55 protein-coding genes (1 of these 55 running past the window's edge) are annotated in these 55,502 nt (G+C 73.0%); 21 read left to right on the top strand and 34 right to left on the bottom strand.

Going from position 1 to position 55,502, the window contains the following annotated elements:
- Positions 1 to 211 precede the first annotated feature (211 nt).
- Complete coding sequence (locus ACWDVW_RS25260; protein ID WP_449953389.1) at positions 212 to 3,037, bottom strand: ATP-binding protein; 2,826 nt, start codon at positions 3,035 to 3,037, stop codon at positions 212 to 214.
- A 198-nt stretch (positions 3,038 to 3,235) separates the two neighbouring features.
- On the opposite strand from ACWDVW_RS25260, the gene ACWDVW_RS25265 reads away from it, so the two are divergent.
- Positions 3,236 to 4,066 (top strand): hypothetical protein, encoded by an 831-nt coding sequence (locus ACWDVW_RS25265; protein WP_449953392.1) that lies wholly within the window; start codon positions 3,236 to 3,238, stop codon positions 4,064 to 4,066.
- A 35-nt stretch (positions 4,067 to 4,101) separates the two neighbouring features.
- Positions 4,102 to 4,875, top strand: a complete 774-nt coding sequence (locus ACWDVW_RS25270) for a hypothetical protein (protein ID WP_396752720.1) — start codon at positions 4,102 to 4,104, stop codon at positions 4,873 to 4,875.
- Between the two features lie 67 nt (positions 4,876 to 4,942).
- Here ACWDVW_RS25270 and ACWDVW_RS25275 read toward each other — a convergent pair whose 3' ends face one another.
- A complete protein-coding gene (locus tag ACWDVW_RS25275) occupies positions 4,943 to 5,692 on the bottom strand; it encodes a YebC/PmpR family DNA-binding transcriptional regulator (protein ID WP_396752722.1) in 750 nt (249 codons plus the stop codon).
- Between the two features lie 614 nt (positions 5,693 to 6,306).
- Here ACWDVW_RS25275 and ACWDVW_RS25280 point away from each other — a divergent pair.
- Genes ACWDVW_RS25280 through ACWDVW_RS25290 form a run of 3 tightly spaced genes read left to right on the top strand, consistent with a single transcriptional unit; the run spans position 6,307 to position 9,160 of the window.
- Complete coding sequence (locus tag ACWDVW_RS25280) at positions 6,307 to 7,230, top strand: hypothetical protein (RefSeq protein WP_449953396.1); 924 nt, start codon at positions 6,307 to 6,309, stop codon at positions 7,228 to 7,230.
- Entirely contained in the window at positions 7,227 to 7,763 is a 537-nt protein-coding gene (locus ACWDVW_RS25285) for a hypothetical protein (RefSeq protein ID WP_449953398.1), read from the top strand. The genes ACWDVW_RS25280 and ACWDVW_RS25285 overlap by 4 nt, the downstream gene beginning before the upstream one ends.
- Before the next feature lie 14 nt (positions 7,764 to 7,777).
- Positions 7,778 to 9,160 carry a type IV secretory system conjugative DNA transfer family protein gene (locus ACWDVW_RS25290; RefSeq protein WP_449953401.1) on the top strand — a complete coding sequence of 461 codons (1,383 nt, stop codon included), beginning with the start codon at positions 7,778 to 7,780 and terminating at the stop codon, positions 9,158 to 9,160.
- A 52-nt stretch (positions 9,161 to 9,212) separates the two neighbouring features.
- Here ACWDVW_RS25290 and pdxT read toward each other — a convergent pair whose 3' ends face one another.
- From pdxT to pgsA, 6 genes are all read right to left on the bottom strand, one after another.
- Positions 9,213 to 9,818 carry a pyridoxal 5'-phosphate synthase glutaminase subunit PdxT gene (gene pdxT, locus ACWDVW_RS25295; protein WP_396746711.1) on the bottom strand — a complete coding sequence of 202 codons (606 nt, stop codon included), beginning with the start codon at positions 9,816 to 9,818 and terminating at the stop codon, positions 9,213 to 9,215.
- A 75-nt stretch (positions 9,819 to 9,893) separates the two neighbouring features.
- On the bottom strand, positions 9,894 to 10,802 hold the full coding sequence (gene pdxS / locus ACWDVW_RS25300; RefSeq protein WP_449953406.1) for a pyridoxal 5'-phosphate synthase lyase subunit PdxS: 909 nt from the start codon (positions 10,800 to 10,802) through the stop codon (positions 9,894 to 9,896).
- A 147-nt stretch (positions 10,803 to 10,949) separates the two neighbouring features.
- On the bottom strand, positions 10,950 to 11,456 hold the full coding sequence (locus ACWDVW_RS25305) for a hypothetical protein (protein ID WP_449953409.1): 507 nt from the start codon (positions 11,454 to 11,456) through the stop codon (positions 10,950 to 10,952).
- 26 nt (positions 11,457 to 11,482) lie between these two features.
- Positions 11,483 to 12,643 carry a glycosyltransferase family 4 protein gene (locus ACWDVW_RS25310; protein ID WP_449953411.1) on the bottom strand — a complete coding sequence of 387 codons (1,161 nt, stop codon included), beginning with the start codon at positions 12,641 to 12,643 and terminating at the stop codon, positions 11,483 to 11,485.
- Between the two features lie 14 nt (positions 12,644 to 12,657).
- Positions 12,658 to 13,536, bottom strand: coding sequence for a phosphatidylinositol mannoside acyltransferase (locus ACWDVW_RS25315; RefSeq protein ID WP_449953414.1), 879 nt, complete (start codon positions 13,534 to 13,536; stop codon positions 12,658 to 12,660).
- Positions 13,533 to 14,144: a phosphatidylinositol phosphate synthase gene (pgsA, locus tag ACWDVW_RS25320; RefSeq protein ID WP_449953416.1), complete on the bottom strand. Its 612-nt coding sequence runs from the start codon at positions 14,142 to 14,144 to the stop codon at positions 13,533 to 13,535. Before pgsA ends, ACWDVW_RS25315 begins: the two co-directional genes overlap by 4 nt.
- Positions 14,145 to 14,390: 246 nt before the next feature.
- Between pgsA and ACWDVW_RS25325 the strand changes: the two genes are divergently transcribed.
- Positions 14,391 to 16,514 carry an elongation factor G-like protein EF-G2 gene (locus tag ACWDVW_RS25325; protein WP_449953419.1) on the top strand — a complete coding sequence of 708 codons (2,124 nt, stop codon included), beginning with the start codon at positions 14,391 to 14,393 and terminating at the stop codon, positions 16,512 to 16,514.
- Here the strand turns inward: ACWDVW_RS25325 and ACWDVW_RS25330 are convergent.
- From ACWDVW_RS25330 to thrS, 4 genes are all read right to left on the bottom strand, one after another.
- Positions 16,511 to 16,669, bottom strand: coding sequence for a hypothetical protein (locus ACWDVW_RS25330; protein WP_449953422.1), 159 nt, complete (start codon positions 16,667 to 16,669; stop codon positions 16,511 to 16,513). The genes ACWDVW_RS25325 and ACWDVW_RS25330 overlap by 4 nt on opposite strands.
- Positions 16,670 to 16,783: 114 nt before the next feature.
- The gene (locus ACWDVW_RS25335; protein ID WP_449953425.1) at positions 16,784 to 17,842 is read right to left on the bottom strand and encodes an aldo/keto reductase; all 1,059 of its coding nucleotides are present in this window, start codon (positions 17,840 to 17,842) and stop codon (positions 16,784 to 16,786) included.
- A gap of 387 nt (positions 17,843 to 18,229) precedes the next feature.
- On the bottom strand, positions 18,230 to 18,742 hold the full coding sequence (locus ACWDVW_RS25340) for an HIT family protein (protein WP_449953523.1): 513 nt from the start codon (positions 18,740 to 18,742) through the stop codon (positions 18,230 to 18,232).
- A 172-nt stretch (positions 18,743 to 18,914) separates the two neighbouring features.
- Positions 18,915 to 20,918 carry a threonine--tRNA ligase gene (gene thrS / locus ACWDVW_RS25345; RefSeq protein ID WP_449953428.1) on the bottom strand — a complete coding sequence of 668 codons (2,004 nt, stop codon included), beginning with the start codon at positions 20,916 to 20,918 and terminating at the stop codon, positions 18,915 to 18,917.
- A gap of 200 nt (positions 20,919 to 21,118) precedes the next feature.
- Here thrS and ACWDVW_RS25350 point away from each other — a divergent pair, with 200 nt between their 5' ends.
- Positions 21,119 to 22,072: a DUF1775 domain-containing protein gene (locus tag ACWDVW_RS25350; protein WP_449953431.1), complete on the top strand. Its 954-nt coding sequence runs from the start codon at positions 21,119 to 21,121 to the stop codon at positions 22,070 to 22,072.
- A 25-nt stretch (positions 22,073 to 22,097) separates the two neighbouring features.
- Here ACWDVW_RS25350 and ACWDVW_RS25355 read toward each other — a convergent pair whose 3' ends face one another.
- On the bottom strand, positions 22,098 to 23,018 hold the full coding sequence (locus ACWDVW_RS25355; protein WP_449953434.1) for an ADP-ribosylglycohydrolase family protein: 921 nt from the start codon (positions 23,016 to 23,018) through the stop codon (positions 22,098 to 22,100).
- A gap of 72 nt (positions 23,019 to 23,090) precedes the next feature.
- On the opposite strand from ACWDVW_RS25355, the gene ACWDVW_RS25360 reads away from it, so the two are divergent.
- A complete protein-coding gene (locus tag ACWDVW_RS25360; protein WP_131054346.1) occupies positions 23,091 to 23,780 on the top strand; it encodes a response regulator transcription factor in 690 nt (229 codons plus the stop codon).
- A 173-nt stretch (positions 23,781 to 23,953) separates the two neighbouring features.
- Positions 23,954 to 25,210 (top strand): HAMP domain-containing sensor histidine kinase, encoded by a 1,257-nt coding sequence (locus ACWDVW_RS25365; protein WP_449953526.1) that lies wholly within the window; start codon positions 23,954 to 23,956, stop codon positions 25,208 to 25,210.
- 266 nt (positions 25,211 to 25,476) lie between these two features.
- Here ACWDVW_RS25365 and ACWDVW_RS25370 read toward each other — a convergent pair whose 3' ends face one another.
- On the bottom strand, positions 25,477 to 26,502 hold the full coding sequence (locus ACWDVW_RS25370) for an adenosine deaminase (RefSeq protein ID WP_449953437.1): 1,026 nt from the start codon (positions 26,500 to 26,502) through the stop codon (positions 25,477 to 25,479).
- A gap of 160 nt (positions 26,503 to 26,662) precedes the next feature.
- On the opposite strand from ACWDVW_RS25370, the gene ACWDVW_RS25375 reads away from it, so the two are divergent.
- Positions 26,663 to 27,646, top strand: coding sequence for an aldo/keto reductase (locus tag ACWDVW_RS25375; RefSeq protein WP_449953440.1), 984 nt, complete (start codon positions 26,663 to 26,665; stop codon positions 27,644 to 27,646).
- 62 nt (positions 27,647 to 27,708) lie between these two features.
- The gene (locus ACWDVW_RS25380; RefSeq protein WP_350695584.1) at positions 27,709 to 27,903 is read left to right on the top strand and encodes a hypothetical protein; all 195 of its coding nucleotides are present in this window, start codon (positions 27,709 to 27,711) and stop codon (positions 27,901 to 27,903) included.
- A gap of 104 nt (positions 27,904 to 28,007) precedes the next feature.
- Here ACWDVW_RS25380 and ACWDVW_RS25385 read toward each other — a convergent pair whose 3' ends face one another.
- From ACWDVW_RS25385 to ACWDVW_RS25415, 7 genes are all read right to left on the bottom strand, one after another.
- A complete protein-coding gene (locus ACWDVW_RS25385) occupies positions 28,008 to 28,211 on the bottom strand; it encodes a cold-shock protein (protein WP_067306996.1) in 204 nt (67 codons plus the stop codon).
- A 312-nt stretch (positions 28,212 to 28,523) separates the two neighbouring features.
- Positions 28,524 to 28,796 carry a DUF4235 domain-containing protein gene (locus ACWDVW_RS25390; protein ID WP_449953445.1) on the bottom strand — a complete coding sequence of 91 codons (273 nt, stop codon included), beginning with the start codon at positions 28,794 to 28,796 and terminating at the stop codon, positions 28,524 to 28,526.
- Positions 28,793 to 29,131 (bottom strand): DUF3618 domain-containing protein, encoded by a 339-nt coding sequence (locus tag ACWDVW_RS25395; RefSeq protein ID WP_350695112.1) that lies wholly within the window; start codon positions 29,129 to 29,131, stop codon positions 28,793 to 28,795. The genes ACWDVW_RS25390 and ACWDVW_RS25395 overlap by 4 nt, the downstream gene beginning before the upstream one ends.
- Positions 29,128 to 29,562, bottom strand: a complete 435-nt coding sequence (locus ACWDVW_RS25400; protein WP_350695113.1) for a phage holin family protein — start codon at positions 29,560 to 29,562, stop codon at positions 29,128 to 29,130. Before ACWDVW_RS25400 ends, ACWDVW_RS25395 begins: the two co-directional genes overlap by 4 nt.
- Positions 29,563 to 29,771: 209 nt before the next feature.
- The gene (locus tag ACWDVW_RS25405) at positions 29,772 to 30,968 is read right to left on the bottom strand and encodes a mechanosensitive ion channel family protein (protein ID WP_449953449.1); all 1,197 of its coding nucleotides are present in this window, start codon (positions 30,966 to 30,968) and stop codon (positions 29,772 to 29,774) included.
- A 125-nt stretch (positions 30,969 to 31,093) separates the two neighbouring features.
- Positions 31,094 to 31,915 (bottom strand): DUF1206 domain-containing protein, encoded by an 822-nt coding sequence (locus tag ACWDVW_RS25410; RefSeq protein ID WP_449953452.1) that lies wholly within the window; start codon positions 31,913 to 31,915, stop codon positions 31,094 to 31,096.
- A gap of 93 nt (positions 31,916 to 32,008) precedes the next feature.
- Positions 32,009 to 32,392, bottom strand: a complete 384-nt coding sequence (locus ACWDVW_RS25415; RefSeq protein WP_449953455.1) for a hypothetical protein — start codon at positions 32,390 to 32,392, stop codon at positions 32,009 to 32,011.
- A 72-nt stretch (positions 32,393 to 32,464) separates the two neighbouring features.
- On the opposite strand from ACWDVW_RS25415, the gene ACWDVW_RS25420 reads away from it, so the two are divergent.
- Positions 32,465 to 32,746, top strand: a complete 282-nt coding sequence (locus ACWDVW_RS25420; RefSeq protein ID WP_350695586.1) for a GNAT family N-acetyltransferase — start codon at positions 32,465 to 32,467, stop codon at positions 32,744 to 32,746.
- Here ACWDVW_RS25420 and ACWDVW_RS25425 read toward each other — a convergent pair.
- Positions 32,730 to 34,262, bottom strand: coding sequence for a glycoside hydrolase family 3 protein (locus ACWDVW_RS25425; RefSeq protein ID WP_449953458.1), 1,533 nt, complete (start codon positions 34,260 to 34,262; stop codon positions 32,730 to 32,732). The genes ACWDVW_RS25420 and ACWDVW_RS25425 overlap by 17 nt on opposite strands.
- Before the next feature lie 297 nt (positions 34,263 to 34,559).
- Between ACWDVW_RS25425 and ACWDVW_RS25430 the strand changes: the two genes are divergently transcribed.
- From ACWDVW_RS25430 to ACWDVW_RS25445, 4 genes are all read left to right on the top strand, one after another.
- Positions 34,560 to 34,685, top strand: a complete 126-nt coding sequence (locus ACWDVW_RS25430) for a hypothetical protein (protein WP_350695121.1) — start codon at positions 34,560 to 34,562, stop codon at positions 34,683 to 34,685.
- A gap of 75 nt (positions 34,686 to 34,760) precedes the next feature.
- A complete protein-coding gene (locus tag ACWDVW_RS25435; protein ID WP_449953460.1) occupies positions 34,761 to 35,711 on the top strand; it encodes a TIGR03557 family F420-dependent LLM class oxidoreductase in 951 nt (316 codons plus the stop codon).
- 82 nt (positions 35,712 to 35,793) lie between these two features.
- Positions 35,794 to 37,425, top strand: a complete 1,632-nt coding sequence (locus ACWDVW_RS25440; protein ID WP_449953463.1) for a RecQ family ATP-dependent DNA helicase — start codon at positions 35,794 to 35,796, stop codon at positions 37,423 to 37,425.
- 102 nt (positions 37,426 to 37,527) lie between these two features.
- Positions 37,528 to 38,031, top strand: coding sequence for a hypothetical protein (locus ACWDVW_RS25445; RefSeq protein WP_396746650.1), 504 nt, complete (start codon positions 37,528 to 37,530; stop codon positions 38,029 to 38,031).
- A gap of 61 nt (positions 38,032 to 38,092) precedes the next feature.
- Here ACWDVW_RS25445 and ACWDVW_RS25450 read toward each other — a convergent pair whose 3' ends face one another.
- Complete coding sequence (locus tag ACWDVW_RS25450; RefSeq protein ID WP_449953466.1) at positions 38,093 to 38,857, bottom strand: ABC transporter permease; 765 nt, start codon at positions 38,855 to 38,857, stop codon at positions 38,093 to 38,095.
- Positions 38,850 to 39,815, bottom strand: a complete 966-nt coding sequence (locus ACWDVW_RS25455) for an ATP-binding cassette domain-containing protein (protein WP_449953468.1) — start codon at positions 39,813 to 39,815, stop codon at positions 38,850 to 38,852. The genes ACWDVW_RS25450 and ACWDVW_RS25455 overlap by 8 nt, the downstream gene beginning before the upstream one ends.
- A gap of 97 nt (positions 39,816 to 39,912) precedes the next feature.
- On the opposite strand from ACWDVW_RS25455, the gene ACWDVW_RS25460 reads away from it, so the two are divergent.
- Positions 39,913 to 40,671 (top strand): TetR/AcrR family transcriptional regulator, encoded by a 759-nt coding sequence (locus ACWDVW_RS25460; protein WP_449953470.1) that lies wholly within the window; start codon positions 39,913 to 39,915, stop codon positions 40,669 to 40,671.
- Between the two features lie 4 nt (positions 40,672 to 40,675).
- Here the strand turns inward: ACWDVW_RS25460 and ACWDVW_RS25465 are convergent, their stop codons facing one another.
- From ACWDVW_RS25465 to ACWDVW_RS25500, 8 genes are read right to left on the bottom strand one after another with little or no spacing between them, the layout of a single operon-like run.
- Positions 40,676 to 41,659, bottom strand: a complete 984-nt coding sequence (locus ACWDVW_RS25465) for a DNA topoisomerase IB (protein ID WP_449953472.1) — start codon at positions 41,657 to 41,659, stop codon at positions 40,676 to 40,678.
- The gene (locus tag ACWDVW_RS25470; protein ID WP_449953475.1) at positions 41,643 to 42,590 is read right to left on the bottom strand and encodes a glycosyltransferase family 9 protein; all 948 of its coding nucleotides are present in this window, start codon (positions 42,588 to 42,590) and stop codon (positions 41,643 to 41,645) included. Before ACWDVW_RS25470 ends, ACWDVW_RS25465 begins: the two co-directional genes overlap by 17 nt.
- Positions 42,587 to 43,282, bottom strand: coding sequence for an SDR family oxidoreductase (locus ACWDVW_RS25475; protein ID WP_449953477.1), 696 nt, complete (start codon positions 43,280 to 43,282; stop codon positions 42,587 to 42,589). Before ACWDVW_RS25475 ends, ACWDVW_RS25470 begins: the two co-directional genes overlap by 4 nt.
- Positions 43,279 to 44,715 (bottom strand): PfkB family carbohydrate kinase, encoded by a 1,437-nt coding sequence (locus ACWDVW_RS25480; RefSeq protein WP_449953480.1) that lies wholly within the window; start codon positions 44,713 to 44,715, stop codon positions 43,279 to 43,281. Before ACWDVW_RS25480 ends, ACWDVW_RS25475 begins: the two co-directional genes overlap by 4 nt.
- A gap of 10 nt (positions 44,716 to 44,725) precedes the next feature.
- The gene (locus tag ACWDVW_RS25485) at positions 44,726 to 45,421 is read right to left on the bottom strand and encodes a D-sedoheptulose-7-phosphate isomerase (RefSeq protein WP_449953482.1); all 696 of its coding nucleotides are present in this window, start codon (positions 45,419 to 45,421) and stop codon (positions 44,726 to 44,728) included.
- Positions 45,421 to 46,635, bottom strand: a complete 1,215-nt coding sequence (locus ACWDVW_RS25490) for a glycosyltransferase (protein WP_449953485.1) — start codon at positions 46,633 to 46,635, stop codon at positions 45,421 to 45,423. Before ACWDVW_RS25490 ends, ACWDVW_RS25485 begins: the two co-directional genes overlap by 1 nt.
- Positions 46,626 to 47,597: a glycosyltransferase family protein gene (locus ACWDVW_RS25495; protein WP_449953488.1), complete on the bottom strand. Its 972-nt coding sequence runs from the start codon at positions 47,595 to 47,597 to the stop codon at positions 46,626 to 46,628. Before ACWDVW_RS25495 ends, ACWDVW_RS25490 begins: the two co-directional genes overlap by 10 nt.
- Complete coding sequence (locus ACWDVW_RS25500; RefSeq protein WP_449953491.1) at positions 47,594 to 49,291, bottom strand: HAD-IIIA family hydrolase; 1,698 nt, start codon at positions 49,289 to 49,291, stop codon at positions 47,594 to 47,596. The genes ACWDVW_RS25495 and ACWDVW_RS25500 overlap by 4 nt, the downstream gene beginning before the upstream one ends.
- A 168-nt stretch (positions 49,292 to 49,459) precedes the next feature.
- On the opposite strand from ACWDVW_RS25500, the gene ACWDVW_RS25505 reads away from it, so the two are divergent.
- Positions 49,460 to 49,906, top strand: a complete 447-nt coding sequence (locus ACWDVW_RS25505; protein WP_449953493.1) for an SRPBCC family protein — start codon at positions 49,460 to 49,462, stop codon at positions 49,904 to 49,906.
- Positions 49,907 to 49,992: 86 nt separating this feature from the next.
- Positions 49,993 to 50,760, top strand: coding sequence for a polyprenol monophosphomannose synthase (locus tag ACWDVW_RS25510; protein ID WP_350695142.1), 768 nt, complete (start codon positions 49,993 to 49,995; stop codon positions 50,758 to 50,760).
- Between the two features lie 28 nt (positions 50,761 to 50,788).
- On the opposite strand, the gene ACWDVW_RS25515 is transcribed toward ACWDVW_RS25510, so the two are convergent.
- Entirely contained in the window at positions 50,789 to 52,399 is a 1,611-nt protein-coding gene (locus ACWDVW_RS25515; protein ID WP_449953530.1) for a phytoene desaturase family protein, read from the bottom strand.
- Between the two features lie 72 nt (positions 52,400 to 52,471).
- Between ACWDVW_RS25515 and ACWDVW_RS25520 the strand changes: the two genes are divergently transcribed.
- A complete protein-coding gene (locus ACWDVW_RS25520; RefSeq protein ID WP_449953533.1) occupies positions 52,472 to 53,905 on the top strand; it encodes an aldehyde dehydrogenase family protein in 1,434 nt (477 codons plus the stop codon).
- Positions 53,906 to 53,992: 87 nt separating this feature from the next.
- Here the strand turns inward: ACWDVW_RS25520 and ACWDVW_RS25525 are convergent, their stop codons facing one another.
- The gene (locus ACWDVW_RS25525) at positions 53,993 to 54,394 is read right to left on the bottom strand and encodes a ChaB family protein (protein WP_449953495.1); all 402 of its coding nucleotides are present in this window, start codon (positions 54,392 to 54,394) and stop codon (positions 53,993 to 53,995) included.
- Positions 54,395 to 54,542: 148 nt separating this feature from the next.
- Between ACWDVW_RS25525 and ACWDVW_RS25530 the strand changes: the two genes are divergently transcribed.
- On the top strand, positions 54,543 to 55,502 hold the 5' portion of the coding sequence (locus ACWDVW_RS25530) for a YihY/virulence factor BrkB family protein (RefSeq protein WP_449953497.1). It continues 21 nt past the right edge of the window; the window shows 960 of its 981 coding nt (coding positions 1-960); it begins with the start codon at positions 54,543 to 54,545; the stop codon falls past the right edge of the window.

Below are 55,502 nucleotides of genomic sequence, written 5' to 3' on the forward strand. Positions count from 1 at the left end.
CGCCGCGATCTGGCACAACCGCACCACCGGCCAGCCCACCACCAGGTCCCTGATCGCCTACGACCACTGACCAGGGTTAGGACTTACTCGTCTAGAGCTGCCGTCGCTTCCGCCAGCAGATCCTCGTCGAGGTCTAACAGAGTCTTGGCCACCAGACACCTCCCCGAGAACAATATGCAGGTATCCACGGCTCGAACCGTGCTCGTGCGTACTAGAGAGTCGGGGTGTCGCCGGTGAGGCGGGCGGCCAGTTCGGTGCGCGAGCGTACGCCCAGCTTGCCGAAGATGCGGGCCAGGTGTGACTCGACGGTGCGGCGGCTGAGGAAGAGGCGCGAGGCGATCTCCTGGTTGGTCAGGCCGGCGCGGACCAGCTCGGCGATCTCCCGTTCCCGCGCGGACAGCGTGGTGGCGCTGCCGGTCGCCGCCGGGCGGGGATCCCGCTTCGGGCGGGACCCGATCGCGGCCGCGTGCCGGGCCAGCACCGACGACAGCCAGCTCGCGCCGCAGCTCTCGTACCCCTCCTGGGCCTGCCGGAAGGCGTCCCGGGCGGCGGCCGAACGACCGTCGCGGGCGGACGCGATGCCGGTCAGGTGCCGGGCCAGCGCCTCCTCGACCGGTGCCCGGGCGGCGGCCAGTCGCGTGGCGGCGGCGTCGGCCAGGGCGGCGGCCTCGTCGTGCCGGTGGGCGGCGGTGGCCACGTACGCCTGCGCGTAGCCGGCCCAGCCCTGTTCGTAGGCGAGCCCGGCGGCGTCGGCCAGCGCGGCGGCGCGGGCGGCGTACCGATGGGCCCGGGTGGTGTCGCCGGAGCGGGCCAGGGCGATCGCGTGCACCACGTCCCGGGGTACCGCGATCGGCGGCCCCGGTTGCCACGCTGCCGGGTCGGCGACGATCTCCAGGCACGACTCCGGCCGCCCGGCGGCCAGGTGGGCGACGGCCAGGTTCAGCCGGCCGACCCGCCGCCACATCCGCGAGCGCGGCCAGTCGCCGGCGGTCAGCCGGCCGACGACGGACGGGCCGGCGGTCAGCAACAGCGGGCGCAGCGCGACCGCCTCCGCCATGGCCCGCATCTCGACGCTGCCGACGCGGTGGGCGAGCGTCACCGCCTCCTCGGCGACGTGCACGGCCGTCTCCAGGTGACCGAGTCGCGTCAGCAACGCGACGCGCACGACCAGCAGGTACGGCACCGCGCTGCTGTCCCGGACGCGCTCCACGACGTCGGCGGCGCGGTCCAGGTGATGGGCGGCGGCGGTCACCTCGCCCAGGTGCAACCGCACCCAGGCCAACGGGCCGAACAGCTCCACGTGCGGGCGCAACGCCGCGTTCGTCTCGCTGTCGACCAGCTCGGCGGCGTGTGCCGCGTCCCGCCGGGCCGCGTCCAGGTCTCCGGCGTAGAGGCGACCGAAGGCCCGCAACGCGTACGCGGCGGCGGAGAGCGGCGGGCGGTCCCCGGCCAGAAGGGTGATCGCACGGTCGGCGTGGCCCACGGTGGTGTCGTCGTCCTCGCCGAGGGCGGCGATCGCGGCGAGTTCCACGTGCAGTTTCCCGGCCGAGGTGCGGGGCAGCCGCGCGTCGGCGAGTTGGGCCGTGACCAGGGTGGCCGCCTCGTCGATGTCACCGCGCAGGCGGGCCACGACCGCGCGGAACGCCGCCGCCTCGGCGCGTACGCGATCGTCGCCGTGCGCCAGTTCACGCAGGACGTCCCGGCTGCGTTCCAACTCGCCGCTGAGGCCCAGCGCCCGCGCGTACTGGAGCAGCACGGTCGGACGACGACCGCCGAGCGGATGCCCCTCCGGCAGCAGGCGCAGCGCCGCGCCGAGCCAGCGGGCCGCCTGGGCCGGTGCGGGATAGGTGAAGGCCAGCCCGGCGTCGATGAGGGTCTCGGCCGCCGCCTCGTCGCCGGGTTGCGCCGAGCGTTCGGTGTGGTGCGCCAGCACCTGCGGCGACCCGTGGTGGGCGCGCAGGTGGGCCACGGCGCGGGCGTGCGCGGTGACCCGCCACGCCGGCCCGGCCGACTCGTGCGCGGCGGCACGCACCAGCGGGTGCCGGAACCGCAGCCGGGCCGCGTCGACGTCCATCAGCCCGCGCCGGTGCAGCTCGTCGGCGGCGGTCACCACGGCGTCGATCGGCACCTGGGCGACCTGCGCCACCAGCCCGATGGAGGCATGGTCACCGGCCACCGCCGCCGCGTAGGCGACCCGGCGGACCGGCTCGTCCAGGTCGGTGATCTCGCGGGCCAGTCCGGTGAGGACGTGCCGCTCCGAGACGTCCAGGTCGTCGTTGTCCACCAGCGCGGCGAGCGTGTCGTCGCGGCACCGGGACAACTCCTGGACATAGAGCGGGTTGCCACCGCTGGCGCGGGAGATGAGCGTCCGGCGGCGGCGAGGCACCCCCGGCAGCAGCGCGTCGATGTCGGCGGGGCCGAGGCGGGGCAGGTTGATCCGGGTGGCGGCCGGGCCGAGGTGCACGATCGCGTCGGCGACCCCGGACGGGGGCTGCTCGCAGCGGAAGGCGACCGCGACCAGCGCCGGACGGCGGGGTGGTTTCCGGATCAGGTACTCGGTCAGCTCCAGCGACGGCTCGTCCGCCCAGTGCAGGTCGTCGAGGAGCAGCGCGACACCGGGCGCCCGGACACCGTCGATGAGTCGCCGTACCGCCGCGTAGATCCGGGCCCGGCCCACCGACGAGGTCGCCCCGTCGCGGACCGGCCGCCCGGTGAGTGCCCGCGACACCACCTCGCCGTCCTCCGCCGCACCGCCGGCCGTGACGAGCGGCTCCAGCACGTCGGCGTACATCGCGAAGGGCACGTCGCGCTCGAACTCGGCGGCCCGGCCGTCACAGACCAGCAACCCGGCGGCGCTCGCCCGCTGCGCCAGCACCCGCAGCATGCTGGTCTTGCCGATGCCCGCCTCGCCGCAGAGGTTGACCGCCGCGAACTCCCCACCGGTCACGGCCGAGACGGCCGCGTCGAGCGCCACCAACTGACCGGTACGCCCGACCAGGTGCGCCGCCGTGACGTCGCCCCACGGACGTACGGCCACGGCGCCTCCCCAGACTCGTGCCTCGCGCAGAGTTTAGACGCCGGTCCATGTCCTCGGGCACCACCACGACGAGTCCGACGACAGTCGTCCGGCACCACCTCACCGAATCCGGAGTTTGCGTAATTCCACGGATACCGCGCGCCTTTCCCGAGGCGGAAGCTGATCGTCATCGATCGATCAGGAGCGAGGAGGAACGGAGTGCGGAGAACGAGAACTCTTCTCCACGGGGTCGTCGCCGTATCACTGGGCCTGGGCACGGCCCTACCGGCAGCCCCGGCGGCGGCGGGGCCGCCGCCGGCCAGGGCACAGGTCGCCGCCGACACCAACTACGGAGCAATCATCGACATCCTCCTCGCCGCCGCCGAGATGGGGCAGGACGGTGTCTACACCCCGCTGGAGATCAGCCGCCTCATCCAGCAGATGATCGGGGCGGTCAACGGCGCGAAGGTCGACCTGCTCACCCGCCTCAACAGTGAGGTCACCAACGACATCCGGGCCAGGACCGAAGCCGCCGTGACCAAGGTCGAACTGCTGCGGGTGCCGTGGGCCGCCGGGCCCGCGATCAACAGCACCCACGACGCCGCGTACGTGGCCAAGAACCACCTGCGGACGGTCCACGAGGACGACAACGCCCTCGATGCCGTGGGCCGAGCCATGATCGTCCTGTTCACGCAGTTGGAAGCCGCCTACCTCATGGTCGACGCCGAGGACGGCACGAATCTCGCGGCGGCCCAACGGCCGTACTTCCGTCAGGGTCTGGAGTACCTCATCCAGGAGATGACCCCGCACTGCCCCCCGAGCGGAAATCCGAACTCCGGCCTGATCACGTACTCCTGTTCGTTCGCGGGCAAGACGGTCACCGCCGAGTACTACCCGCTGACCCGCCAGTACCGCATCGACGGCGGCCCGTTGACCGACGGTTCCTTTCCGGCGGCGGCCGTCGCGGAAGTCCTGATGCGCGACACCGCGCTGCCGCTCGCCCAGCGGACCCTGGACCTGTTGATCAGCCGCGGCGTTCCCCTGCCGTGAAGACCCCCGCCTCTCCCAGGAACGAAGGTGCATCCATGAAACACCGAATCGTCACCGGAATCGTCGCCGCGACCACCGCGATGGTGCTCACCGTGTCCGGCACCGCCCAGCCTGCCCGCGCGGCGATCCCGTGGCCCCAGATCATCACCGCAGTGGCCACGCACCTGCTGAGCAGCAGCGGCGGCGGGGGCCTCGAACAGGCCAAGCGAGAGATCATCGCCGCCGTCGAGAACTCGAAGCAGGAGATCCTCAACCACATCGACGCGATCGCCGCCGCCGACGTGGAGGCGTGCACCGAAGCCGCCGTCACCAAGATCGCGCAGATCGACAGCATGCCGGGAAGCCTGCTCGGCCCGTTCGTCAACGGCGCGGTGGACTGCGCCGCCCTCTCCAACGCCTATCTGAACGCCGTGCAGGACCCGCGTGCCGCCGACAACATCGGCAAGCTGATGGGGGTCATCTACTCGATCGCCATGGTCGCCTTCGCCAAGTACAACCTTCCCGTCAACGACCTGCTCAACAGCCTCATCCGGGGCTACGAGAACCTCGTCGTCAAGCTCGCCCCGACCTGCCGGGACGACACCATCCGGGAGTACGACTCACTCGGCCGGCTGGTGACCGTCGAGATCACGCACACCTGCGTGGCGTACAACGGCGACTCCGCCAGTGGCACGGAGATCTATTACCTGGGCCGACCGGTGAGGACCATCGACCGAGCCCTGATCAACAAGAACGCCACCCGGAACACGAGCCGCTGGATCGCCCAGGAGTCGCTGCCGACCCTGATCCCGCTGCGGCCGGTGGCCTGAACGCCGGACGGCCCGTCCCCGTTGATCGGGGACGGGCCGTTCCGGTGTGCGCCGGTCGGGCGGCAGGTCAGCCGACCGCCTCCATCACCTCGTCGCTGACGTCGAAGTTGGCGAAGACGTTCTGCACGTCGTCGCTGTCCTCCAGCACGTCGATCAGCTTGAAGATCTTGCGCGCGCCCTCCTCGTCCAGCGGCACGGTGACGCTGGGGACGAGCGAGGACTCGGCCGACTCGTACTCGATGCCGGCGTCCTGGAGCGCGGTCCGCACGGCGATCAGGTCACCCGGCTCGGAGACCACCTCGAACGCCTCACCCAGGTCGTTGACCTCCTCGGCGCCCGCGTCGAGGACCGCCAGCATCACGTCGTCCTCGGTGGTGCCCGCCTTCGGCACGATCACCACGCCCTTGCGGGAGAACATGTACGACACCGAGCCGGCGTCGGCGAACGAGCCGCCGTTGCGGGTCAGCGCGGTGCGTACCTCGGTGGCGGCGCGGTTGCGGTTGTCGGTCAGGCACTCGATGAGCAGCGCGACGCCGTTCGGGCCGTACCCCTCATACATGATCGTCTGGTAGTCGGCGCCGCCGGCCTCCAGGCCGGAGCCGCGCTTGACCGCCCGGTCGATGTTGTCGTTCGGGACCGAGCTCTTCTTGGCCTTCTGGATCGCGTCGAAGAGGGTCGGGTTGCCGGCCGGGTCACCGCCACCGGTCCGCGCCGCGACCTCGACGTTCTTGATCAGCTTGGCGAACATCTTGCCGCGCTTGGCGTCGATGACCGCCTTCTTGTGCTTGGTCGTCGCCCACTTTGAGTGGCCGGACATCTGTTACCTCCGTTGCTACCCGCCGTCTGCATCGACCGCACCGCGCACGCCCCGCTCCGCACCCGCGCACGCGGTGGTGCCGGTCAGCTCTGGTGGAAGCCGTGGCGGCCAGAAGGCCCTGCCGAATCTCGACAATCCTACCGACGTGCGGCGGGTGGTCGTCACCCGCCGCACGTCGGCCGCCGGCCTGATCTCCCCCGAGCTTCACAGATCAGACAAAAGCTATTCACCGACGAACGCGCCCGGGACCACCTGCCCGCCGACGCCGCCTGCGCCGAGGCGCTCGACCGCCTGCGGGGCCGACGTCCCGGCGCCCTGCGCTCGGTGGCCGGCTGAGTCCGACGCCCTGCGCCCGTCGCGGGCTGGTTCGGCGCACTGCGGACTGCGGGCAGCACCGCTTCCTGGCGGCTTTCCGACAGAAATGGCGGGGATCGTCGGCGGCGCGTACCGCAATTCCCCTAAAACCGCCCGACGGTAGCCCTCGGCACATCCGGCAATTGCCGAGGATCCGCCGAACAGCCATTCTTCCGGCCCCGGGGCGTGCCTTTTCCGGCTGGCCCGGGTGCCACACACTGGCGCTGTCGTGAGCAGTCGACCCACCCCGGAGGCGATACGTGCTGGAGGATTTCGAGGAATTCGGCCGTGACCTGCCGATGATCGGCAAGGGCGGCGTCAGCGCGCTCAACAAGTTCTCGCTCATGGTGGAACTGCCGTACGCACAGGATCTCGACCTGCCGCCCGAACTCAAACGCGCGGTGGGGGCCCGGTTGTACCGCAGCGTCGCCGAGGTGCTGGAGGCCGCCGAACTGTACTCGGTGCAGCACCTGCGGCTGGACTGGTCCGACGGCAACATCGGGATCGTCTACGACGACTCGTCCTTCGGCTTCCGGATGGCCATCCGGCGCGACCTGCGCATCATCCTCGAACGGCCCGGATCGTCGCTGCGACTCTTCCACAATTGGTACCGGGTGTTCATGCCCTACATCCAGGGACTGGTGTCGCGAATCGCGATCGACCTGTCCGACATCCTGCATTCCGATTTCGACCTGCAACCGATCCGGACCAGTTACCTGTTCTCCCTGCTCACCTACGATTTCATTCCGGTACGCGCACCCCGCCCGGTCAGCAGCCACCAACTGATCGGCAACCTGTTGTCGCACCGCCCCGGCGAGGACGGCCGATTCCTCTCCGTGCCCAGTGGTGGCGCCGCCGGTCCGCTGCGCACCGGCCGACTCGACGTGGAGATCTCCAACTTCCGCGAGGTCGCCCCCGACGTGCACGTACGCGAGATCTACGACATCCAGGCCCCCTCGAACCAGGGCTACCGCGGCATCTGGCTGGACTTCTATTGCATCTCCGAGACCATCGGCGACGGTGACCCGGCCCTGGAGTCGCGCATCGCCCCTCGGCCAGAGTTCCTGCTGGAGCAGTACACGATCCCGTACCGCGACTTCTTCCGGGACCGCGTCGTCAAGGGCTTCCTGGCCGACTTCTTCAAGGACTGCGAGTTCTCCTGCGCCGTCGGGACCATGCCGTGACGCAGGAGACGCTCAACGTCATCCAGTTCGCGGGCCTGGTGGCCACCTTCGGGTGCAGCATCGTCGCGTTGTTCCTGTCCTGGCAGAACAACCGCTCCTCGGATCGGGAGGTGCGGGTCGCCGCCGAACAGCTCCGGGCCTCGATCATCCCCGTTCCGATGATCCAGGACTCCCGGCTGACCTGGCGCGGGCAGGCCCTGGTGGTGCTCTCCGTCCGGCTCCGCAACGTCGGGTCGGGACCGATCCTCGGCATCCAGATCACCGGCATCCGGATCGACCGCACCAGCCTGGCCTTCGAGGCACTGAGCGCCCCGAAGGCGGACGTCGTCATGCCCACCACCGACGTCGAGCAGCGGCTCCGCTTCGTCGACCCACCGCAGGTCGCCCAGCCGAGTCTGGTGCTCGTCGAGATCGAGTACTTCGACGTGCTGGGCAACCACTACCAGCAGCCGCTGCCGTTGACGGTCGTCTCCGGCACCGGCAGCGGCGCCATGGCCGGAGTCCGTCCCGCCCGCATCAGCCGGTACCCCTAGAGAGGCAGTCGCGGATGTCCAAGCTCATTCTCGGCCGGGCAGTCGTGCGTCACCTGGAACCCGAGCCGCTGTCCAAGAGCCAGTTCGCCCAGCGGCGGCCCAGCGACACCGGGGTACGCGCCCGCCTCGGCCTCGGCGAGGAACACATCGTCGACGACGCCGAGTTGGGCCCGGTGGTCGCCTCGGACGACGACAGCCACCTGATGACGATCGCGCCCACCGGAGCCGGCAAGGGCCGGGACGTGATCATCCCGAACCTGCTCACCTACGAGGGTTCGGTGGTGGTCATCGACCCGAAGGGCGAGAACTACGACGTCACGCACGAGCACCGCCGTACCGTGCTGGGCAACGAGATCGTGCTGCTGGACCCGTTCGGTGCCAGCCACGGCGGCAGCGACAAGCGGGGTTCGCTGAACCCGTTCGACGTCTTCGGCGCGCTGCGACGCGACGACGACGCCGCCGAGGAGCCCGAGGACTTCGGTCGGGTGCTCTCCGACATCCTGATGGGCGGCATCCAGTCGCTGTCCGACCCGTTCTGGGACGAGATGGCGCAGCTGCTGATCGCCGCGCTCGCCACCGACCTGATGACCGGCCAGCCGGACCGGCCCGACACACTGCAGGAGCTGCGTACCCAGCTCTTCGAGTCGGACCTGCGCTACCGGCTCGCGGTGGCGCTCGACACGCGGTCGAAGTCGATGCCGCCGGGCACCCGACAGGAGTTCGAGATGCTGCTCAGCATCGCGGACGCGGAGAAGACCTTCAGCGGGATCGTGGCCACCGCCGCCCAGCAACTGGCCGCCTTCAGCTCCCGGCGGACCGTGGACGCCACCGCCCGGACGAGCTTCGCCCTGAGCGACCTGACCAATCCCGCGCGGCGGATCTCCATCTACGTGGTCATCCCGCCGCACAAGCTGCGTACCCATCAGCGCCTGCTGCGGGCCTGGGTGGGTTGCCTGCTGTATTACGTGATGAACAGCCGGTCGATCAACCAGTCCCGGCTGCTGTTCCTCATCGACGAGGCGGCCCAGCTCGGCCGGTTCTCACTGCTCCAGGAGGCGATCACGCTGCTGCGCGGGTACGGGCTGCGCACCTGGACCTTCTGGCAGGACCTCGCGCAGTTGTCCAGCCTCTACGGTGTCGCCGCCGAGACCATGATCAATAACTCGGGTGTGCTCCAGGTGTTCAGCCCGGCGAACTTCGGTGCCGCGACCGCCCTGTCCAGGCGGATCGGGTGCAGCGTCGGTGAGCTGCTGCAACTCGCCCCGGACGAGCAGGTGATCGCGTTCAAGAACGAGTGGCCGACGAAGATGGAGCGCTTCAACCACCTCACCGACCCGGTGCTGCGCGGCTGGGCCCGCGCCAACCCCCGACACGGCACCGCACCACCGCCCGCGTGAGCGTACGCCCGTGGTGGGTTCGCCCGCGTGGGCGCGCGTTACCGGGGCGCGGTCAGCGCGCCGCGCGGACCAGGTCCACGAAGTAGGCGTGCAGTCGCGCATCACCGGTGAGTTCCGGATGGAACGAGGTGGCGAGCAGGTTGTCCTGGCGCACCGCCACGATCCGCCCGGCGGCCGGGCCGGCGGTGACCGTGCCGAGCACCTCGACGTCGTCGCCGACCCGCTCCACCCAGGGGGCGCGGATGAAGACCGCGTGCAGCGGGCCACCCTCGACTCCGGTGATCTCCACCGGCGCCTCGAACGAGTCGACCTGGCGGCCGAACGCGTTGCGCCGGACGGTCATCGCGATGCCGTCGAAGCCCCGCTGGTCGGGGCGGCCGTCGAGGACCTCGGTGGCCAGCATGATCATGCCGGCGCAGGAGCCGTAGACCGGCAGGCCGGCGGCGATGCGCTTGTCGATCGGCTCACGCAACTCGAAGATGTCGACCAGCTTGCTGATCGTGGTGGACTCCCCACCGGGGATGACCAAACCGTCGACCGCGTCCAGCTCCGCCGGTCGGCGTACCGGTCGGGCCTGCGCGCCCGCCCCGGTCAGGGCGGTGACGTGTTCACGGACGTCGCCCTGCAGGGCGAGCACACCGATCACGGGTGCCGTCACATGCGTTCCTTCCGGGGTGTTAGCAGGGGTCCCCTGCTATGCACGAGGCGTTAGCAGGGGGCCCTTCCTTGCATGTCACCAGCCGCGGTCGGCGAGACGGTGCGGGACCGGGATGTCGTCGACGTTGATGCCGACCATCGCCTCGCCGAGCCCCCGGGAGACCTTGGCCAGCACGTCCGGGTCGTCGTGGAAGGTGGTCGCCTTGACGATCGCGGCGGCCCGCTGGGCCGGGTTGCCGGCCTTGAAGATGCCGGAGCCGACGAAGACGCCCTCGGCGCCGAGCTGCATCATCATCGCCGCGTCGGCGGGGGTGGCGATACCACCGGCGGTGAACAGCACCACCGGCAGCTTGCCGCTCTCGGCGACCTCTTTGACCAGCTCGTACGGCGCCTGCAACTCCTTCGCCGCGACGAACAGCTCGTCGGTCGGCAACGTCTGGAGCCGACGGATCTCCTGGCGGATCTTGCGCATGTGGGTGGTGGCGTTGGAGACGTCACCGGTGCCGGCCTCGCCCTTGGAGCGGATCATGGCCGCGCCCTCGGTGATCCGGCGCAGCGCCTCGCCCAGGTTGGTCGCGCCGCAGACGAACGGGACGGTGAACGCCCACTTGTCGATGTGGTTGGCGTAGTCGGCCGGGGTCAGCACCTCGGACTCGTCGACGTAGTCCACACCGAGCGCCTGGAGGATCTGCGCCTCCACGAAGTGCCCGATCCGGGCCTTGGCCATCACCGGGATGGAGACCGCCTGGATGATGCCGTCGATCATGTCGGGGTCACTCATCCGGGACACCCCGCCCTGGGCGCGGATGTCGGCGGGGACGCGCTCCAGCGCCATCACCGCGACCGCACCGGCGTCCTCGGCGATCTTGGCCTGCTCGGGGGTGACCACGTCCATGATCACGCCACCCTTGAGCATCTCGGCCATCCCGCGCTTGACGCGGGCGGTGCCGACGACCGGGCTGGCACTGCTGGTCGGGGAAGTCATCTGGACAGGCTCCTCAGGCGTACTCGGGGCGGGGGCAGCGCAGATGCTACGCGCGGCGCGAGGCCCCTCCGACAGCCAATCGAAGGCGTGGTGGCCTGCTCTGTGGCCCCGGTCACCGACACGCCGGGAACCGGCGCGGACGGCTGATCAGCGGGTCCGCACGTCGGCCGCCGGCACGGTCAACGTCGGATCGTCGATGTCGAAGTAGCGCGGCCAGGTGTGCCCCCGCCCCATCCGCAACAGCCGCACCAGTGGCCGGCCGCGCGCCGAACGGGCGTCCCGGACCAGGTCGGTGTGCACCTGCCGGGCCAGCGCGAGCCGCCGGCTGGCCGCGACCACCGCGTCGCAGTCCGGGTCGGAGGGGTCGAGTTCGACCGCACGCAACTGCCGGGTCAGGTCGTTCTCGGCCGCCTCCCGCTCGTCCGGGCCGGCGTCCAGCGCGATCCGCGCCGCCGCGTACAGCTCGACGCCGTACCGACGCTCCGCCAGCACCGCCGCCGCGGCGGCCCGACGCAGCAGATGGGCGTCCAGGGCGCGCGCGGCGAGCTGCGCACGGGACTGGAGCCGCTCGACCCGGCCGGCGGTCCAGATCAGGTACGCCGCCACCAGGGCGACGACCACCGTCGCGCCCACCACCCACCACATGCCCGGCATCGTAGTGCTGCTCCCGTTCCTCCCGGTCAGTCCGGCCCCACCCACTCCTGGTCGATCACCCGTCCGTCGGTCGCCTCGATCGCCGCTGCGTATACCTCCAGAACGCGGCGGGCAACCACGGGCCAGTCGAAATTCGTCACCACCTGGTGCCCGCAGGCGGTCAGCTCGGCCCGCTGGGCGGGGTCGTCCAGCAGCTCGGCCAGGCGGTCGCGCAACGTCACCGCGTCACCGGTGGGGAACAACCGCCCGGCCCGCCCGCCGTCGAGCACCCGGCGGAACGCGTCCAGGTCGCTGGCGACGACCGTGGTGCCGGCGGCCAACGCCTCGGTGAGGATCATGCCGAAGGACTCGCCACCGGTGTTCGGCGCCACGTACAGGTGCACACTACGCAGCATCCGGGCCTTCTCCTCCTCGGAGACCAGTCCGAGGAAGGTCACCCGATCCCGAAGATCGGGCGGAAACTGGTCGAACAGGTCGTCCCGGTCCCCCGGACCGGCGACCAGCAGCCGCAGCCCGGGACGCTGCCGGGCCAACTCCACGAAGGCGTCGCGCAGGATCGGGAACCCCTTGCGGGGCTCGGTGAACCGGCCCAGGAAGCCCAGCGTCCCGCCGTCGCCCGGCGCGTACTCGCCCGGCCAGCCCGGCAACGGCGCCACCCCGGCGAACTTGGCCACCGCCACCCCGTTGGGGATCTCCACCGCACCGCCGTCCAGGTGCTCGACCTGCACCTTGCGAGCCAGCGCGCTGACCGCGATCCGCGCGGTGATGCGTTCCAGCACGATCTGCAGGACGCCCTGGGCGACCGAGAGCACCCGGGAGCGGGTCATCGCGGTGTGGAAGGTGGCCACCACCGGCCCCCGCGCGGAGAGCACGGCGAGCATGGACAGGCTCAACGTCAGCGGCTCGTGCACGTGCAGCACGTCGAAGTCGCCCCGGGTGATCCAGCGACGCACCCGGGCGGTGGAGACCGGGCCGAACGCGATCCGGGCCACCGAGCCGTTGTACGGCAGCGGCACCGACCGGCCGGCCGGCACCACGTACGGCGGCAGCGGCGAGTCCTCGTCCGCGGGCGCCAGCACGCTCACCTCGTGGCCGAGCCCGATCAGCGCCTCGGCGAGATCCATGACGTGGTTCTGCACCCCGCCCGGCACGTCGAAGGAGTACGGGGAGACGATGCCGATCCGCATTGCGTCCCGTCCCCTCAGTCCAGCCACATCCGCTGCAACATGTGCCAGTCTTGCGGATGCCGGGCGATGCCCGACGCGAGACCGTCGGCGATCCGCTGGGTCAGCGTACGGACCCGCTCGTCCAGCGAGCCCTCCGCCGGTCCCGGCAGCGGCAGCGGCCCCTCGATCGAGGCGCACGCCGCATCCGGTTCGTACCACAGCGACGCCACGTACAGGGGGGCACCGGTCCGCAGCGCCAGCAGCGCCGGACCGGCCGGCATCCGGCTCCGACCGCCGAAGAACTCGACCTCCACGCCCCGGGCCGAGAGGTCGCGGTCGGCCAGCAACGGCACCACCGCACCGGCGTGGAGCCGGTCGGTCAGCACGTCGATGGGCGGGCGGGCTCCCCCGGTGGTGGGCAGGATCTCCATGCCCAGGCCCTCCCGGAAGGCCACGAACCGCTCGAAGACCCCCTCCGGCTTGAGCCGCTCGGCGACGGTGGACAGCGGCCACCCGTTGGCGGCCACCCAGGCACCGGCCAGGTCCCAGTTACCGGCGTGCGGCAGCGCGATCACCGCGCCCCGCCCGGCCGCCACGTCGGCGGCGAGCTTCTCGGTGCCGTCCAGCCGGAAACCGGCGAGCACCTGCTCCCGGCTCAGCGACGGCAGCCGGAACACCTCCATCCAGTAGCGGGAGTACGACCGCAGACCCGCCCGGACCAGCTCGTCCAGCTCCGCGTCGGGCAGCTCCGGCCCGACCACCCGGCGCAGGTTGGCGCGCAGCCGGCTGGCACCCTTGCCCCGACGACGGTGGGCCCGGTCCGCCACCGCGTCGAACGCCGCCGCCGCAACCGGCCGGGGCAGCACCCGGACCAGCCGCCAGCCGGCGACGAACCCGAGCTCGGTGAGGTTCACCTGGCTTGGGCCTGCCGGTAGACGTACCGCATCCGCTGGCCGACGGTGAACAGCGACACCGCCGCCAGCAGCCAGAGCGCGATCGGCAGCGCCGCCGGGTGGACCCACGCGGCGAGCAGGCCGCCGACGCCCACGATCAGCAGCCGCTCGGTACGCTCCGCGATGCCGACGTTGCCGCTCATCCCGAGCCCCTCGGCGCGCGCCTTGACGTACGAGACGAGACCGCCCGCGGCCAGGCAGATCAGCGCGGCGGCCACACCACCGCGGTCCCCCTCGCCGGCCAGATAGAAGGCGACCGCGCCGAAGACCGCGCTGTCGGCGACCCGATCCATGCTGGAGTCGAGGAACGCCCCGAACGTGGTGGACCCGCCGCTCATCCGGGCCATCGTCCCGTCGAGCAGGTCGGTGAGCGCGAAGACCGTCACGATCAGCGCACCGGCGACCAGGTGGCCGCGCGCACCGAAGCCGAGCGCACCGACGAGCACTCCGACGGTGCCCGCGACGGTGACCGCATTGGGGGACACACCCGCGCGCAGTAGGCTGCGGGCGATCGGCTCCACGACGCGGGTCATCCCCGCGCGGGCCGTTACTTGGAAGATCTTCGCCATGGCGGTCCCACGATAACGGTCGGCCCCCTGGCCGGCGACACCGCCGGTCCGCGTGGCAAGGGTTGTGTCGGTCCGCCGACGGGTGTGAGATCGAGCCAGTAAGGTGACCCGGCTCACCCGACCACCCGTTGACTGCACGGTTCGGAGCGGTTCCCCGGAAGATATCGCCGCAGTACCCGCCCGGGCCGGTCCCCGTCGCGCGCGGCGGTCGCCACCTACCACCACCGGTTGAGGGAGGTGCGCCCGATGGCGCAGAAGAGTCACGACAAGGGGGCCGCCGGCGGCGTGCCGGCGGTGACCGACCCCGCCAGGATCCGCAACGTGGTGCTCGTCGGGCACTCCGGGGCGGGCAAGACGACGCTGGTCGAGGCGCTGCTCGTGGCCAGCGGCACGATCGACCGACCCGGCTCGATCGCCGACGGGACCACCGTCTGCGACCACGACCCCGCCGCCGTACGCCAGCAGCGCTCGGTGGCGCTGTCCTGCGCGCCGCTGCACCACGACGGGATCAAGGTCAACCTGTTGGACACGCCCGGCTACGCCGATTTCGTCGGCGAGTTGCGCGCCGGGCTGCGGGCCGCCGACGCCGCCCTGTTCGTGGTCTCCGCCGTGGACGGCATGGACGCCGGCACCGCCGCGCTCTGGGAGGAGTGCGCCGCCGTCGACATGCCCCGGGCGGTGGCCGTCGCCCGACTGGACCACCCGCGCGCCGACTTCGACGAGGCGGTGGCGCTGTGCCAGCGCGTCTTCGGCGACAACGTGGTCCCGCTCTACCTGCCGATGCTGGGTGACGACGGCGAGTCCACCGCCGGCCTGCTCGGGCTGATCACCCGACAGGTCTTCGACTACACCGCCGGCCTGCCCGCGCAGGTACGCGAGCCCGACCCGGAGCACCTGCCGGCGATCGTGGAGTCCCGCGACGAGCTGATCGAGGGGATCATCGCGGAGAGCGAGGACGAGACCCTGATGGACCGGTACCTCGGCGGCGAGGAGATCGATCCCGCCCTGCTCGTCGAGGACCTGGAGAAGGCCGTCGCCCGGGGGCACTTCTATCCGGTGGTGCCGGTCTGCGCGGCCACCGGGGTCGGGCTGGACGTGCTGTTGGAGGTGCTCACCGCCGGCTTCCCGTCCCCGCCCGAGCACGACCTGCCGCCGGTCACCGGCGTCGACGGCTCGCCGCGCCCGCCGCTGACCTGCGACCCGGACGGTCCACTGGTCGCCGAGGTGGTCAAGACGACGGTGGACCGGCACGTCGGGCGGGTCTGCGTGGTACGCGTCTTCTCCGGCACGCTGCGTCCGGACCGTACCGTGCACGTCGCCGGACACGGCCTGGCCGAACGCGGCCACCCGGACCACGACGCCGACGAGCGCATCGCCCACCTCTACAGCCCGCTCGGTGCCACGCTGCGCGAGGTCGGCGTCGCGGTGGCCGGCGACATCTGCGCGATCACCAAGTCCGGCAGCGCGGAGACCGGCGACACCATCTCCGCCAAGGACGACCCGCTGCTGATCGCCCCGTGGGAGATGCCCGAGCCGCTGCTGCCGGTGGCCGTGGTGGCGAAGACCCGCTCCGACGAGGACGCGTTGGCCCGCAACCTGGCCCGGCTGGTGGCCGGCGACCCGACGATGCGGCTGGAGCGCAACCCGGAGACCCACCAGTTGGTGCTCTGGTGCATGGGCGAGGCACACGCCGACGTGGTCCTGGACCGGCTGCGCGCCGGTGGGGTGGAGTTGGACACCGAACCGGTACGGGTACCGATGCGGGAGACGCTGACCGCACCGGCCCGTGGGCACGGCCGCCACGTCAAGCAGTCCGGCGGGCACGGCCAGTACGCGGTCTGCGACGTCGAGGTGGAACCGCTGCCACGCGGAGGCGGTTTCGAATTCGTCGACCGGGTGGTCGGCGGCGCCGTACCGCACCACTACGTCCCCTCGGTCGAGAAGGGCGTACGCGCCCAGATGGAACGCGGGCTGGTCGCCGGTCACCCGGTGGTGGATCTGCGGGTGACCCTGGTCGACGGCAAGGCGCACAGTGTCGACTCCTCCGACGCGGCGTTCCAGACCGCCGGGGCGCTGGCCCTGCGTGACGCCGCCGACCGGGGCGCACCGGTGGTGCTGGAACCGATCGACGAGGTGACGGTGCGGGTACCCGACGGCAGCGTGGGCGCGGTGATGGGCGACCTCTCCGGTCGGCGCGGCCGGGTGCTCGGCACCGAACCGGACCCGGACGCCGAGGGGCGCACCCTGGTCCGCGCCGAGGTGCCCGCCAGCGGGCTGCTCCGGTACGCGGTCGAGCTGCGCGCGATGACCGCCGGCGCCGGTACCTTCCGCCGCCGCTTCCTCCGCTACGACTCCCACCCCACCCTCTAACCCCCACCGCCCTCGCCCCCGTCGCAGCCGTCGCCCCCGTCGCAGCCGTCGCCCCCGTCGCAGCGGTCGCCGTCGGCGGGTCGCCGTCGGCGGGTCGCCGTCGGCGGGTCGCCGTCGGCGCCGCGCCAGTCGTCGGCGGGGTCGCCGTCGATCATGGATTTGTGGCTGCCGTTTCGCCCCCTTGAGGACTATTTGGGCGTGCCACAACTCCATGATCGGCGCGGCCGGACCCCCGGCGGGAGGCGGGCGGGTGGTGGGGGTGGGGCCGGTCAGGGGCGGGCGGTGGGGAGCATGGGGCTGGGCCAGTAGGGGCGGTCGACCTCGCGCAGGGCGGCCGAACGCAGGGCCGCGAGTCGACGTTCGACCTCGGCGAAGTGGTCCGGGCGCAGCGGACCGAGGGCCAGGGCGGCGGCGTTCTCCTCGACCTGGGCGACCGTGCGGCATCCCGGGATCGGGATGGTGCGGTCGCTGCGGGCCCAGATCCAGCCCAGCGCGCCCTGCGCCAGGGTGCGCCCGTCGGCGGTCAGCGCCGCCCGCACGGCGTGTACCCGGCGCAGCCACTCCGGCGCCGGCCGCCCGCCCCGGAACCACTCCAGCCATCCCGAGGTCATGCCCCGCACGTCGTCGTGCGGCAGCGTCGAACAGTGGTGGTACTTGCCGGTGAGCAACCCCATCCCGAGGGGCCCCCGGTTGACGCTGGCCAGGTCGTACTTGTCGCAGACCGCGAGCAGGTCGGGGGCGTCCCGGAGCACCGACAGGCTGTGCTGCACGACCGCGCCGTGCCGGGCGTCCTGGCCGAGCGCGACGGCCCGGTCGACCCGGTCGGTGCTCCAGCCGTACGCCCGCACCAGCCCGTCGGCGACCAGGTCCTCCAGGACGCCGATCAGCGCCTGCGCCCGGGCCACCGGCAGGTCGGCCAGGTGCAGTTGATACAGGTCGATCCGATCGGTGCCGAGGCGGCGCAGCGAGTCCCGTACCGCCCGGTGCAGGTACGCCGGAGACGCGTCCCGACCGGTGGCCTGCCGGGACCGCTCGTCGAACGTGTAGCCCCACTTGGTGGCGATCACCGCCTCGTCGCGCCGCCCGGCCAGCGCCCGGCCGAGCAGCCGTTCACCGTGCCCGGCACCGTACGAGTCGGCGGTGTCGAAGAGGGTCACGCCGAGGTCGAGGGCCCGGCGGACCGCCCGGGCGGACTCCTCGTCGTCGACCGCCCCCCACCCCAGCGGGGTGTGCCCCTCGGACCAGGGACCGGCGATCGCCCAGCAGCCCATGCCGAGGGCACTGACCTCGATCCCGCTGCGCCCGAGCGTGCGCGTCGACTCCGCCACCGGCGCATCGTGCCATCTTCCGGACACGGTTTGACAGACATCCAGCACGATCATCCGTACGGGGGACCGTCGCCCACGGATCACCCCGGCGCGGCGCGGATTCGCCCCGTTTCGTGTCCCACCCGGACGACCTGCGAATCGCCGGAGGATGCGGTTGCCCTCGCGGCCGCCTTTGCTCTGCTCACCGATACGCATCAACTCCAGCGCGTAACCGTTGCGTGGGGTGGAGCAGAGCAAAGGCGGCGCGCGGCAGTGGTCGGCGCGGGCCCTGCCGGGGTCCACGGTGGCGCGGAGGCCCCGCGACGAAGCCCGCAGGACGCGAGGCCCGGGGCGCGGGGCTGCGGGGCGCGGGGCTGCGGGGCGCGGGGCTGCGGGGCGCGGGTCAGGTCAGGTCGGCCAGGCGCGGACGAGCAGGTCGCGGGTGTCGCCGAGCAGTTGCGGCAGCACCTTGGTACGCCCGATCACCGGCATGAAGTTGGCGTCACCGCCCCAGCGGGGCACCACGTGCTGGTGCAGGTGGGCGGCGATGCCGGCGCCCGCCACCCCGCCCTGGTTCATGCCCAGGTTGAAGCCGTGCGCGTTGCTGACCTTGCGGACCACCCGCATCGCGGCCTGGGTGAACGACGCCAGCTCGACCGTCTCCGGCTCGTCCAGGTCGGTGTAGTCGGCCACGTGCCGGTACGGGCAGACCAGCAGATGCCCCGGGTTGTACGGGTACAGGTTGAGCACCACGAAGACGTGCTCGCCCCGCGCCACGACCAGGCTCTCCTCCGCCGGTCGGGCCGGGGCCAGGCAGAACGGGCAGCCGGAGGGTTGCTCGTAGCCGCCCTCGGGTCGGTCCTCGCCGGAGATGTAGGTCATCCGGTGGGGCGTCCAGAGCCGGTCCAGCCCGTCGGCCATGTCCCTGTCGTCGTGCTCGTCCGCTCCCCCAGTCACACCGGCGATCCTACGGCCCCGCCGAGCGGGTGCCGAGCCTCGGCCCGGCACCCGGCGTGATCGATGGAACGGCGCCCGGCGTGAGTGTTAGGAAGGGTCCCCTGCTCTACCGCAGGCGTTAATAAGGTGCCCTTCCTTACATCTGGGCGGAGGGGCCGACGTTGGTGCGGGTGCGGACGACGTCGAGCACGTGGGTGACCGCCTCGGCCAGCGGCACGCCGTTGCGCTGCGAGCCGTCCCGGTAGCGGAACGAGACGGTGCCGGCGGCCACGTCGTCGTCCCCGGCGATCACCATGAACGGGATCTTCTGCTGCTGGGCGGTCCGGATCTTCTTCTGCATCCGGTCGTCACCGGCGTCCACCTGGGCGCGGACGCCCTCGGCGCGCAGCGCGGCGACGAAGCCGTGCAGGTAGTCGGCGTGGTCCTCGCGGATCGGGATGCCGACCACCTGCACCGGGGCCAGCCAGGCCGGGAACGCCCCGGCGTAGTGCTCGGTGAGCACGCCGAAGAACCGCTCGATCGAGCCGAACAGCGCCCGGTGGATCATGACCGGCCGCTGCCGGGTGCCGTCGGCGGCCTGGTACTCCAGGCCGAAGCGCTCCGGCAGGTTGAAGTCGACCTGGATGGTGGACATCTGCCAGGTCCGGCCGATGGCGTCCTTGGCCTGCACGGAGATCTTCGGGCCGTAGAAGGCCGCGCCGCCCGGGTCAGGCACCAGGTCCAGGCCGGACTCCTCGGCCGCAGAACGCAGCGCCTCGGTGGCCCGCTCCCAGTTCTCGTCGGTGCCGACCGACTTCTCCGGGTTGCGGGTGGACAGCTCCAGATAGAAGTCGTCCAGGCCGTAGTCGCGCAGCAGTTCGAGCACGAAGGCGAGCAGGGACTTCAGTTCCCCGGCCATCTGCTCCTCGGAGCAGAAGATGTGCGCGTCGTCCTGGGTCATGCCGCGCACCCGGGTCAGGCCGTGCACCACGCCGGACTTCTCGTAGCGGTAGACCGTGCCGAACTCGAACATCCGCAGCGGCAACTCCCGGTAGGAGCGACCCCGGGACCGGAAGATCAGGTCGTGCATCGGGCAGTTCATCGGCTTGAGGTAGTAGCTCGCGCCGTCCACCTCCATGGGCGGGAACATGCCGTCGGCGTACCAGTCGAGGTGCCCGGAGACCTCGTACAGGTGGCCCTTGGTGATGTGCGGGGTGTTGACGAACTCGTACCCGGCCTGCTCGTGCTTGAGCCGCGAGTAGTTCTCCATCTCGCGGCGGATGATGCCGCCCTTGGGGTGGAAGACCGCCAGGCCGGAGCCGAGCTCGTCGGGGAAGCTGAACAGGTCGAGGTCCGCGCCGAGCTTGCGGTGGTCGCGCCGGGCCGCCTCCTCCAGCAGCTTCAGGTACGCCTTGAGCGCGTCCCGGGTCGGCCAGGCGGTGCCATACACCCGCTGGAGCTGCGGGTTCTTCTCGCTGCCCCGCCAGTACGCGGCGGCCGAGCGCATCAGCTTGAACGCGCCGATCAGGCGGGTGTTGGGCAGGTGCGGGCCCCGGCACAGGTCGGACCAGCAGACCTTGTCGGAGTCGGCGGCGAGGTTGTCATAGATGGTGAGCTCGCCGCCACCCACCTCCATCACCTCGGAGGAGTCCAACCCCTCGCCCTTGACGTCGATGAGCTCCAGCTTGAACGGCTCGGCGGCCAGCTCGGTCTTGGCCTCGTCGAGGCTGTCGAAGCGCCGCCGCCGGAACCGCTGCCCGGACTTGACGATCTCCTGCATCCGCTTCTCGACCTTGGCCAGGTCGTCCGGCTGGAACGGCTTGTCGACGGCGAAGTCGTAGTAGAAGCCGTTCTCGATCGGCGGACCGATGCCGAGGCGGGCCTCGGGGAAGACGTCCTGCACCGCCTGGGCCAGCACGTGCGCGGTCGAGTGCCGCAGCACGTCGAGCCCGTCCGGCGAGTCCAGCGCGACCGGCTCGACGGCGGCCTCCTCGGCCGGACGCCAGTCCAGGTCGCGCAGGGTGCCCTGCGGGTCGCGGACCACCACGATCGCCTTCGGGCCGGTGGTGGGCAACCCGGCCGCCGCCACCGCGTCGGCCGCCGTGGTCCCGGCGGCGACGACGACGGGGTCGGCCACGGCGGGGGTACGGGGTGCGGACACGGGTGAACTCCTCGCAGCAGATGTGACGGAAAGGTGCCGGTGACGGCTCACCGCGATGGTATCGGTCGGCGTGGTGGCCACCGTCCCCGACACCGTAGGGGACGAATCCCGCCACCGTTGAACCTTTTCGGCCTGGGATCCGAACTACCAGGTGTGGCCGGAGCCGGTTCCGGCCACGTCGATGTGGAGGGGAACCCAGCATGGCGATGACGCGCGGCGGCAGCCGTCGACGCCGGGGCGCGCTGGTGGCCGCCCTGGCCACGGCCGGGGTACTGCTCTGGCCCGCGAGCACGGCGTGGGCCGACGGTGTGACGTTCACGCCGGCCGAGGCCCAGCAGGGCAACTCGGTCAAGCTCGAGTTCCTGGTGCCCGACGAGCGGCCCGGGGTCCGGACCGAGCGGATCGAGATCCGGATGCCGGCGGAGACTCCGGTGGCCGAGGTGTACCCGCTCTCGGTGGAGGGCTGGGCGCCCGCCATCACCACCCGCAAGCTCGACGCCCCGATCGCGGGCATGCACGGCCCGGCGACCGACGTGGTGACCGCCGCGCTGACCTGGACCCGGGGCACCGGCGAGGCGGGGGCGGGCCCGGCCCGGCTGGTGTTCTCGATGGCACCGCTGCCGCAGACCGAGCAGGTGCGGTTCGAGCTGACCCAGACCTACGCCGACGGCCTCCAGGTGCACTGGGGCGACCGCCCCGGCCAGCGCCCGCTGCCCGCGCTGACCCTCACCCCGGGCGACCCGGCGTACCCCGGTGCCGCCCACGGTGGTCACGGCGCGGCACCCGGCGGTGCCGTGCCGGGTGCCCCCGCTCCGGCCACCACCGCGCCCGACGCGGGCCCGAACGCCAACAGCCTGCTCGCCGCCGGCCTGGTCGCCGGTCTCGGCGGCGGCGCGGTGATCGGCTGGCTGATCAGCCGACGCCGCCGTTCCAGCACTGCGGAGATCGACCGGTCGGTGCTCGACGGGGAATCCGCCGCCGAGGACGGCCCGACGGCCACCGCCGAGTCGACGCCGACACCGGCCGAGTCGGTGACCGGACGAGCCGAGTCGGTGGCCGACGCGACGCCTGCGGACCGGCCGACCCCTACGGCCGACGCCGACCCGGCGCAGCGCCGCGACGACCGGGTGGCGCAGGCCGGCGCGACCCGCTGAACGGCACGGGTCAGAGCGGCACGGGTCAGTCGGTCCAGTCGGGCAGCGGTTCCCGGGCCGCCAGCCAGTCGGTGGGCACCCCGCCCGGGGTGCCCACTCCGGTGTGGGCGGCCACCACCGAGCCTGCGATGGCGGCGGTGGTGTCCACGTCGCCGCCCGCCTGGACGCAGGCCCGGACCGCCGCCGGGTAGTCGGTCAGGTGCACGGCGGCCACCCACAGCGTGAACGCGACAGTGTCCTGGGCGGTGACCCGCGCGCCGTTGCCGACCGCCGCGACGACCTCGGGCAGTGGCCGGTCGAGCAGTCCCGCGACCCGGCGTACGGTGCGGTGCACCTCGGTCGCCGAATCCAGCGCGGCGGCCACCCCGGCGAGCAGGCGGGCCGGGTCCGGGCGGTCCCCGTCGAGCCGGGCTCGGGCGGCAAGCGAGGCGGCCACCGCCACCGCGACCGCTCCGGCGATCCCCTCCGGGTGCGCGTGGGTCACCTCGGCGGAGGCCTGGGCCTGGGCCGCGGCCCGGCTGGTCGAGTCGGCGAAGTACGCGCCCAGCGGGCCGACCCGCATGGCCGCGCCGTTGCCGCAGGATCCCTGCCCGTCGAAGGCGGAGGCGGCGGCGACCGGCCACGGGGTGCCGGTCCGGATCAGGCGCAGGATGCGGACCGCGCCCGGACCGTAGCCCCGGTACGGCTCGCAGCGCTCGGCGAAGGCCAGGGCGAGGGCGTCGCGGTCGACGCGACCGGTCTCGGTCAGCGCCGCCACGACCGAGCAGGCCATCTCGGTGTCGTCGGTCCACTGCCAGGGCGGTCGTGGGAGCCGACCGGCGGCCAGGTCGGCCGGGACGTTGCCGGGGACGAAGAACTGGGAGCCGAGCGCGTCACCGACCGAGAGTCCGGCGAGTGAGTCTCCGGCCAGGGCCAGACGGGTGTCGGGATAGAGGGTGAACGTCATTGTCGTACCAGCTTGGCGGGTTGTCGGGTGGGCCGCAACGACGTACCGCGCCACTCCGAGTACCGTTCTGGCGTGGCCACCGTCCTGCTGGTCGAAGACGATCACGTCGTACGCGGCGCGATGCTTCGTTCCCTCACCGACCGGGGCCACGCCGTGCACGCGGTCGGCACCGCGCTGGACGCGCTGCGCCGGGTGGCCGCCGAGACCCCCGATCTGGTCGTGCTCGACCTGGGCCTGCCGGACCTGGACGGGTCGGACGCGCTGCGGATGCTGCGCGGCATCACCGACGTACCGATCATCATCGCCACCGCCCGCGACGACGAGCAATCCGTGGTCAAGCTGCTACGGGCCGGTGCCGACGACTACATGGTCAAGCCGTTCACCGGCGCGCACCTGGACGCGCGGATCACCACCGTGCTGCGCCGGGTGGGCCGTGCCAGTCGCGGCGTGGCACCGGCCGTGCACAGCGTCGGCGGGCTGCGGGTCGACGTCGGTGAACGCAGCGCCCTCCTGGACGGTGAGGCGCTGGCGCTGACACGTAAGGAATTCGACCTGCTGGCCTATCTCGCCGCCCGACCTGGCCGGGTAGTGTCCCGGCGGGAGCTCTTGGAGGAGGTATGGCGGCAGCCATCGGTCGGCGAGGACCAGACCATCGACGTGCACCTGTACTGGCTGCGCCGCAAAATGGGCGAGTCCGCGGCGAAGCCTCGCTACCTGCGCACCGTGCGGGGGGTGGGCTTCCGGCTGGTGGCGCCGGACTGAGGCGCTCGCTGGCGCTGCTGACCGGCGGCACCGGCATCCTGCTGGCACTGGCCTTCCTGATCCCGCTCGGCCTGGCTCTGGGCGGCCAGGCCCGCGAGGAGGCGATCGCCGACGCGGCCCGACGCAGCGCGCTGGTCACCGGCGCGCTCGCGGTGAGCACCGAGCCGGCGGTGGTGGACCGCGCCATCGAGGCCAGCGGCGCCGACCCGGCGACCCGTCCGGTGGTGCACGGTCTCGACGACGTGGCCGCCGAGGCCGGACGCGCCGACGCCGGGCAGCTCGACCGGGCTCGCGACGAGGGACGCTCCCTGGTGGTCGACGTCGACGGCGGGGTGCTGCGGCTGGACCCGGTGGTGCTGGGCGACCGGACGGCCGTCGTGGAGGTGTTCGTACCGGACGAGGCGCTCGGCGGCTCGGGCCGCTGGTGGCTGCTGGCCGGGGTCGCCGTCGCCCTGGTGGGCGCGGCCGTGCTGGTGGTCGACCGGCTCGCCGCGCGTACGGTCGACGCCACCCGGGGGCTGGTCAAGGCGGCGCTCGCGGTCAGCGACGGCGACCTGGGCGTACGCGTGGAGCCGAGTGGCCCGCGCGAGGTGGCCGAGGCCGGGCACGCGTTCAACCGGATGGCGGAGCGGTTCGTCGCGGCCCGCACCGAGGAGCGGGAGTTGGTGGCGGACCTGTCCCACCGGCTGCGGACCCCGTTGACCGTGCTCCGGCTCGACGCGGAGGCGCTGGAGTCCGACGACACCAGCGTGGACGCGTTCAGTCAGGCGGAGCTGGACCACCGACGCGGCATCCGGCGGATCCGGCAGGCGATCGTCACCCTGGAGGGCGAGATCGACGTGCTGATCAAGACCACCCGCAAGGCGGTGGCCACCGAGGCGGCTCCGGCGATGTGCGACGTGAGCGAGGTGGTCCGGGACCGGATGGTGTTCTGGGCGGCCCTGGCCGGTGACCAGAACCGCCCACACCGGGTGGTCGGCGCCCAGCTGCGCATCCCGGCGCCGGTGCCCCGGGCCGAGTTGGCCGCCGCGCTCGACGCGGTGATCGGCAACGTGTTCCGCTACACCCCGCAGGGCACCGCGTTCGAGGTGGCGGTGTCCCGGCGCGACGGGTACGTGGCCATCCGGATCGACGACGCCGGGCCGGGCATCGCCAACCCGGATCGCGCGCTGCGCCGGGGCACCAGCGACCAGGGTTCCACCGGCCTCGGGCTGGACATCGCCAAGCGGGTGGCGTTGCAGGCCAACGGTTCGGTGAGCATCGACCGGGCGCGGCTGGGCGGCGCGAGCGTGGTGATGCTGCTCGCCGACCCGGAGGCGACGCCCCGGCAGGTCAGCCGGTTCGGCCTGGTGGGTCGGATGGCCCGGGAGGCACGGGAGCAGAAGGGCAGCGGACGGCGCTGGCCGAGGCAACGGCCCACCGACTCCTGACCGGGTCACGGGCGGCCGGGTTGTGCGGCGGCACAAGTCTTCCTTAGATCCGAATTAACGACGTCCCATTGGCCCGGTAAGGGTGTCAGGATCAGCTCCGAACCCAGCAGTTCCGCCGGCTCTCCGCTCCCAGCGCACATCGGCCGGTGGAGCCGTGCGCGCGGCGGGAGACACGGTCCCCCCACACCTCCTCCCGTCGCGCGCACTTCCAGGCGTCCGCCGGTCCCGACCGGATCGGTCGGGACCCGCGACTTCCGCAGGCGAGGTCAGTCGCGCGGGGCGGCCAGGTAGGCGTCGATCTCCGCGATGATCCGCTGCTTGCCCGCCGGGTCGAGGAACGAGGCGGTCACCGCGTTGCGGGCCAGCGCCGCCACCTGCTCCGGGCCGGCGTCGAGCAGCCGGGCGGCCACCGCGTACTCGTCGTCGAGGGTGGTGCCGAACATCGGCGGGTCGTCGGAGTTGATCGTCACCAGCAGCCCGGCCTCGACCAGCGTGGGCAGCGGGTGCTCCTCGATGGCGGCCACCGCCCGGGTCCGCACGTTGGAGGTCGGGCAGACCTCCATGGCGATCTGCCGCTCGGCGAGGTACGCGAGCAGCTCCGGGTCCTGCGCGGCGGAGATGCCGTGGCCGATCCGCTCGGCGCCCAGCTCGCGCAGGGCGTCCCAGACGGTCTGCGGGCCGGTGGTCTCCCCCGCGTGCGGCACCGAGTGCAGACCCGCCGCCCGGGCCTGGTCGAAGTAGGGCTTGAACTGTGGCCGGGGCACCCCGATCTCGGGGCCGCCCAGGCCGAAGCTGACCAGCCCGTCCGGGCGCTCGTCGAGGGAGATCCGCAGCGTCTCCTCGGCGGCCGGCAGACCCGCCTCGCCGGGGATGTCGAAGCACCAGCGCAGCTCGATGCCGAAGTCGGCGGCGGCCCGCTTGCGGGCGTCCTCGATCGCCTCGCAGAACGCCGGTGCCGGGATGCCCCGGCTCACGTGCGAGTACGGCGTCACCGTCAACTCGGCGTAGCGCACCTGCTGGCGGGCCAGTTCCCGGGCCACCTCGTGGGTGAGGATCCAGACGTCCTCCTGGTCGCGGACCAGGTCCACGACGCTCAAATACAGCTCGATGAAGTGCGCGAAGTCGCGGAAGACGAAGTAGTCGGCGAGCAACTCCGGGTCGGCCGGGACCGGCGTACGCCCCTCGTGGCGGGCGGCCAACTCGGCCACGATCCGGGGCGAGGCGGAACCGACGTGGTGCACGTGCAGTTCGACCTTGGGCAGTCCGGCGATGAAGGTACGCAGATCGGTCACGGGTTCTCCTGGACGATGACACCGGCACACCGGCGACGACGACGGTTCGTGCGCAGTCTTGCAGGCCGTCGGCGCGGTCGGGGGACGGCACGTCCACCCGTGTCCGCCCCGCGCGGCCCGGCCTCGGCACGGCAGCCGGGGTGTCACTAGGCTCGGTCGCATGGAGCAACGCACCTTCCCCCGCATGGACCGACAGGTCGGCGTGGTCGGGCTCGGCGCCTGGCAGCTCGGCGCCGACTGGGGCACGGTCACCGAGGACGACGCCATGGCGGTGCTGGACGCCGCGGTCGACGCCGGCATCACCTTCCTGGACACCGCCGACGTCTACGGCGACGGCCGCAGCGAGCAGTTCATCGGGCGGTACCTGGCGGCCCACCCGGACGCCGGGCTGACGGTGGCCACCAAGATGGGGCGTCGGGTGACACAGACCCCCGAGGCGTACATTCTGGACAATTTCCGTCAGTGGACGGATCGTTCGCGGGCCAACCTCGGCGTGGACACGCTGGACCTGGTGCAGTTGCACTGCCCGCCGACGCCGGTGTTCGCCACCGACGCGGTCTTCGACGCCCTCGACACCCTCGTCGCCGAAAAGCGCATCGCCGCGTACGGCGTCAGCGTGGAGACCTGCGACGAGGCGCTCACCGCGATCGCGCGGCCCGGGGTGGCCAGCGTCCAGATCATCCTGAACGCGCTGCGCCACAAGCCGCTGGAGCGGGTGCTGCCGGCCGCCTCGGCCGCCGGGGTGGGCATCATCGCCCGCGTACCGCTGGCCAGCGGACTGCTCTCCGGCCGGTACGACGAGCAGACCACCTTCGCCGCCGACGACCACCGTTCCTTCAACCGGCACGGGGAGGCGTTCGACGTCGGCGAGACGTTCTCCGGCGTCGACTACACGCTGGGGCTGGAGGCGGTACGCCGGCTCGCCCCGCTGGTCGGCGACGACCGGACGATGGCCCAGTTCGCCCTGCGGTGGGTGCTCGACCAGCCCGGGGTCACCGTGGTCATCCCCGGCGCCCGCGACGCGGCACAGGCCCGTGGCAACGCCGCAGTGGCCGGTCAGCGGCCACTGTCCACGGAGGAACAGGCAGCGGTGGCCGCCGTCTACGACGAACTGATCCGTCCCCAGGTGCACCAGCGATGGTGACCGGGGAGACGGCCGGAGGCACCAGCGCCCCGGCGGAGCAGAGCCCGGCTCCGCCGGACCGGATGAGCGGCTGGTTCCGGCTCACCAGCGGCCTGCTGGCCGTGGTGATCGGAGCGGTCTGGACGGTGCAGGGCCTCGGGTACGTCGAGGACAGCCTGATGACCGGTCAGCGGATCTGGGCCGCACTCGGTCCACTGCTGGCCCTCGTCGGTGCGGTGCTGCTCTGGTTGGGCATGCGGGCCCGGACGCGACGCTGACCGAGGGATGCGGAAAGCCCCGCGGTCCGTACGGAACGCGGGGCTTTTGCACCTGGGCGGGGACTGCCTCGCCATCTGGCGGGCGGCGGTCGCCGACCGGTGTGTCAGAGGGGGCGGACCTGCTCGGCCTGCGGACCCTTCTGGCCCTGGGCGATCTCGAACTCCACCCGCTGGTTCTCCTCCAGCGACCGGTAGCCGCTGGACTGGATGGCCGAGAAGTGGACGAACACGTCAGCACCCCCGCCGTCGACGGTGATGAAGCCGAAGCCCTTGTCAGCGTTGAACCACTTCACGGTTCCCTGCGCCATGTGTATCTCCTTCTAAAACTGGCGGCCGAGCACGCCGTGCGGCCGGTTGGCCGTTTTCGAGCAGCGGCGCCTGAGGCGGCCCCCAACGAAGGAGACTTCTCTCAACCCACGCCATCTCTCAACAGCGTGGAACAGCAAACCACGTACGCAAAAACTCTGCACAGCCTACCCGACGAAATTCTCCGACATGTGACCTGACGGATGCGAAAGATCCGCTGTGCGGCATCCGCGAGGTAAGGCAAAAGGCCCCCTTGACCGGGTACGGACAAGGGGGCCGAACAGCCCGGACCGCAGTCCGGACGCCGTCACGTGCTAGTCGGGCCAGCGGCCGGTCAACCGGCGTACGCCCACCGCGCCGCCACGGTCCACGGCAGCCCGGACGACCGAGAAGATGGCGCCCTGCAACGCCGCCGCCGCGAGGATCTCGCCCCAGCGGCGGTCCTCGTCGACGGGATCGGGCGCCTCACCGTCGCCGGCGGTCAACTTCCACACCTGGCGGAAGACGGCACCCGCGATCGCACCGGCGGCGATACCGGCCAGGATGCCCACCGGCCGGTAGGCGACCTTGCTCAACCCCTTGCTCACCCACGCCTCCCTCGAATGATCATCAGCACCACGGCGGTGACGATCGCGCCCGCCGCGAGGGCGACGAACGGCGCCGGCCCGTGCCGCCCCCGCACCGGCGGATGGGTCAGGGCCGCCTGACCACGGACCCGGGCGACGGTCAGCGCCGCCTGCTCCCGGACCCGCTCGCGGGCCTGGTCCGCCGAGGACTTCAAGCGCTTCTTGACGTCGGCCTTGGCGGCCAGCGCCTCCACCGTCTCGCCCAGCTCGACCCGGGTCCGCCGGATCTCCGCCCGCAGCGCGTCGGTGTCGCCGGTCCCGTTGCCGTGCCCGTTGCGCGTCCCGTTGTGTGTCATGCCCGTCCCCTGTCCTTCACCGCCGCGCTGACCACGTCGACGTCGGCCCGCAGGCTCTGCACGGTCGCCTGCGGCACCGGCGGGACCGCCTGGCTGACCTGCTTCTTGCCCAGCAGCGCGAGGACGCCGGCGATCAGGAAGACGACCGCCGCCACGATCAGCGCGGCCGCCCACGCCGGTAGCACCAGGGCCAGCAGCAGGATCGCGGCGGTGACCAGCGCGCCGAGGCCCAGGAAGGCCAGTGCGCCGCCGCCGGCCAGCAGGCCGACGCCGATACCGGCGTGCTTGCCCTTCTCTGTCAGCTCCGCGCGGGCCAGCGCGAGCTCGTCCCGGACCAGGCGAGACACCTGCTCCGTCGCCCGCTGGACCAGCTCGGCGGTGGAGGGCTCGCTTCCGTTGTGGGATGTACGGACGTTCGCCACGTCAGCCATGCTGTCCCCCTCTCGTCGTCACCGCGCTGTATGCCCGAAGTAGTCGCCCGCCAATCCTGCGTGCGAAGAAGGAGCAGGGCGTCCCGCACGAGGTCCCCGGGAAACCTTCCGTCAAACCTGTCCGGCCCGCCCCGTTCGGGCGTCCTCACCCGATGAGGGCCGGTGGGAGACCACACCGCCCACCGGCCCTCATCGACACGCATCCGGGGTCAGCGCCGCGCCTCGACGGGTTCGTCGGGGCCGACGAAGGCCTCGCTGCGCGCGTCGCCGTCGTCGCTGCCGCCGAAGAGGCGGGCGTCGTCGGGGACCTCCCCGTCCTCGAACCGTCGGGTCCGGCGCTTGGGGTGCACCCACTGCCAGGGCAGCGAGGCGGTACCGTCGCCGACCTCGGCACGCAGCCGTGGCAGCGCGGTGGGCCGCTGGTCGCGTACCCACGCCACCATGTGCTCGCGGACCAGGCAGCGCAGGTCCCACAACGCGCCGGCGCTGGCGGCGCTCACCAGCGCCCGCAGCTTGACCATGCCGCCGGTCGCGTCGGTCACCTGGAGTACGCAGACCCGGCCGTCCCACAGGTCGGTGCCCTCGACCAGGCGACGCAACTCCTCCCGCATCGCCTGCACCGGCAGCGACCAGTCGACGTCGAACTCCGCGGTGCCGAGCACCGCCGCCTCGGTACGCGTCCAGTTCTGGAACGGGGTGCTGGTGAAGTAGGAGGTGGGCAGGATCAACCGGCGGTCGTCCCAGATCTGCACCACCACGTAGCTGAGGGTCAACTCCTCGATCCGGCCCCACTCCCCCTCGACCACGACCACGTCGTCCAGACGGACCGCGTCGCTGAAGGCGAGTTGCAGCCCGGCGAAGACGTTGCCGAGCAGGCTCTGCGCGGCCAGCGCGGCGACGATACCGACCACACCGGCGCTGGTCAGCACACCGGCACCGATGCCGCGCACCGCCGGGAACGTCATCAGCATCACGCCGACGGTGAGCACCACGATCACCACGATGGTCACCCGGCGCAGCATGACGACCTGGGTGCGTACCCGACGGGCGTGCCGGTTGTCCGGCACGTCCACCCGGAACCGGGCCAGCGCGGTGTCCTCCACCACCACCAGCAATGAGGTGACCAGCCAGGCGGTGGCCGCGATGACCGCGAGCACCAGCATGTGCAGCAGCGCCTGCCGCCACCCGGTGCCGACCGCGTAGCCGGTGCTGAACCGGACGGCGAACTGCACGGCGAGCACGGTGGCGGCGATCTGGAACGAGCGGTGGGCGTGCTCGGTCAACTCCATCAGCAGTCGGGACCGGTGGCCCCACCGCCGAATCGAGCGATGCACCACCTCGACCACGGCAACGGCGATCGCCGCCGCGGCGAGCGCGGCGACGACCGTCACGAGGTAGCTGTGCACGTGTGATTCTCCTTCCGGACCGACAACAAGATCCACGCAAAGGGGCAAGTTTGCCCCAGAACGCCGTCACCGGCCACCGCAACGCCGCTGCGGTGGCCGGTGACGGAGGTGGCGGAGGTGGCGGATCAGACCTTGCGGTAGCGGGCCTGGAGGAAGCAGTAGAGGCCGAAGGCGGCGATGCCCAGCCCGACCAGCGACAGCAGGATGGTGCCGAATGCCTGGTCCCGCAGCGTCCGCAGGGCGGCGTCCAGGCCCCGGGCCTTCTCCGGGTCGTAGTTCACCGCGGCCAGCACGACCAGGAAGCCGGTCACCGCGAACGCACTGCCCCGGGCGGTGTAGCCGGCCATGCCGAGCCGCCGGGCGAGCTGGGTGGTCCGGGCGTTCATCTCGCCGGTCTTCAGCCGCTTTATGAACTTCTTCTTGACGCCGTAGATGAACATGCCGACGCCGACGCCGATGAGGACCAGGCCGGCGAGACCGACCAGCCACCGACCGCCGGTCGACTCCATCAGCCGGGCGGTCATCTCCTCCTGCTGGGAGGCGCTGTCGGAGTTGGCGTTGGAGAAGACCTTCCAGGCCGTCCACGCCAGCCAGAGGTAGATGACCGCGCGGGCTGCGGAGAAGACCCGCTCCTTGATCCGGTCGTTGCCGCTCTCGGTCTGGTGCCCGACGGCGGCTTCGAGAGCCTGCCAGATCGCCATGGCGACCATGCCGACGGCGATGGCGATGACCACGAACGTGCCCATCGGCTGCGCGGCGAGTGTCCGCAGCGCGCCGGACTGGTCACCGTCGTCGGAGGAGTTGCCGAATGCGATCTGCAACGCCAACCAACCGAACAACAGGTGCACGATCCCGTAGCCGATGAAACCGGCCCGGGCGAGGAGTTCCAGCCACCGGCTGTCTGCCGTTCGGGCGGCGGTGGCTTCGGCGTTCCGGGTGAGAGACATGGGCCATCAATCTCCGGACGCGAAGATTTCCAAACGTGTCCAGCCGTCGCCGGAAAGCGACGGCTGGACGGCCGGATCAGGCAGTTGTCGGCGTCAGCCGGAATTGCGCGAAATGCGTACCTTGACCTCGGCATCGGTGACGCTGTCCAGGGTGACCGCCATGCCGCCGACGTCGGCGGCCTGCTGCCCGACGGTCAGCGACAGTTGCTCACCGGCGACCTCGATGGTCACCACGTCGTCCTGGGCCTCGACGAGCCGCGCCTCGACGCCGAGGATGTTGGCACGCGCGTCCACCCCCCGGTCGAAGGTCACTGTGCAGGCGTCCAGCCCGCAGTCGGTGCGGGCGCCTTCGGAGCTGCATCCCATCAGCAGGGCGGCACCGAGCGCGAGCCCGGCCAACAGACCGGCCGACTTACGGGTGGGGACCCTCCAGGCGAGGGTGCGCCGGCTGCGGCCGGCGGGCGATCGGTTCGTCACCGCCTCAGCGTACGAGACGAAGGCGAACGGCCCCGGCGTGCCGAACCGGCGGTGGAGAATGGGCCGGTGAGCATGCTGGTCGAGGAGAACGCCGCCAAACACCGCTACGAGATCCTGGTCGACGACGCGCTGGCCGGGTTCACCGCGTACCTGCCCCGGGGCGAGGCGCTGGTGTTCACGCACACCGAGGTGGACCCGGCCTTCCAGAACAGGGGCGTCGGTGGCGCACTGATGCGCGGCACCCTGGACCAGGTCCGCGCCCAGGGGCAGCGGGTGGTCCCGCAGTGTCCGTTCATGCACGCCTACATCGAGCGCCACCCCGAGTACGCGGACCTGGTCACCAGCCCGACGTGACGGCGGTACCCGCCAGCAGCTCGGCCACGGCCCGGCCGGCGGCCCGGGTCGCGCCGTGCGTGGCGACGTGCACCGTGCCGGTGACCAGTGCGGGCACGCCCAACTCCACCACCACGGCGTCGGGCCGGTCCGCCAGCACCCGGTCGACGGCGCTCCGCATCCAGTCGTGCCGGTGCAGATCGCGCACCACCAGCACGAGCGGTCGGCCGACGGCGCCCAGCGCCGGGTCGGTGGGCACCTCGCCCCGCGCGTAGCGGGCGCTGGTGGTGCCCGGCACCAGCGCGGTCAACGGCGCGGCCACTCCCCACGGGGTCTCCGCCCCGATCGCGATGTTGTGCGGCGGGTGGAACTCCACCACGTGCGCCGGCCCGGCCAACGGCAGCTCCGCGCCTCCGTCGGCCCGGGTGACCCGGATCGCCCGCCGCGCGGCGACCAGCCCGACGCCCGAACCGCCGGTCGTCACCGGGGTACGCCCACCGGCCGTACGGGCGGCCACCGTCCACGCCGCGAGTTGGCCGACCCGTTTCGCCGCCTCGGCCAGCCGCTCCTCCGGCAACTCCCCGGCCACGACCGCGTCCACGATGGCGTCGCGCAGGTGCCGGGCGGTCTCCTCGTCGGCGTGCTCGCCGCCGACACAGATCGCGTCCGCCCCGGCGGCCAGCGCCCGCACCGCCGCACCGGCGAAGCCGTACCGGCCGGCGACCGCCTCCATCTCCACGGCGTCGGTCACCACCACGCCGTTGAAGCCCATCTCCTCCCGCAGCACACCGCTCAGGATCCGGGTGCTCAGCGTCGCCGGCAGCTCCGGATCCAGCGCCGGCACCAGCAGGTGCCCGGTCATCACCGCCTGCACGCCCGCCTCGACCGCAGCCCGGAACGGGGCCAGCTCGACGGCGTCCAGCCGATCCCGGTCGCCGGTGATCCGGGGCAGGTCGTGATGCGAGTCCACCCGGGTGTCGCCGTGCCCCGGGAAGTGCTTGGCACAGGCGGCCACGCCGCCGGACTGGAGGCCGCGTACCCAGGCGGTGGTGTGCCGGGCCACCACCGACGGATCGGCACCGAACGAGCGGACACCGATCACCGGGTTGTCCGGATTGGAGTTCACGTCGGCGTCCGGCGCGTAGTCCAGGGTCACGCCCAGCGCGGCGAGTTCGACGCCCAGGTCGCGGGCGACCTCCTCGGTGAGGGCCGGGTCGTCCACCACGCCGAGGGCGAAGTTGCCCGGCCGGGTGCTGCCCCGACCCGACTCGATGCGGGTGACGTCGCCCGCCTCCTCGTCGATCGCCACGATCACGTCCGGCCGTTCCGCGCGCAGCCCGGCGGTGAGCGCCGCCACCTGCTCCGGGTCCACGACGTTGCGGCTGAACAACACCACCGCGCCGAGGCCGTCGCCGAGCCAGCGGCAGACCCACGCGGGCGGTACGGTGCCGACGAACCCGGGCTGCAGGACCGCGGCCGCCAACGCCGCCAGATCCCCGTTCGCTCGCTGAAGATTCGCTCGCTGACGCTCGCTCATGCCCGCCCTCCGCTGCGCTCCGGGCCGCCATGAGGCACCACCGCACTGCACCGATGATTCGCTCGCTGACGCTCGCTCATGCCCGCCCTCCGCTGCGCTCCGGGCCGCCATGAGGCACCACCGCACTGCGTTGAAGATTCGCTCGCTGACGCTCGCTCATGCGGTCGCGTACCCCCGTCATCCTCCGCCGCGGACTCCCCCCGCCACCCGGCGGTGCAGCAATGGTCACACCGCGCCACCGAATAGTCAATAAACCTTACAGTTGCCTTGGGAGCGCTCTGCCAGCAGAGTGCGGAGATGGACCCGCTGCTGTTGCTCGCCGACGCGACGAGCCCGGCCGACATCCCCGGCGTACGCCTGCTCGGCCTGGTGGTGGGCGGCCTGCTGCTGCTCGTGGCCATCCGGGCGATGTTCCGGCGCTGACGTCGCGACCGGGTGTGACCCGCCCCCGCCGGGGTACCGCCTGACCTTGGACACCATCACGGCGAGGGGGCACCCATGAAGATCGGCTACTTCCTGTCCACTGAGGAGTACCCGCCAGAGCAGTTGCTGGCGCAGGCGCAGGCCGCCGAGCGCGCCGGCTTCCAGTCGCTCTGGATCTCCGACCACTATCACCCCTGGACGGACGCGCAGGGCCAGGCCCCGTTCGTCTGGTCCATGATCGGCGCGTTGAGCCAGACCTGCCGCCTGCCGGTCACCACGGCGGTGACCTGCCCCACCGTGCGTATCCACCCGGCGGTGCTGGCCCAGGCGGCGGCGACCAGCGCGGTGCTGCACTCCGGGCGGTTCGTGCTCGGGGTGGGCTCCGGCGAGGCGCTCAACGAACACATCCTCGGCGACCACTGGCCGCAGGCCGGCGTCCGGCTGGAGATGCTGGAGGAGGCGGTCGAGGTGATGCGGAAGCTGTGGGACGGCGGCTTCGTCAACCACTACGGCAAGCACTACCGGGTGGAGCACGCCCAGATCTACACGCTGCCCGAGACGCCCCCGCCGATCTACGTCTCCGCCTTCGGCCCCAAGGCGGTGGATATCGCCGCCCGTATCGGCGACGGCTTCGTCAACACCATGCCCGACGCCGAGCTGGTGGGCCGGTTCCGGGACAACGGCGGTGGCGACAAGCCGTGCCAGGCCGGTTTCAAGGCGGCGTACGCGCCGACCGTGGAGGAGGGCATGCGGCTGGCGTACGAACGCTGGCCGACCGAGGCGATCCCCGGTGAGCTGTTGCAGGTGCTGCCCTCGCCCCGGCACTTCGAGCAGGCCGCCGAACTGGTCGACCCGGAGGCGATGCGGGAGGCGTTCGTCTGCGGCAACGACGCCGACGCGCACCTGGCGAAGATCGACGCGTACGCGAAGGCCGGCTTCGACGAGGTCTACGTGGCCAACACCGGGCCGGACTGGCAGGGGTTGATGGACCTGTACCAGCGCGACGTACTGCCCCGACTGCGCTGAGCGACGACGTGGCGGAACTCGCGGTCCCTCGTGGCCGGACCTGCGTTTCGGCGCTGGTCCGGCCGGGTACCTGCGGCCTTCGATGAAGCTCACCACGCACTCGATGTCGTTGCGCCGCGCGGCGCGCAGCCTGTTCGGCTGGTCCACCCTGCGCCCCAACCAACTGGCCGCGATGCGTGCGGTGATGCGGCGGCGCGACGCGTTGGTGGTGCTGCCCACCGGCGCCGGCAAGTCGGCGATCTATCAGATACCGGCGAGCCTGATCCCCGGCCCGACCGTGGTGATCTCGCCACTGCTCGCCCTGCAACAGGACCAGATCGCCGCGCTCAACGAGCGGCAGCGGGCGGAGTTGCGGGCGGTCCGGATCAGTTCGGACGAGTCGCCGGCCCAGCAGGCCGAGGCGATCGCCGAGATCCGGGACGAGCGGGCCGAGTTCCTCTTCATCACCCCGGAGCAACTGGCCAACCCGGAGCGCCTGGCCGAGGTGCGCGCGTTGAAACCGGCACTGGTCGCGATCGACGAGGCACACTGCATCTCGGCCTGGGGGCACGACTTCCGTCCGGACTACCTGGCGCTCGGTCAGCTCATCGAGGGCATCGGACGGCCACCGGTGGTGGCGCTGACCGCCACCGCCTCCCCACCGGTACGCGACGACATCGTGGCCCGGCTGCGGTTGCGCGAGCCCGAGATCGTGGTGTCCGGGCTGGACCGGCCGAACCTCTTCTTCGAGGTGGCGCACTGCCCCACCGAGGACTACCGGTGGCGACGGCTGATCGCGCTGCTGCGGGACGACGAGCGGCCGGGCATCATCTACGTACCCACCCGGCGGGCGGCCGAGGATCTCGCCGCCCGGATCACCGACGCCGGCTACCCGGCGCAGTACTACCACGGTGGGATGTCCGCCAGCGCCCGCGCCCGGCTGCACGAGGCGTTCCTCGCCGACCAGGTGCCGATCATGGTGGCCACGTCGGCGTTCGGCATGGGTATCGACAAGCCGAACATCGCCTGGGTGGTGCACATGGCGCTGCCCGACTCGCCGGACAGCTACTTCCAGGAGATCGGCCGGGCCGGACGCGACGGGCAGCCGGCCCGTGTGCTGCTGCTCTGGCAGGCCGAGGACGTGGGGCTGCAACGCTTCTTCAGCGGTGGCCTGCCCGACGCCACCGAGCTGCGGGACCTGGCCGCCCTGCTGCGTCAGGGGCCGGTCACCAAGAAGGAGCTGCGCGAGGTGACCGGGCTGGGGCCGCGCAAGCTCGGGCAGTACCTGGCCCTGCTGGAGCAGGTCGGTGCGGCGCAGCCCCGCGCCGGGCAGCGGATCGGCGCGCCGCGCTACTCGCCGACTCCGGTGGAGGCCGCCGAGGCGGCCGTGGCCGAGGCCGAGCGGCAGCAGAACCTGACCCGTTCGCGGACCGACATGATGCGGGCCTTCGCCGAGACCACGGCCTGCCGGGGGCAGACCCTGCTGGCCTACTTCGGCGAGCAGATGACCCAGATCTGCGGGCACTGCGACAACTGCCACGCCGGCACCAGCACCGCCGACGACGGCGCGGTGGGTCCGTTCCCGGTGCACAGCCAGGTACGGCACCCGGAGTGGGGCGCCGGCCTGGTGCTCAGCTACGAGGACGACCGGATGACGGTGCTCTTCGACGAGGTCGGGTACAAGACGCTGTCGGTCAGCGTGGTGTCCGAACAGGGACTGCTGACGCTGGACTAACCTGAGCCCGCCGCGATGGCGGCGGGGACATACCGGACCAGGCGCGGCCAGCACGGATGGCGCGTGACCGGGGACCGGACGACGAACGGGAGAGGCACGGTCGTGATCGAAGAGCCGACGTACACCGCTTTCGGTTTCTCCGACGAGGAGTGGGGGCTGCTGGTCGGCCTGCCGCAGGCGGTGCTCACCGCAGCGAGCGCCGCGGAGTCCGACAGCACCCGGGCGACGATGGCCGAGAGCGCGGCCGGGCTGGAGACCATCTCCACCGGTCGGGAGTCGGCCAGCCCGCTGGTGGCCGCGGTGGCCGGGGAGATCGTGACCCGGGTGGGCGACCCGGAGGCCGGCGAGGAGTTGCCGGTGATCGCGCCGGAGGACCCGCGCGCGTACGCCGAGGACGTGCTGGGCCGGGCCAAGGCCGCCGCCGCCCTGCTGGCGGAGAAGGTGGACGAGGGCGAGGCCGGCGCGTACCAGCACTGGCTGGTGGAGATCACCGACCAGGTGGTCGGCGCGGCCACCAGCGGCGGCATCCTCGGGCTCGGGGGCAGCCAGGTCAGCCCCTCGGAGCGACGCTTCCGGGACCGGCTGGCCCAGGTCCTCAACGACTGAGCGACGGCGACGAGAAAGGGGGCGACGTCCGTCGGACGTCGCCCCCTTTCGCTCGTGCGGATCAGGCGATCCGGCGGCGGAACAGCACCGCCGAGAGCAGCACCGCGACCGCCAGCAGACCCAGGCACCACGCCGCCGCGCGGACCGGCGCCGAGCCGACCGGCAGGTCGAGCAGCAACCCCCGCAGCGACTCGATGACCGGCGTGACGGGCTGGTGCTCGGCGAAGCCGCGCAGCCAGCGGGGCAGCGTCTCGACCGGCACGAAGGCGCTGCTCGGGTAGGGCAGGAACATCACCAGGAAGGTGTACCCGCCGGCCGCCTCGGGGGTACGGGCCAGCAGCCCGAACGCCGCCGACAGCCAGGACACCGCCAGCAGGAACAGCAGCAGCACCCCGGCGGCGGCCAGCCAGCGCAGCGGTGCCACGGCGGGCCGGAACCCGATGGCCACCGCGACGGCCAGCACCAGCACGGTGGAGACCGTGTTGCGCGCGATGCTGGCCACCACGTGACCGCCGATGATCGAGGTCGCGCCGACGTCCATGGTGCGCAGTCGCTCGATCATGCCGTTGGTCATGTCCGTGGTGACGCTCACCGCCGTGCCCGCCGCACCGAACCCGGCGCAGAGCAGCAGCACGCCGGGCACCACATAGGTCACGTACGCCGAGCCGGTGTCGATCGCCCCGCCGAAGAGGTAGACGAAGACCAGCATCAGCATCACCGGCAGCAGCAGCGAGGTGAGCAACGCGTCGACGTTGCGGCGCGACAGCCGGACGCAGCGGCCGATCATCACCGCCATCTGCGATCCGCGTACGGCCAGCTCAGACATGGGTCACCTGCTGTCGGGTGGGCACCGGAGTGCCGGTGAGGGTGAGGAAGACGTCGTCGAGGGTCGCCTCGCGGACGGTGAACCGGACCACCCCGTGACGGTCCGGATCGATCTCGTCGAGCAGGGCGCGCACCTGCGGCGCACTACCGTCGGTGGCCACCGACAGGGCAAGCCGGTCCGGGTCCCGGCCGGTGACCCGGTCGCCCAGCAGCCCGGCCGCCTCCCGCATTCCGGCCTCCTCACGCCAGGTCAGCTCCAGCCGGTGCGCGCCGAAGCGGCTCTTGAGGTCGTCGGCGGTGCCCTCGGCGGCGATCCCGCCCTGGTGCAGCACCGTGATCCGGTCGGCCAGGCGGTCGGCCTCCTCCAGGTACTGCGTGGTGAGCAGCACGGTCACCCCGGTGCGGGCCAGTTCGCCGACGACCTCCCAGAGCCCCTGCCGGCTGCGCACGTCCAGGCCGGTGGTGGGCTCGTCCAGGAAGACCACCGACGGCTGCCCGACCAGGCTGGCGGCGAGGTCCAGGCGGCGGCGCATGCCCCCGGAGTAGGTGATCGCCTGCCGCCCGCCCGCGTCGGTCAGCGCGAAGCGTTCCAGCAGGTCGGTGGCGCGCTTGCGGGCCGCCGACCCGGACAGCCCGGCGAGCCGGGCCAGCATGGTCAGGTTCTCCAGGCCGGTCTGGGTGTCGTCCAGGGCGGCGTGCTGGCCGGCGAGGCTGATCGTCCGCCGGACCCGCCGCCGGTCGCGCACCACGTCGTGGCCGGCGACCCGGGCGCTGCCCCCGTCGGGCCGGGTCAGCGTGGCCAGGATCCGCACGGTGGTGGTCTTGCCGGCCCCGTTCTGGCCGAGCAGCGCGTGCACGCCGCCGGCCCGGACCCGCATGGTCAGCCCGTCGAGGACGACGAGGTCGCCGAAGGACTTCCTCAGCTCGATCAGCTCGACCGCGGGTGGTCCGTTCGTCATGGGTCACTCTCCGCTTTCTGCGTATGTCGTACGCTTATCTGCGTAGACCATACGCAGAAGTTACGATGAGGGTCAAGCCCGGCCGGTGGAGGTACATGTGAGCGACGGTCCCGACGTCGAACTGCCCGAGAACGTCGCGCTCGCCTGGGGGCTGCGCGAGCGTCCGAGCCGTGGCCCGAAGCGTGGCCTCAGCCTGGAACAGGTGGTGGCCGCCGGGATCCAGGTCGCCCAGTCGGAGGGGCTCGGCGCGGTGTCGATGAGCCGCGTCGCCCGCGAGCTGGGCGCGGCCACGATGTCGCTCTACCGGTACGTGCCGACCAAGCACGACCTGCTCGACCTCATGGTCGACACGGCGTACGGGCCGCCCCCGCCACCACGTGGTCCGGACGAGGGCTGGCGCCCCGCGCTGACCCGCTGGGCCGAGGGGAACCTGACCGCGTTGCGCCGACAGCCGTGGATCCGACACGTGCCGATCAGCGGCCCCCCGATCAACCCCAACCAGGTCCGCTGGCTGGAGTACGGGCTGACCGCCCTGGCCGGCACCGGCCTGCGCGGCGCCGAGCGCGTCTCCACCATCATGCTGGTCAGCGGGTACGCCCGGAGCTGGGCCACCACCACGGCGGACCTGATGGAGGCGGCGGTCCGCAGTGGGCAGACCCCCGACCAGGTGGGCCTGCACTACTGGCGGCACCTGGCCCGGCTCACCGCCGACGGGCCGTACCCGGCGATCCACGAGCTGATCGCCGAGGGCGACGACGAGGACGACTACGTCGACGCCGAGTGGCGCTTCGGGCTCGGCCGGGTGCTGGACGGCGTCGAGGCGATGATCCAGACGCGTACGGCGGGCGGCCGGTGACCGCTCAGGACCGGTCCAGCAGGTCGAGCACGGCACGCTCGGCCTGCTCGCGCCCGGTGTCCCGGGTCACCGGCACCACCACGCCGTCGTGGAACAGGTCGACCACCCGAGGATCCACGTAGGACGTACGGGCCACCGTCGGGGTGTTGCCGAGCAGCTCCGCGACCTCGCGCATCACCCCGGCCACCGCCCGCCGCCGCGCGGTCACCGACCTCGGCGTCCCGAGCACGGCCAGCTCGGTGGCCGCCCGGACGGTGGCGTGCCAGGTGCGGAAGTCCTTTGCGGTCATCTCGCCGCCGCTGGCGTCGCGCAGGTAGTCGTTGACCTCGTCGGCCCGCACGTCCCGCCACTGCCGGCCGTCCCAGTAGCCGAACAACCGGTCCGCCTCCCGGCGACGGCGGCGCAGGTGGGTCAGCACCCGGCACAGCTCCGGGTCGGAGACCCGGCGGACCTGCTCGATGCCGCCCTTGGCCGGGAACTCGAAGACCACGCAGCCCTGGCGGGACCGGGCGTGTTCGGGGCGGAGGGTGGCCACGCCGAAGGTCGGGTCGTCCCCGGCCGCGTACTGGTCGCTGCCGACCCGGAAGGTGCCCATGTCGAGCAGCCGGGTCACGGTCGCCAGCACCCGCTCGCGGCGCAGCCCCCGCCCGGTGAGGTCGAGGCCGACCCGTTCCCGCAGCACCGGCAGCCGGCGGGCCACCTCCAGCACGTGGTCGAACTTCGCCTCGTCCTGCCGCTGCCGCCACAGCGGGTGGTAGAGGTACTGCTTGCGCCCGGCGGCGTCGATCCCGGTGGCCTGGATGTGCCCGTTCGGGTGCGGCGCGATCCACACCTGCCGCCAGGCCGGCGGGATGACCAGCGCCCGCAGCCGGGTCAGATCGTCCGGGTCACGCACCGGCGCGCCGCGCGGGTCGACGAACGACCAGCCCGGACCGCGTCGCCGGCGGCCGTATCCCGGCCGACCCGGATCACTACGCCGCAACCGCACGGTCCGCCCGCACCACCCGTTCCACCTCCTCGACGGCGGCCAGCACCGCGTCGACCCCGACGGCGGCGACCGCCGGGTGACCACCTACCCCGTCCCGGGTCGGGCATGCGCCGACCCAGAGCACCCGGTGCCGTCGTCGCTCCGGCGGCGGCCCCCACCGGGCGGGCGGGACCGGACCGAAGATCACCACCGACGGGGTGCGGTAGCCGGTGGCCAGATGCGCCACGCCGGTGTCCCCGCTGACCACCAGCCGCGCCCCGGCGACCAGGGCGGCGAGCTGCCCGAGATCGGTCCGCCCGGCCAGCACCGCGTCGGCGGGCAGACCGGCCTCGTCCGCGACCCGTACGGCGGTGGCCCGCTCCCCCGTGCTGCCGGTCACCACCACCCGGTGCCCCCGGCCGGTCAGGTCCCGGGCGAGAGCCGCGTACCGCCCGGACGGCCAGCGCTTGGCCGGCACCTTGGAGCCGGGATGCAGCACCGTCACGCCGGTCGGCATGGTCCCCGGCAGCGGCCGGAGCAGGTCCAGGTCGGTCCGGTCGGTGGGGATGCCGTACCAGCTCAGCAGCCGGCACCAGCGCGCCACCTCGTGCTCCTCGTCGTCCCACCCGGGCCCGTCGGCGTGCTCCGCCCGCGCGTCGGCGAAGGCGAACAGCCGGTCCGGGCCGGTGGTGGCGAGCAGCCGGTGCGAGCGCGGTCCCCGGCCGTGCAGGTTCACCGCCACCTCCACCGGCCCGTCGGGAGTCCCGATCCGGTCCAGCCCGTCGGTGGGCAGCAGCCGGTCCACGCCGCCGACCAGCTCGACCAGCGGGCCGAGCCAGGACGGCGCGGCGAGCACCAGTTCGCGATCCGGGTACGCCGTCCGCAGCGCCCGCAACGCCGGGACCGCCGTGGCGAGGTCACCGACGCCGAGGGCACGCAGGACCAGGATCACGGGTACGAGGTCTCCTGCTCGGCGCAGACCACCATCTCGCGTACCGCGCAGCCGGCCGGTTGGGAGAGCGCGAACATCACGGCGGCGGCGGTGTGCGCCGGGTCGTTGAGGATCGCGTCCGGCCCCGGCCGGTACTGCGCGTCGCGGTCGTCGAAGAAGGCGGTCCGCATGCCGCCCGGCACCAGCAGCGTCACGTTCACCGACCCGGCCAGCTCGGCGGCGAGCGCGCGGGTGAACCCGACCACGCCGAACTTCGCCGCGCAGTACGCCGTGGCGTCGCTGACCGCCTTGACCCCGAGCGTGGACGCCACCGTGACGACGCTGCCCCGGGCGGCGGTCAGGAACGGCAGCGCGGCCCGGATCACCGCGGCGGTGGCCAGCAGGTCCACCGTGACGATCCGGTCCCAGGTCTCGCCGGGCACGTCGGAAAGTCGGCCGGGCACGTCCACCCCGGCGGCGGTGACCACCGCGTCGAGCCCGCCCTCGCGCTCGGCGAGCTGCCGGGTGGCGGACTCCGCCGCGCGGGTGTCGGCCAGGTCGCACTCGGCCCAGGCCACCCCGTCGCCGGGCGCCTGCCGGTCCAGCACCAGGGGCCGCCCGCCGGAGCGGGCCACCGCGGCCACCACCGCCGCGCCCAACCCGCTGGACCCGCCGGTGACCAGCACCGTGCGTCCGGTGCCGGGCGCGCTCATCGGGACACCCCCACGCCGGTACGCGCCGCCGTCGCCGCGATCAGCCCGGTGGTGGAACGGCCGTCCAGGTACGGCACCACCACCGTGTGACCGCCCCAGCGGCGCAGGATCTCGGCCTCGGGCAGGCAGTCGTCGTCCCCGCCGCCGGTGGCGTAGTCCCCGCCCTTGACCCAGATGTCCGGGCGCAGCCAGGACAGTGCCGCCGCCGGGGTCGACTCGTCGAAGATCATCACCGCGTCCACGCAGCTCAGCGCCGCCAACAGGCGACTTCGGTCGTCCTGCCGCACGACCGGCCGGTCCGGTCCCTTGAGTCCGGTGACGCTGGCGTCGGAGTTGAGGCACACCACCAGGCAGTCGCCGAGTTGCCGGGCGGCCTGGAGGGTCGCCACGTGACCGGCGTGCAGCAGGTCGAAACAGCCACCGGTCGCCACCACCGTCCCTCCGGCGGCACGCACCCGGGCCACCGCGGCGGCGGCTGCCGCCACCCCGACCCGGTCACCGGCCACCGCCGTGTGCACCGCCTGCGGCGCCCGCCGCACCGGCAACGGCAACGCGGTCGCCACTCCGCCGTCCGCCACGTACGCCGACGCCTCGGTCACCGCCTCCTGCACCGCCTCCGACAGCAGCGCGCCCCGGCCCAGCGCCAGGCCGGCGGCGACCGCGAACCGGTCCCCCGCGCCGCAGGTGTCGCCCTCGGCGGCCACCGGCGTCGGCACCACCAACGGCGTCGACCCGGCGTGGCTGAGCAACGCACCGTCGGCACCCAACGTCACCGCCACCGCGCCCGCCCGCCAGCGTTGCCGCAGGCGCTCGGCGCCGTCGGCGGCGGTGGCCAGCCGGGTGGCGGCGGCCGGCGCCTCCACCAGCTCCTGCACCTCCGACTCGTTCGGCGTGACCAGGTGCACCCCGGGCACCGCCGCCGGTCCGCGCGGATGCGGGTCCCAGACCACCGGGGCCCGGGTCGCCGCCAGGGCCGCCCGCAGCGCGGGCTGCCGCGCCACCCCCCGGCCGTAGTCGCTGACCAGCACCACCGACGCCCGCTCGATGACGCGCAGGACCGCCTCGGCGGGTTCGCCCGGCGTCTCGGCGCCGCCGCCCCGGTCGTGGCGCAGCAGCACCCGCCCACCGGCCCGCAGCCGGATCTTCTCCGGGGTGGACCCGGCCAGCCGCAACGGGTACACCTGCACCCCGGCGGCGGCCAGCAGCACCCCCAACCGGGCCCCGCCGGCGTCGTCGGCGAGCGCGGTGACCAGCACCACCTCGGCGCCCTGCGCGGCGGCGAAGACGGCGGCGAGCCCGGCCCCGCCGGGCCGGTCGACGTGCGCGGTCTCGTCGAGCACCGGGACCGGCGAGTCCGGACAGAGCCGGTTCACCACGCCCTCCACGTCCCGGTCGAGCAGGGTGTCGCCGACCACCACCACGGGTCCCCTCACGCTTGCCTCCTCACGCTTCGACCGGTCGGCCGGCCCCACCGTCCAGCACCACCTCGACCCCGGCGCGGACCGGACCGGCCGCCGGTGCGTCCGACGCCGCCGGCACCACCGGCTCCACGTACGCCACCGCCGGCTGCTCGACCATCGCCCGCTCCACGTACTCGCAGAGCAGGTGACTGGAGACCAGATGCAGCTCCTGCACGACCTGGGAGTCCGGGCAGTCCACCGCGAGCGCCTCGTGGACGGCGTCCGCGAGCGGATTCGGTGCCGGCCCGGTGAACGCCCAGCACCGCAGCCCGGCCTGGCGACCCGCCCGCGCGGCGGCCAGCAGGTTCGTGCTGCCACCGCTGGTGGAGAGCAGCAGCAGGACGTCGTCGGGGCGGCCGTGCGCGCGGACCTGCCGGGCGAAAACCTCGTCGTAGCCGTAGTCGTTGCCGATCGCGGTCAGCGCCGAGGTCTCGGCGTGCAGGGCGATGGCGGACAGCGGCTGCCGGTCCTCGCGCAGCTTGCCGACCAGCTCGGCGGTGAGGTGCTGCGCCTCGGCGGCGCTGCCACCGTTGCCGGCCACCAGCAACCTGCCCCCGGCGGTCAGGTGCTGCGCCAGGGCGGCGCCCCACCGGGACAGCAGCGGCTCGCACCGCCGGTACGGCGCCAGCGCGGCGGCCAGGTGTGCCAGGTGCGTCTCCAGCGGGTTGCGCCCCGGCATCAGGCCACCACCCGGGTCGGCCGGTGCACGGCGGCCACCTCGGCGTAGACCTCGGCGAGACGTTCCGCGGTGACCGTCCACGAGTAGTGCTGCCGAGCGCGCGCCCGGGCCGCGCCCGCGTACGCGAACCGGCGGATCCGGTCGTCGAGCAGCCCGGCCAGCGCCTCGCCCAACGCCCTCGGGTCCCGGGCCGGCACCAGGTCCCCGGTCACCCCGTCGACCACGGTGTCCCGCAACCCGCCCACGGCGGTCGCCACCACCGGCACCCCGCACGCCATCGCCTCCAGCGGGGTCAGGCCGAACGGCTCGTACCAGGGGGCGGCGACCAGGATGTCCGCCGACCGGTACCAGCGGCCCATCTCCTCTCTCGGCACCGCGCCGACCAGCCGGACCCGGTCGGCCACTCCGCAACTCCGGGCCAACGCGCGCAGTCGCCGGGCGTACGGGTCGGTCTCCAGCAGCCCGGCGGGCGGGCCGCCCACCACCACGCACTCGGCGTCCGGCACGTGCGCCATCGCGCGGACCACGGTCTGGAAGCCCTTGCGTTCCACCAGCCGTCCGACGGTGAGGATCCGGGCGCGTCCCGGTTCCCGTTCGGCGGCCGGGCCGAGCGGGGCGAACGTGCCCAGGTTCACCCCGGACGGCACGACCGTCATCGCCGAGCGGGGCACCCCCATCCGGACCAGTTCGCCGACCTCGTCGCGGCACTGCGCGACCACCCGGTCCACCGACCGGCCGAGTTGCAGTTCGTAGCCGATCCGCCGGGCCGGGCTGGTGTCCTGGACGCCCTGGTGGCGGCGCTTGACCGTGCCGAGCGCGTGGTACGTCTGCACCACCGGCACGCCGACCTGTCGACCGGCCTGCACCGCCGCCAGCCCGCTCATCCAGAAGTGCGCGTGGACCACCTCGGGCGTCCAGTCGCCGCGCCAACGCTCCACCAGCCAGGCACCGAACGTCCGCATGTGCGGCAGCAGCGCGTCCTTGGCCATCGGCTCGGCCGGTCCGGCGGGTACGTGCACCACGTCGTAGCCGTCCGGGCTGCGCACGGTCACCGGCAGGTCCACCGCGTCCCGCCGGGTGTAGACGCGGACGTCGTGCCCGGCCGCGGCGAGCGCGGCGGAGAGTTCCGCGACGTGCGTGTTCTGGCCGCCGGCGTCCTCCCCGCCCAGGATGGCGAGCGGGCTGGCGTGCTCCGAGATCATCGCTATCCGCATACTTCCTCCTCCAGCAGCCGGTCCCAGTCGGCGAGGAAACGGTCGAGGCCGTAGCGTTCGCGGGCGGCGGCCCGGGCCGCCTGCCCCGCCTGCCGGGCCCGCTGCGGCTCGGCGACGAACCGGGCGGCGGCCTCCAGCAGCGTCTCGACGCGGGTGTCCAGGGCACCGGCGTCCGGCGGCACGGCCATCACCGCCTCGGTGCTGGCCAGCGCCACCACCGGCATCCCGATGCTCATCGCCTCGATCAGGCTCAGCCCGAGCGAGGTCCACCGGCACAGGTGCAGGTACGCCCGGCGGCGCGCAAGTTCGGCGTGCATCCGGTGCTGCGGGACGTCGTCGTGGCTGGTGAGGCGGTCGGCGGGCAGTCCGAGGTGCTCGGCGAGCCCGGCCACCTTCAGGCCGAAGACGTCCAGCGGGGCGATCTCGGCGAACCGGGGCAGCAGGTCGGTGCCGGTGACCCGCCACCGGCGTACCGGTTCGTTGATCACCACGGCCAGCCGGTCCAGTTCGCCGGTGTACTCCACGACCGGCGGCACGATGCCGTGGTCGACCACCGTGGTCCGGGTCCTGCCGGTGTCCCAGAACAGCTCGTTGAAGGCGGTCACGTGGGCGACGAGCAGGTCGTCGCGGTCGGCCATCGGGTGGCGGCTGTGCGGCACGTCCCCGTCCTTCGGGGTGTTGTGCTCGACGTAGATCGCCGGCAGGTCGCGGCCGGGCCGGCGGCCCAGCCACCGCTGGGCCAGCTCCCACTCCTCGGGGCGTTGCAGGAGGACCACGTCGACGTCGGTGTCGCGCAACTGCTCCGGGCTCACCTCGGCGGCACTCTCCGGCCAGGTGTACGTGCGGGCCCGGCCCAGCCCGTACGGCCCCCGGTCCGGGGTGGCCGGGACCAGGTAGCGGTGTTTGCCGTGCACGAACGACGTGGTCCACGAGCCGTGCACGTGCCAGAGCAGGATGTTCATCGGCCGCCTCCGGTGGACACCGTCGTGCGGGACACGGTCGGACGGGTGGGCACCCGGTCCGGTGGTACGCCGAGCAGCCGGAGCGCGTCGACGACCGCGCCCGGGGAGATCCCGCTCAGGCAGGGGTGACCGGGCACCGGGCAGCGTGCGGCGCGGGTGTCGCGGCATCCGGCGGCGGCGTCGCCGAGGCGTACCGTCGGCACCCGCCAGGGACCCCACTGTCCGAACGGGACGGTGGGGGCGAACAGGCTGACCACCGGCACCCCGGAGGCGGCGGCCAGGTGCGCCGGGCCGGTGTTGCCGACCACCAGCGCGCCGGCACCGGCCACCACGGCGGCCAGCTCGGCGAGCCCGGTCCGGCCGCCGAGGTCGCGGGCGTACCGGCCGGCGACCCGGGCGGTCAGCTCGCGTTCCTGCGGGCCGCCGGTGACCACCACCCGGTGACCGGCGGCGGCCAGCTCCCGGGCGATCCGCTCGGCCAGCTCCGGCGGGCAGCCGCGCGCGGGCGCGTCCGAACCGGGGTGCAGCACCACGTATCCCGGCTCGCCGGCCTCCGGCGGCGGTGCGAGTCGCGGCCGCAACCGCAGGCGCGGCTCGTCGTGGTCGGGCAGCGCGTACCCGGCGGCGGCGGCCAGCGACAGCGCGCGTTCGGCCTCCGGCACACCGGCCGGCACCCGGTGCCGGACGTCCAGCAGGCTGCCCGGGTAGTCGTCGCTGATCGCGGAGATCCGCCGGACGCCGGCCATCCGCAGTAGCAGGGCCAGCGGCAACGGCGACTGGTGGAACGAGGTGAAGACGACCGCCTCGTCGGCGTCGACGGCCGCCAGGCGCGCGGTCAGCGCGGCCATCCCGGCCGGGTCGACGGGTCCGGGCTCGGGGTCGATCCACGGCAGCCGGTGCTCCACGATCTCGTCGACGCCGGGCAGCAGTTCGGCGGCGGCCCGGCCGCGCGGGCCGCAGAGCAGCACCACCCGGTCCGCCCCGGCGGCCACCGCCCGGATACCGGGGCCGGTGACCAGCACGTCCCCGACCGAGTCCGACCGCACCACCAGCACCGTGCGCCCCGGTCCCGCGGCGGGCGGCGGCGTCGGGCGGAGCGCCTGCTGGCGACGCAGGATCTCGTCCACCGCCGACGGCAGGTCGGCGGCGAGCCAGCCGGCGGCGGCGACCTCCTCGGGCCGGGTGACCGGGGTGGGCACCAGGATGCCCGCCGCACCGGCGGCCAGCGCCGCCGTGACGTCCCGGCCGATGTCGCCGACCATGACGCAGCGCGCGGGTACGGTGCCGAGCGCCCGGGCGGCGGCGTGCACCAGCCCGGGTGCGGGTTTACGGCAGGCACAGCCGTCCCCGTCGTCGTGCGGGCACACCTGCCACGAGTCGAAGGGGCCGAGCAGTTCCTCGACGCGACGGTGCACCCGGTCCAGGTCCGCCTCGGTGAACAGGCCCCGGGCCAGCCCGGACTGGTTGGTGACCACGGCGAGCCGCAGACCGGCCGCGCGCAACCGGTCCAGCGCGGCCCGTGCTCCCGGCATCGGGCGCACCTTGTCCGGGTCGCCGTTGTACGGCACGTCCTCGACCAGGGTGCCGTCGCGGTCCAGCAGCACCGTGTCGAACAGGACCGCACCGGCCCGGTCGACGCCGGTCAGCACCCCGGCTGACCTGCGCTGATCCGGCTCCCCACGGTCCTGTCGCACGGGCGGCGGGTTCCCTGCGCCCCGAGGAGTAAACGTCGATCGGGGCGTGGCCGACGGGTGTCCCGCACCGACCGACGCACCGCCGCTCGCGGGTGGCCTTACCCACGGCCCCCGAGAAGCTAACCCGTGGGCCGTTAGCCGGGCCACCCACCTGGGTACGGCCTGTTCGTGGCGATCGTGGAGCGCATCATCGAGGCACCGGTACGGCAGGTCTGGGCCGTGCTGGCGGACGGGTGGACCTACAGCGACTGGGTGGTCGGCACGGCGCACATGCGTAACGTCGACGACGACTGGCCCCGGGTGGGCACCCGGCTGCACCACCGGGCCGGCCCCTGGCCCTTCTCCCTGGAGGACTCGTCCCAGGTGTTGGAATGCGAGCCGGAACGCAAGCTGGTGCTGCGGGTCAAGCTCTGGCCGGCCGGCGAGGGCGTGGTGGTCTTCACCCTGGAACCGACCGGGCCGAACAGCACCCGGGTGCTGATCGGCGAGGACTTCGCCGCCGGCCCGCTGCGCTGGCTGCGCACCAAGATCAATGACTTGGTGCTGCACCAGCGCAACAAGGAGACGCTGAGTCGGCTCGCGGACATCGCCCGTCGGCAGAAGGCACCGGACTGACCTGGGCAGGGGGAGCCGATTCCCCCTGCAACGGACAAGTGGCTACGCTCACGGGGAAGCCTGTCCGCAGACCGAGGATGTCCTCCATGATCGAACCCGTCCAGTTACCCACGCCGTGGGGGGACGCGCGCCTGACCGTCGTGGTACCTACCTACAACGAGGCGGGCAACCTGCCACTGCTGGTCGAGCGCCTGCTCGCCCTGCCGTTGCCGGGCCTGAAGGTGCTGGTCGCGGACGACAACTCCCCGGACGGCACCGGCGAGGTGGCGGACAAGCTGGCCATCGAGCACCCGGAGCGGATCGAGGTCGTGCACCGGCCGGGCAAGGAGGGTCTCGGCCGGGCGTACGTGGACGGGATCAGCCGGGCCCTCGACGGCGGGGCCGAGTACGTGGCCCAGATGGACGCCGACCTGTCCCACCCGCCGGAGGCACTGCCGGGGATGCTCGGCGCGCTGCTGTCCACCCAGGCGGGTGTGGTGATCGGCTCCCGGTACGTGCCCGGTGGCGAGCTGGACGAGAACTGGCCGCTTTACCGGCGGGCGCTCAGCGGCTGGGCCAACCTGTACGTGCACACGCTGCTGCGGGTCCGCATCCGGGACCTCACCGCCGGGTTCAAGATCTGGCGGGCCGACGCGCTGCGCGACATCGGGCTGGAGCGGGTGCAGTCCAACGGCTACAGCTTCCAGGTGGAGATGCACTACCTCGCCACGAAGCTCGGGCACACCATCCTGGAGGTGCCGATCCGCTTCGAGGAACGGCGCGACGGCGACTCGAAGATGACCACCGCCACCAAGATCGAGAGTGCGTTGATGCCGTTCAAGCTGCGTACCCGGCATCGCGGCATCGAGCGCTGAGCCGCCGCGCGGGCCGCGACCGATTGTGTCAGCGGTACACGGCCCGATGTGCGGTGTCCACGGCCCGGCGGTAGACACCACCGGTGAGCATCCGGTCCCGGGCCAGCGCGGCCCGGGCCGCGTTCGCCCCCGGCGCCCCGTGCACCCCACCGCCGGGATGCGCCGACGCGCTGGCCAGGAAGAGCCGGTCGACCGGGGTGTCCGCGCGGCCCAGTCCGGGCACCGGGCGTAGGAACAGTTGCTGGTAGGGCGCGGCGGTGCCACCACCGAGGGCACCGCCGACCAGACTCGGGTTGGCCTCCTCCAGATCGGCCGGCCCGAACACGTGCCGGCCCACCACCAGGCTCCGGAAGCCGGGCGCGGCGGCCTCCAGCACCGCCTCCATCCGCTCCACGTGACCGATCACGTCCTCGCTGCGCCAGTGCCGGCGGAACGGCAGGTGCGTGTACGACCAGAGCGACTCGGTGCCCGGCGGGGAGTGGCTGGGGTCGGCCACCGTCATCTGCCCGACCAGCAGGAACGGGTCGCGGGGCAGCTCACCTCGGGCGAGCGTGGCGGCGTAGCCGGTCAGCCCGCCGAGATCCGCCCCGAGGTGCACGGTGCCGACGGTCGCCAGCCGAGGATTGGTCCACGGCACCGGGCCGGACAGCGCCCAGTCCACCTTCAGCGTCGAACCGTCCCAGCGGAAGTGCGTAAGGTCCGCCACCAGCCTCGGCGGGAGCGCCGCCGCGCCGACCAGGTCCAGATAGAGCGCGGGTGCGGGCACGTCGGCCAGCACCGCCCGGCGGGCCCGGTACAACCCGCCGTCGGCGGTGCGCACGCCCATCGCCCGGCCCCGGGCCACCAGGACCCGGTCCACCCGGGCGTCGTGCCGGATCCGGCCGCCCCGCTCGGTCAGCCGGGCCACCAGCGCGTCGGTGATCTTCTGCGCCCCGCCGGTCGGCACCGGCCAGCCGACCTGCTGGCCGAGCATGACCAGCAGCCAGCCGTACACGCCGGAGCCGGCGTCCTCGGTGGACAGATCGGTGTGCAACGCGCATCCCGCCATCAACGCCGGCCCGCCGGCACCGGCGAACAGCTCCTCGCCGAGGCGGCGCACCGGCAGGACCATCCGCCGGGCCAGCCGCAACGCGCCGCCGGTGTGCAGCCGACGCAGGACGTCCAGACCGGGGCGTACCGGCGGGAACGGGGTGGTGATCAGGTCCAGCATCGGGTCGGCGATGTGCTGCCACTCGGCGTACGCGGCCAGCCAGCGCTCGCCGTCGCCGGGCGCGAACTCCTCCAGCGACGCCGCCGTGACCTCGGGGTCGCGGTTGAGCAGGGCGGCCCGGTCGTCCGGGAAGAGATGGGCCAGCACGTCCGGGGCGTGCCGCCAGGCCAGCCCGTACCGGGTCAGGTCCAGCCCGCGCAGCACCGGGGAGGCGTAGCCCAACGGATAGAAGGAGCTGTAGAGGTCGCTCAGGTAGCCGGGGGCGGTCACCTCGGCCGAGCGCACCGCGCCACCCGGCGCGCCGGTCGCCTCCAGCACCAGCACGTCCCAGCCCGCGTCGGCGAGCAGGTTCGCGGCGACCAGACCGTTGTGGCCGGCGCCGACGACCACCGCGTCGGCGGTTTCGGCGCCGAGAGAACCGGACGGCATCATCCACCGACGCTACCCGGGCTCAACCGGGCGAAACGTTTGCCTGGCGACCATCCGGGCATGCAGCGCGCCATGTACACGGTTGCGCAGCTCATCGGTGGGGTGTGGGGAGCCGGCGGGGAGGCCGGTGACCTGGTGGTGCACGACCCGGCGACCGGCGTGCCGGTGACCGGCGCGCCGATCGCCACGGCCGACGAGGTCGGCAAGGCGGTCGCGGCGGCGCGCGGCGTGGCGGCCGAATGGGCGGCGACACCTCCGGCCGACCGGGCCGCCGCGCTGCACCGGGCCGCCGACGCGGTGGCCGCCGCCGACGACGAACTGGCCGAGGCGACCACCGCCGAGATGGGCAAGCCGCTCGCCGACGCCCGGGGCGGCGTCGAGGCCGGCATCGCCACCCTGCGGCAGTACGCCGAACTCGCCCCGGCCCGGGGTGGACGGACCCTGCACGGCGCACCCGACGCCCTGGACTTCATGACACCGCAGCCGCGCGGCGTGGTCGCCGTCATCACGCCGTGGAACGACCCGGTGGCGGTGTCGTGCGGGCTGCTCGGCGCCGCCCTCGTCACCGGCAACGTGGTGCTGCACAAGCCGAGCGAACGCACCCCGGCGACCGGGTGGCTGCTGGCCCGCGCGTTCGACTCGGCGCTGCCGGCCGGTGTGCTCTCGCTGCTGACCGGCGGGGCCGAGACCGGCGCGGCGCTCGCCGGTGCCGAGGTGGACGTGGTGGCGCACGTCGGATCGACCGTGACCGGCCGGGCCGTCGCCGCGGCAGCCGCCCGCAGCGGCGCCAAGGTGCTGCTGGAGAACGGCGGCAGCGACCCGTTGATCGTGGACGCCGACGTGGACCCGGTCTGGGCCGCCGGGCAGGCCGCGACCGGCGCGTTCGCCAACGCGGGACAGATCTGCGTCGCGGTGGAGCGCGTCTACGCGCATCGCGACGTGGCCGAGGACTTCGTCGCCGCGCTGGTGGAGCGGGCGGCGGCGCTGCGCGTCGGGCCGGGTGGCGATCCGGCCACCGACCTGGGTCCGCTGGTCGACCGGCGGCACCGCGACCAGGTGCACGGCCAGGTGACGGCAGCGGTCGCCGACGGGGCGCGGATCCGGGTCGGCGGGACGCTGCCGGAGGGGCCGGGCGCCTTCTACCCGGCCACCGTGCTGGACAACTGCCGGCACGACATGGCGCTGGTGCGGGAGGAGACGTTCGGGCCGGTCGCGCCGGTGGTGGTGGTCGACTCGTTCAGCGAGGCGCTGCGGTGTGCCGCCGACTCGCCGTACGGGTTGGCCGCGACCGTGCTGACCGGTTCGATGAGTCACGCCCAGCGGGCCTGGCGGGAGCTGCCGGTGGGCACGGTGAAGGTGAACGCGGTCTTCGGCGGTGCCCCGGCCGGGGCGGCCCACCCGCGTCGGGGCAGCGGCCAGGGCTTCGGCTACGGCCCGGAGCTGCTCGACGAGTTCACCGCCACCAAGGCGGTGCACATCGAGGCGCCCGGCGGCGGGCACTGGTGAGGACCGCGCCGGTACGCCGAGGGCCCCGACCCGCGCCGGTGACGGCGGGGTCGGGGCCCTCGGTGCGTCGGTCGGTCGCCGCGCGCCTCAGTCGCCGCGCGCCTTGGCGGTCTGCCGGTTGTTGGCCTTCTGGAGGGCGGTGACCAGTTCCGGCTTGGTCATGCTCGACCGGCCCCGCACGTCCAGTTCGCGGGCCCTGGCCATCAGGTGTTCCTTGGGAGCGTTCGCGTCCACCCCGCCGGCGGTGGGTGCCCGCCGTTCCGGGCCGCCCCCGGCGGCCTGCCGGTCACTCGGGCCCTTGCGGCCCTTCGGCTCCCAGTGGTCGCCCACCTTCTCGAACTCGTGCTTGACGGCGGCGAAGGCGGTCCGGTGCGCCCGCTCCCCCTCGCCGTACGTCTCGACGGCCGAATCGTGCGTCTTCTCCCAGGTGCGCTGCGCCTTGTCCGGGGAGCGCCGCAGCGTGCTGGGCAGTACCTCACGCCCGGGCATCTCGATCCTCCTCCGTGGTCGGGCCATTCCGACTGGCGTTCCCCGTCCGCGCGGTGGTAAACCCCGGTACCCGGTTTGCCGTCGCGTGGACGGGGGTACCGGCCGGGCCACCCGGCGTACCCGCTGCCGGCGCCAGCAGGGAGCGGTGATGACCACGACGAACCCGGACGCCCCGGCCGCCGAGCCGCCGGTGTCCGCGCTACCCGGCCGGATCCGGCAACTGCACTGGTCGACCTGGCGCGGCGTGCTGGTCCGCAGCGTCCGCAACTACGTGCAGGACAACTGCACCGACTGGGCCGCCGCGCTGACCTACTACGGGGTGCTCGCGCTCTTCCCCTCCACCGTCGTGGTGGTCGCCCTGGTCGGGCTGGTCTCGGACGGGGAACGCACCGTCGACACCGTGCTCGACCTGGCCCGGGACGTCGGGGCGGGGTCGGTGGTGGCCAACGAGAACTTCGTCGGCGTGGTCCGGGGCGTGGTGGAGCAGAACAGCTCGGCCGGGGTGCTGCTCAGTTTCGGTCTGCTCGGCGCGCTCTGGTCCGCCTCCAACTTCATCGCCTCGTTCACCCGCGCCTCGAACACCATCTACGGGGTGACCGAGGGACGGCCGGTGTGGAAGCTGCGGCCGATCCAGATCGGGTTGGCGGCGCTGTCGCTGGTGCTGCTCGCCGTGGTGGCCACCGGGCTGATCGTCAGCGGCCCGGTCGCCGACGCGGTCGGCGACCTGGTCGGCGCCGGAGGCGCGGCCCGTACCGCCTGGTCGGTGGTGAAGTGGCCGGTGCTGGCAATGATCGCGATGCTGCTGATGTCGTTGCTGTTCTGGGTGGCGCCGAACGTCCGGCAGCCCCGGTTCCGGTGGCTCACCCCGGGCGGGGCGGTGGCGCTGGTCACCTGGGCGTTGGGCTCCTTCGGCTTCGGCCTGTACGTGGCCAACTTCGGCTCGTACGACACCACCTACGGCAGCCTCGGCGCGGTGATCGCCTTCCTGGTCTGGCTCTACGTGTCCAATTCCGCCCTGCTGCTCGGGGTGCAGATCAACGCGGAGTTGCAGCGCGGACGGGTGCTCCAGTCCGGCGCGAGCGACGCCGAGGAGCCGGTGCTGCCGCCC

This window comes from Micromonospora sp. NPDC003241, assembly GCF_053589795.1.

Bases quoted from the DNA above. Each gene is read 5' to 3' on its own strand.
- ACWDVW_RS25455 (WP_449953468.1), bottom strand. From the start codon at position 39,815: ATGACGAACGGACCACCCGCGGTCGAGCTGATCGAGCTGAGGAAGTCC.
- ACWDVW_RS25435 (WP_449953460.1), top strand. From the start codon at position 34,761: ATGAAGATCGGCTACTTCCTGTCCACTGAGGAGTACCCGCCAGAGCAG.
- ACWDVW_RS25515 (WP_449953530.1), bottom strand. From the start codon at position 52,399: ATGCCGTCCGGTTCTCTCGGCGCCGAAACCGCCGACGCGGTGGTCGTC.
- ACWDVW_RS25430 (WP_350695121.1), top strand. From the start codon at position 34,560: ATGGACCCGCTGCTGTTGCTCGCCGACGCGACGAGCCCGGCCGACATC.
- ACWDVW_RS25425 (WP_449953458.1), bottom strand. From the start codon at position 34,262: ATGAGCGAGCGTCAGCGAGCGAATCTTCAGCGAGCGAACGGGGATCTG.
- ACWDVW_RS25510 (WP_350695142.1), top strand. From the start codon at position 49,993: ATGATCGAACCCGTCCAGTTACCCACGCCGTGGGGGGACGCGCGCCTG.
- ACWDVW_RS25440 (WP_449953463.1), top strand. From the start codon at position 35,794: ATGAAGCTCACCACGCACTCGATGTCGTTGCGCCGCGCGGCGCGCAGC.
- ACWDVW_RS25385 (WP_067306996.1), bottom strand. From the start codon at position 28,211: ATGGCGCAGGGAACCGTGAAGTGGTTCAACGCTGACAAGGGCTTCGGC.
- ACWDVW_RS25290 (WP_449953401.1), top strand. From the start codon at position 7,778: ATGTCCAAGCTCATTCTCGGCCGGGCAGTCGTGCGTCACCTGGAACCC.
- ACWDVW_RS25350 (WP_449953431.1), top strand. From the start codon at position 21,119: ATGGCGATGACGCGCGGCGGCAGCCGTCGACGCCGGGGCGCGCTGGTG.
- ACWDVW_RS25325 (WP_449953419.1), top strand. From the start codon at position 14,391: ATGGCGCAGAAGAGTCACGACAAGGGGGCCGCCGGCGGCGTGCCGGCG.
- pdxS (WP_449953406.1), bottom strand. From the start codon at position 10,802: ATGACTTCCCCGACCAGCAGTGCCAGCCCGGTCGTCGGCACCGCCCGC.
- ACWDVW_RS25305 (WP_449953409.1), bottom strand. From the start codon at position 11,456: ATGCCGGGCATGTGGTGGGTGGTGGGCGCGACGGTGGTCGTCGCCCTG.
- ACWDVW_RS25495 (WP_449953488.1), bottom strand. From the start codon at position 47,597: ATGAACATCCTGCTCTGGCACGTGCACGGCTCGTGGACCACGTCGTTC.
- ACWDVW_RS25330 (WP_449953422.1), bottom strand. From the start codon at position 16,669: ATGATCGACGGCGACCCCGCCGACGACTGGCGCGGCGCCGACGGCGAC.
- ACWDVW_RS25375 (WP_449953440.1), top strand. From the start codon at position 26,663: ATGGAGCAACGCACCTTCCCCCGCATGGACCGACAGGTCGGCGTGGTC.
- ACWDVW_RS25525 (WP_449953495.1), bottom strand. From the start codon at position 54,394: ATGCCCGGGCGTGAGGTACTGCCCAGCACGCTGCGGCGCTCCCCGGAC.
- ACWDVW_RS25485 (WP_449953482.1), bottom strand. From the start codon at position 45,421: ATGCCGGGGCGCAACCCGCTGGAGACGCACCTGGCACACCTGGCCGCC.
- ACWDVW_RS25400 (WP_350695113.1), bottom strand. From the start codon at position 29,562: ATGGCTGACGTGGCGAACGTCCGTACATCCCACAACGGAAGCGAGCCC.
- ACWDVW_RS25410 (WP_449953452.1), bottom strand. From the start codon at position 31,915: ATGTCTCTCACCCGGAACGCCGAAGCCACCGCCGCCCGAACGGCAGAC.
- pgsA (WP_449953416.1), bottom strand. From the start codon at position 14,144: ATGGCGAAGATCTTCCAAGTAACGGCCCGCGCGGGGATGACCCGCGTC.
- ACWDVW_RS25270 (WP_396752720.1), top strand. From the start codon at position 4,102: ATGAAACACCGAATCGTCACCGGAATCGTCGCCGCGACCACCGCGATG.
- ACWDVW_RS25355 (WP_449953434.1), bottom strand. From the start codon at position 23,018: ATGACGTTCACCCTCTATCCCGACACCCGTCTGGCCCTGGCCGGAGAC.
- ACWDVW_RS25420 (WP_350695586.1), top strand. From the start codon at position 32,465: ATGCTGGTCGAGGAGAACGCCGCCAAACACCGCTACGAGATCCTGGTC.
- ACWDVW_RS25520 (WP_449953533.1), top strand. From the start codon at position 52,472: ATGTACACGGTTGCGCAGCTCATCGGTGGGGTGTGGGGAGCCGGCGGG.
- ACWDVW_RS25395 (WP_350695112.1), bottom strand. From the start codon at position 29,131: ATGACACACAACGGGACGCGCAACGGGCACGGCAACGGGACCGGCGAC.
- ACWDVW_RS25490 (WP_449953485.1), bottom strand. From the start codon at position 46,635: ATGCGGATAGCGATGATCTCGGAGCACGCCAGCCCGCTCGCCATCCTG.
- ACWDVW_RS25450 (WP_449953466.1), bottom strand. From the start codon at position 38,857: ATGTCTGAGCTGGCCGTACGCGGATCGCAGATGGCGGTGATGATCGGC.
- ACWDVW_RS25340 (WP_449953523.1), bottom strand. From the start codon at position 18,742: ATGGCCGACGGGCTGGACCGGCTCTGGACGCCCCACCGGATGACCTAC.
- ACWDVW_RS25275 (WP_396752722.1), bottom strand. From the start codon at position 5,692: ATGTCCGGCCACTCAAAGTGGGCGACGACCAAGCACAAGAAGGCGGTC.
- ACWDVW_RS25475 (WP_449953477.1), bottom strand. From the start codon at position 43,282: ATGAGCGCGCCCGGCACCGGACGCACGGTGCTGGTCACCGGCGGGTCC.
- ACWDVW_RS25380 (WP_350695584.1), top strand. From the start codon at position 27,709: ATGAGCGGCTGGTTCCGGCTCACCAGCGGCCTGCTGGCCGTGGTGATC.
- ACWDVW_RS25310 (WP_449953411.1), bottom strand. From the start codon at position 12,643: ATGCGGATCGGCATCGTCTCCCCGTACTCCTTCGACGTGCCGGGCGGG.